General features: G+C 43.1%; 58 protein-coding genes. 51 read left to right on the top strand and 7 right to left on the bottom strand.

The window, feature by feature from the left end:
• Nucleotides 1-271 precede the first annotated feature (271 nt).
• Nucleotides 272-988 carry an RNA polymerase sporulation sigma factor SigK gene (sigK, locus tag D3H55_RS03350; protein WP_119545501.1) on the bottom strand — a complete coding sequence of 239 codons (717 nt, stop codon included), beginning with the start codon at nucleotides 986-988 and terminating at the stop codon, nucleotides 272-274.
• A 210-nt stretch (nucleotides 989-1,198) separates the two neighbouring features.
• Between sigK and D3H55_RS23985 the strand changes: the two genes are divergently transcribed.
• Together D3H55_RS23985 and D3H55_RS03345 are read left to right on the top strand one after the other, a co-directional pair.
• Nucleotides 1,199-1,342: a hypothetical protein gene (locus D3H55_RS23985; protein ID WP_168412945.1), complete on the top strand. Its 144-nt coding sequence runs from the start codon at nucleotides 1,199-1,201 to the stop codon at nucleotides 1,340-1,342.
• Between the two features lie 547 nt (nucleotides 1,343-1,889).
• On the top strand, nucleotides 1,890-2,675 hold the full coding sequence (locus D3H55_RS03345) for a phosphatidylserine decarboxylase (protein ID WP_119545500.1): 786 nt from the start codon (nucleotides 1,890-1,892) through the stop codon (nucleotides 2,673-2,675).
• 95 nt (nucleotides 2,676-2,770) lie between these two features.
• Here D3H55_RS03345 and D3H55_RS03340 read toward each other — a convergent pair whose 3' ends face one another.
• Nucleotides 2,771-2,911: a sporulation histidine kinase inhibitor Sda gene (locus D3H55_RS03340; protein WP_119545499.1), complete on the bottom strand. Its 141-nt coding sequence runs from the start codon at nucleotides 2,909-2,911 to the stop codon at nucleotides 2,771-2,773.
• Nucleotides 2,912-3,351: 440 nt separating this feature from the next.
• On the opposite strand from D3H55_RS03340, the gene D3H55_RS03335 reads away from it, so the two are divergent.
• From D3H55_RS03335 to D3H55_RS03300, 8 genes are all read left to right on the top strand, one after another.
• Complete coding sequence (locus tag D3H55_RS03335) at nucleotides 3,352-3,873, top strand: YqeG family HAD IIIA-type phosphatase (protein ID WP_119545498.1); 522 nt, start codon at nucleotides 3,352-3,354, stop codon at nucleotides 3,871-3,873.
• Nucleotides 3,855-4,970 carry a ribosome biogenesis GTPase YqeH gene (gene yqeH, locus D3H55_RS03330; RefSeq protein ID WP_119545497.1) on the top strand — a complete coding sequence of 372 codons (1,116 nt, stop codon included), beginning with the start codon at nucleotides 3,855-3,857 and terminating at the stop codon, nucleotides 4,968-4,970. Before D3H55_RS03335 ends, yqeH begins: the two co-directional genes overlap by 19 nt.
• A gap of 190 nt (nucleotides 4,971-5,160) precedes the next feature.
• Entirely contained in the window at nucleotides 5,161-5,994 is an 834-nt protein-coding gene (gene aroE, locus D3H55_RS03325) for a shikimate dehydrogenase (RefSeq protein ID WP_119545496.1), read from the top strand.
• Between the two features lies 1 nt (nucleotide 5,995).
• Nucleotides 5,996-6,289, top strand: coding sequence for a ribosome assembly RNA-binding protein YhbY (gene yhbY / locus D3H55_RS03320; protein WP_119545495.1), 294 nt, complete (start codon nucleotides 5,996-5,998; stop codon nucleotides 6,287-6,289).
• Between the two features lie 11 nt (nucleotides 6,290-6,300).
• Complete coding sequence (locus D3H55_RS03315) at nucleotides 6,301-6,876, top strand: nicotinate-nucleotide adenylyltransferase (protein ID WP_119545494.1); 576 nt, start codon at nucleotides 6,301-6,303, stop codon at nucleotides 6,874-6,876.
• The gene (yqeK, locus tag D3H55_RS03310) at nucleotides 6,863-7,429 is read left to right on the top strand and encodes a bis(5'-nucleosyl)-tetraphosphatase (symmetrical) YqeK (RefSeq protein WP_119545493.1); all 567 of its coding nucleotides are present in this window, start codon (nucleotides 6,863-6,865) and stop codon (nucleotides 7,427-7,429) included. Before D3H55_RS03315 ends, yqeK begins: the two co-directional genes overlap by 14 nt.
• Nucleotides 7,430-7,433: 4 nt before the next feature.
• Nucleotides 7,434-7,790 carry a ribosome silencing factor gene (gene rsfS / locus D3H55_RS03305; RefSeq protein ID WP_119545492.1) on the top strand — a complete coding sequence of 119 codons (357 nt, stop codon included), beginning with the start codon at nucleotides 7,434-7,436 and terminating at the stop codon, nucleotides 7,788-7,790.
• On the top strand, nucleotides 7,787-8,533 hold the full coding sequence (locus D3H55_RS03300; RefSeq protein ID WP_119545491.1) for a class I SAM-dependent DNA methyltransferase: 747 nt from the start codon (nucleotides 7,787-7,789) through the stop codon (nucleotides 8,531-8,533). The genes rsfS and D3H55_RS03300 overlap by 4 nt, the downstream gene beginning before the upstream one ends.
• Before the next feature lie 92 nt (nucleotides 8,534-8,625).
• On the opposite strand, the gene comER is transcribed toward D3H55_RS03300, so the two are convergent.
• Nucleotides 8,626-9,447 carry a late competence protein ComER gene (gene comER / locus D3H55_RS03295; protein WP_119545490.1) on the bottom strand — a complete coding sequence of 274 codons (822 nt, stop codon included), beginning with the start codon at nucleotides 9,445-9,447 and terminating at the stop codon, nucleotides 8,626-8,628.
• 157 nt (nucleotides 9,448-9,604) lie between these two features.
• Between comER and D3H55_RS03290 the strand changes: the two genes are divergently transcribed.
• The 3 genes from D3H55_RS03290 to D3H55_RS03280 all read left to right on the top strand — a co-directional run bounded on the left by D3H55_RS03290 (nucleotide 9,605) and on the right by D3H55_RS03280 (nucleotide 13,303).
• A complete protein-coding gene (locus D3H55_RS03290; RefSeq protein WP_168412944.1) occupies nucleotides 9,605-10,366 on the top strand; it encodes a helix-hairpin-helix domain-containing protein in 762 nt (253 codons plus the stop codon).
• An 84-nt stretch (nucleotides 10,367-10,450) separates the two neighbouring features.
• Entirely contained in the window at nucleotides 10,451-11,002 is a 552-nt protein-coding gene (locus D3H55_RS03285; RefSeq protein WP_119545488.1) for a ComE operon protein 2, read from the top strand.
• A 6-nt stretch (nucleotides 11,003-11,008) separates the two neighbouring features.
• A complete protein-coding gene (locus tag D3H55_RS03280) occupies nucleotides 11,009-13,303 on the top strand; it encodes a DNA internalization-related competence protein ComEC/Rec2 (protein WP_168412943.1) in 2,295 nt (764 codons plus the stop codon).
• Between the two features lie 61 nt (nucleotides 13,304-13,364).
• Here D3H55_RS03280 and D3H55_RS03275 read toward each other — a convergent pair whose 3' ends face one another.
• Nucleotides 13,365-13,499, bottom strand: coding sequence for a YqzM family protein (locus D3H55_RS03275; protein WP_119545486.1), 135 nt, complete (start codon nucleotides 13,497-13,499; stop codon nucleotides 13,365-13,367).
• A 293-nt stretch (nucleotides 13,500-13,792) separates the two neighbouring features.
• Here D3H55_RS03275 and holA point away from each other — a divergent pair, with 293 nt between their 5' ends.
• Complete coding sequence (gene holA, locus D3H55_RS03270) at nucleotides 13,793-14,830, top strand: DNA polymerase III subunit delta (RefSeq protein ID WP_119545485.1); 1,038 nt, start codon at nucleotides 13,793-13,795, stop codon at nucleotides 14,828-14,830.
• A gap of 42 nt (nucleotides 14,831-14,872) precedes the next feature.
• Here holA and rpsT read toward each other — a convergent pair whose 3' ends face one another.
• Entirely contained in the window at nucleotides 14,873-15,124 is a 252-nt protein-coding gene (gene rpsT / locus D3H55_RS03265; RefSeq protein ID WP_119545484.1) for a 30S ribosomal protein S20, read from the bottom strand.
• A 199-nt stretch (nucleotides 15,125-15,323) separates the two neighbouring features.
• On the opposite strand from rpsT, the gene gpr reads away from it, so the two are divergent.
• From gpr to deoC, 14 genes are all read left to right on the top strand, one after another.
• Nucleotides 15,324-16,454, top strand: a complete 1,131-nt coding sequence (gene gpr, locus D3H55_RS03260; RefSeq protein ID WP_276310200.1) for a GPR endopeptidase — start codon at nucleotides 15,324-15,326, stop codon at nucleotides 16,452-16,454.
• Nucleotides 16,455-16,619: 165 nt separating this feature from the next.
• A complete protein-coding gene (gene spoIIP / locus D3H55_RS03255) occupies nucleotides 16,620-17,825 on the top strand; it encodes a stage II sporulation protein P (RefSeq protein WP_119545482.1) in 1,206 nt (401 codons plus the stop codon).
• A gap of 37 nt (nucleotides 17,826-17,862) precedes the next feature.
• A complete protein-coding gene (locus D3H55_RS03250; RefSeq protein ID WP_240628468.1) occupies nucleotides 17,863-18,186 on the top strand; it encodes a DUF3679 domain-containing protein in 324 nt (107 codons plus the stop codon).
• A gap of 511 nt (nucleotides 18,187-18,697) precedes the next feature.
• Complete coding sequence (lepA, locus tag D3H55_RS03245; protein ID WP_119545480.1) at nucleotides 18,698-20,533, top strand: translation elongation factor 4; 1,836 nt, start codon at nucleotides 18,698-18,700, stop codon at nucleotides 20,531-20,533.
• A 100-nt stretch (nucleotides 20,534-20,633) separates the two neighbouring features.
• A complete protein-coding gene (gene hemW, locus D3H55_RS03240) occupies nucleotides 20,634-21,776 on the top strand; it encodes a radical SAM family heme chaperone HemW (protein WP_119545479.1) in 1,143 nt (380 codons plus the stop codon).
• Between the two features lie 549 nt (nucleotides 21,777-22,325).
• On the top strand, nucleotides 22,326-23,354 hold the full coding sequence (hrcA, locus tag D3H55_RS03235) for a heat-inducible transcriptional repressor HrcA (protein WP_119545643.1): 1,029 nt from the start codon (nucleotides 22,326-22,328) through the stop codon (nucleotides 23,352-23,354).
• Nucleotides 23,355-23,478: 124 nt separating this feature from the next.
• On the top strand, nucleotides 23,479-24,072 hold the full coding sequence (gene grpE / locus D3H55_RS03230; RefSeq protein ID WP_119545478.1) for a nucleotide exchange factor GrpE: 594 nt from the start codon (nucleotides 23,479-23,481) through the stop codon (nucleotides 24,070-24,072).
• A 32-nt stretch (nucleotides 24,073-24,104) separates the two neighbouring features.
• On the top strand, nucleotides 24,105-25,931 hold the full coding sequence (gene dnaK, locus D3H55_RS03225) for a molecular chaperone DnaK (protein WP_119545477.1): 1,827 nt from the start codon (nucleotides 24,105-24,107) through the stop codon (nucleotides 25,929-25,931).
• Between the two features lie 664 nt (nucleotides 25,932-26,595).
• Nucleotides 26,596-27,720 carry a molecular chaperone DnaJ gene (dnaJ, locus tag D3H55_RS03220; RefSeq protein ID WP_119545476.1) on the top strand — a complete coding sequence of 375 codons (1,125 nt, stop codon included), beginning with the start codon at nucleotides 26,596-26,598 and terminating at the stop codon, nucleotides 27,718-27,720.
• A gap of 24 nt (nucleotides 27,721-27,744) precedes the next feature.
• Nucleotides 27,745-28,686, top strand: a complete 942-nt coding sequence (gene prmA / locus D3H55_RS03215) for a 50S ribosomal protein L11 methyltransferase (RefSeq protein ID WP_119545475.1) — start codon at nucleotides 27,745-27,747, stop codon at nucleotides 28,684-28,686.
• A 25-nt stretch (nucleotides 28,687-28,711) separates the two neighbouring features.
• Complete coding sequence (locus tag D3H55_RS03210) at nucleotides 28,712-29,464, top strand: 16S rRNA (uracil(1498)-N(3))-methyltransferase (RefSeq protein ID WP_119545474.1); 753 nt, start codon at nucleotides 28,712-28,714, stop codon at nucleotides 29,462-29,464.
• Nucleotides 29,465-29,469: 5 nt separating this feature from the next.
• The gene (gene mtaB, locus D3H55_RS03205; protein WP_119545473.1) at nucleotides 29,470-30,816 is read left to right on the top strand and encodes a tRNA (N(6)-L-threonylcarbamoyladenosine(37)-C(2))-methylthiotransferase MtaB; all 1,347 of its coding nucleotides are present in this window, start codon (nucleotides 29,470-29,472) and stop codon (nucleotides 30,814-30,816) included.
• Nucleotides 30,817-31,013: 197 nt separating this feature from the next.
• Nucleotides 31,014-32,678 carry a glycoside hydrolase family 13 protein gene (locus tag D3H55_RS03200; protein ID WP_119545472.1) on the top strand — a complete coding sequence of 555 codons (1,665 nt, stop codon included), beginning with the start codon at nucleotides 31,014-31,016 and terminating at the stop codon, nucleotides 32,676-32,678.
• A gap of 223 nt (nucleotides 32,679-32,901) precedes the next feature.
• Entirely contained in the window at nucleotides 32,902-33,573 is a 672-nt protein-coding gene (gene deoC, locus D3H55_RS03195; RefSeq protein ID WP_119545471.1) for a deoxyribose-phosphate aldolase, read from the top strand.
• Nucleotides 33,574-34,137: 564 nt separating this feature from the next.
• Here deoC and D3H55_RS03190 read toward each other — a convergent pair.
• The gene (locus D3H55_RS03190) at nucleotides 34,138-35,061 is read right to left on the bottom strand and encodes a Na/Pi symporter (protein ID WP_119545470.1); all 924 of its coding nucleotides are present in this window, start codon (nucleotides 35,059-35,061) and stop codon (nucleotides 34,138-34,140) included.
• A 285-nt stretch (nucleotides 35,062-35,346) separates the two neighbouring features.
• Between D3H55_RS03190 and rpsU the strand changes: the two genes are divergently transcribed.
• The 15 genes from rpsU (at nucleotide 35,347) to recO (ending at nucleotide 47,672) form a co-directional block, all read left to right on the top strand.
• Entirely contained in the window at nucleotides 35,347-35,520 is a 174-nt protein-coding gene (rpsU, locus tag D3H55_RS03185; RefSeq protein ID WP_006838418.1) for a 30S ribosomal protein S21, read from the top strand.
• Nucleotides 35,521-35,534: 14 nt separating this feature from the next.
• Entirely contained in the window at nucleotides 35,535-35,987 is a 453-nt protein-coding gene (locus tag D3H55_RS03180) for a GatB/YqeY domain-containing protein (RefSeq protein ID WP_119545469.1), read from the top strand.
• A gap of 169 nt (nucleotides 35,988-36,156) precedes the next feature.
• Nucleotides 36,157-37,479 carry an NfeD family protein gene (locus D3H55_RS03175; RefSeq protein ID WP_119545642.1) on the top strand — a complete coding sequence of 441 codons (1,323 nt, stop codon included), beginning with the start codon at nucleotides 36,157-36,159 and terminating at the stop codon, nucleotides 37,477-37,479.
• Nucleotides 37,480-37,513: 34 nt separating this feature from the next.
• Nucleotides 37,514-38,515 (top strand): flotillin-like protein FloA, encoded by a 1,002-nt coding sequence (gene floA, locus D3H55_RS03170; protein ID WP_119545468.1) that lies wholly within the window; start codon nucleotides 37,514-37,516, stop codon nucleotides 38,513-38,515.
• 30 nt (nucleotides 38,516-38,545) lie between these two features.
• Complete coding sequence (locus tag D3H55_RS03165) at nucleotides 38,546-38,983, top strand: YqfB family membrane protein (protein ID WP_119545467.1); 438 nt, start codon at nucleotides 38,546-38,548, stop codon at nucleotides 38,981-38,983.
• Between the two features lie 68 nt (nucleotides 38,984-39,051).
• A complete protein-coding gene (gene yqfC, locus D3H55_RS03160; RefSeq protein WP_119545466.1) occupies nucleotides 39,052-39,336 on the top strand; it encodes a sporulation protein YqfC in 285 nt (94 codons plus the stop codon).
• A 19-nt stretch (nucleotides 39,337-39,355) separates the two neighbouring features.
• Nucleotides 39,356-40,549 (top strand): sporulation protein YqfD, encoded by a 1,194-nt coding sequence (gene yqfD / locus D3H55_RS03155; RefSeq protein WP_119545465.1) that lies wholly within the window; start codon nucleotides 39,356-39,358, stop codon nucleotides 40,547-40,549.
• A gap of 3 nt (nucleotides 40,550-40,552) precedes the next feature.
• Nucleotides 40,553-41,515, top strand: a complete 963-nt coding sequence (locus tag D3H55_RS03150) for a PhoH family protein (protein WP_119545464.1) — start codon at nucleotides 40,553-40,555, stop codon at nucleotides 41,513-41,515.
• Nucleotides 41,516-42,000: 485 nt separating this feature from the next.
• Entirely contained in the window at nucleotides 42,001-44,184 is a 2,184-nt protein-coding gene (locus D3H55_RS03145) for an HD family phosphohydrolase (protein WP_119545463.1), read from the top strand.
• Nucleotides 44,174-44,644, top strand: coding sequence for an rRNA maturation RNase YbeY (gene ybeY, locus D3H55_RS03140; RefSeq protein ID WP_119545462.1), 471 nt, complete (start codon nucleotides 44,174-44,176; stop codon nucleotides 44,642-44,644). The genes D3H55_RS03145 and ybeY overlap by 11 nt, the downstream gene beginning before the upstream one ends.
• The gene (locus D3H55_RS03135; protein ID WP_119545461.1) at nucleotides 44,622-45,014 is read left to right on the top strand and encodes a diacylglycerol kinase family protein; all 393 of its coding nucleotides are present in this window, start codon (nucleotides 44,622-44,624) and stop codon (nucleotides 45,012-45,014) included. The genes ybeY and D3H55_RS03135 overlap by 23 nt, the downstream gene beginning before the upstream one ends.
• A 224-nt stretch (nucleotides 45,015-45,238) precedes the next feature.
• Nucleotides 45,239-45,637, top strand: coding sequence for a cytidine deaminase (locus D3H55_RS03130; RefSeq protein ID WP_119545460.1), 399 nt, complete (start codon nucleotides 45,239-45,241; stop codon nucleotides 45,635-45,637).
• Complete coding sequence (era, locus tag D3H55_RS03125) at nucleotides 45,630-46,544, top strand: GTPase Era (RefSeq protein WP_119545459.1); 915 nt, start codon at nucleotides 45,630-45,632, stop codon at nucleotides 46,542-46,544. Before D3H55_RS03130 ends, era begins: the two co-directional genes overlap by 8 nt.
• A 109-nt stretch (nucleotides 46,545-46,653) precedes the next feature.
• Complete coding sequence (locus tag D3H55_RS03120; RefSeq protein ID WP_119545458.1) at nucleotides 46,654-46,797, top strand: YqzL family protein; 144 nt, start codon at nucleotides 46,654-46,656, stop codon at nucleotides 46,795-46,797.
• 122 nt (nucleotides 46,798-46,919) lie between these two features.
• Nucleotides 46,920-47,672, top strand: coding sequence for a DNA repair protein RecO (gene recO / locus D3H55_RS03115; RefSeq protein ID WP_119545457.1), 753 nt, complete (start codon nucleotides 46,920-46,922; stop codon nucleotides 47,670-47,672).
• A 116-nt stretch (nucleotides 47,673-47,788) separates the two neighbouring features.
• On the opposite strand, the gene D3H55_RS03110 is transcribed toward recO, so the two are convergent.
• Nucleotides 47,789-49,165 carry a glycine--tRNA ligase gene (locus tag D3H55_RS03110; RefSeq protein WP_119545641.1) on the bottom strand — a complete coding sequence of 459 codons (1,377 nt, stop codon included), beginning with the start codon at nucleotides 49,163-49,165 and terminating at the stop codon, nucleotides 47,789-47,791.
• 496 nt (nucleotides 49,166-49,661) lie between these two features.
• Between D3H55_RS03110 and ccpN the strand changes: the two genes are divergently transcribed.
• The 8 genes from ccpN (at nucleotide 49,662) to cccA (ending at nucleotide 57,634) form a co-directional block, all read left to right on the top strand.
• On the top strand, nucleotides 49,662-50,288 hold the full coding sequence (gene ccpN / locus D3H55_RS03105; protein WP_168412942.1) for a transcriptional regulator CcpN: 627 nt from the start codon (nucleotides 49,662-49,664) through the stop codon (nucleotides 50,286-50,288).
• A 30-nt stretch (nucleotides 50,289-50,318) separates the two neighbouring features.
• Nucleotides 50,319-51,125 carry a pyruvate, water dikinase regulatory protein gene (locus tag D3H55_RS03100; protein ID WP_240628467.1) on the top strand — a complete coding sequence of 269 codons (807 nt, stop codon included), beginning with the start codon at nucleotides 50,319-50,321 and terminating at the stop codon, nucleotides 51,123-51,125.
• A 350-nt stretch (nucleotides 51,126-51,475) separates the two neighbouring features.
• Nucleotides 51,476-51,913, top strand: coding sequence for a YaiI/YqxD family protein (locus D3H55_RS03095; RefSeq protein ID WP_119545454.1), 438 nt, complete (start codon nucleotides 51,476-51,478; stop codon nucleotides 51,911-51,913).
• A gap of 53 nt (nucleotides 51,914-51,966) precedes the next feature.
• A complete protein-coding gene (dnaG, locus tag D3H55_RS03090; protein ID WP_119545453.1) occupies nucleotides 51,967-53,772 on the top strand; it encodes a DNA primase in 1,806 nt (601 codons plus the stop codon).
• Between the two features lie 40 nt (nucleotides 53,773-53,812).
• Nucleotides 53,813-54,943 (top strand): RNA polymerase sigma factor RpoD, encoded by a 1,131-nt coding sequence (gene rpoD, locus D3H55_RS03085; RefSeq protein WP_119545640.1) that lies wholly within the window; start codon nucleotides 53,813-53,815, stop codon nucleotides 54,941-54,943.
• A 131-nt stretch (nucleotides 54,944-55,074) separates the two neighbouring features.
• Entirely contained in the window at nucleotides 55,075-55,614 is a 540-nt protein-coding gene (locus D3H55_RS03080; protein WP_119545452.1) for a hypothetical protein, read from the top strand.
• Nucleotides 55,615-55,785: 171 nt separating this feature from the next.
• A complete protein-coding gene (locus D3H55_RS03075; RefSeq protein WP_119545451.1) occupies nucleotides 55,786-56,928 on the top strand; it encodes an acyl-CoA dehydrogenase family protein in 1,143 nt (380 codons plus the stop codon).
• A gap of 319 nt (nucleotides 56,929-57,247) precedes the next feature.
• A complete protein-coding gene (gene cccA, locus D3H55_RS03070) occupies nucleotides 57,248-57,634 on the top strand; it encodes a cytochrome c550 (protein ID WP_119545450.1) in 387 nt (128 codons plus the stop codon).
• The last annotated feature ends 37 nt before the right edge of the window (nucleotides 57,635-57,671 follow it).

Genomic DNA, 57,671 nt, shown 5'->3' with positions numbered 1-57,671 from the left:
ACGGGCAGCTCTTTTCTTCCCTGCTCACCCGGGTTTTTACAGAGATTTTCCAGACTTGATTTGAAATGTATAGATAATAGCAACAAAGTTTACGAAAAGCAAAACCCTTATTGATCCCTTTTGGCGAAAGAGTTCAATCCTGGATTAGAAGCACCATTTCTTTTTTTCTATAAACCGGTTCTGCAAGTGATTCAGGCCGGACGAAAATACCGGGTTCTTTATTAAATAAAAAAAAGCAGGCATACACTGATGTCTGCCCGCTTGGAGTCAATCAGGAAGATTGCCGTTTTTCTTTTTCCTCCCGGTAAAATTCATGGAACATTTTCATCAATGCCCTCTTTTCAATTCTCGATACATAGCTTCTTGAAATACCCAGTTCCTTTGCGATTTCCCTTTGGGTTTTTTCCTCATTCATGTCCAGTCCAAAGCGGCCGATGATGACTTCTTTTTCCCGGTCGTCTAACACACATATATATTTTCTTACTTTTTCGAGTTCCATGCTTAACTGGATTGTTTCAATGACATCGTCAGCATCTGACTTCAGTATATCAATCAGGCTGATTTCGTTCCCTTCTTTATCCTGGCCGATTGGATCATGGAGCGAAACATCCTTTTTCGTTTTCTTCAGCGCCCTGAGATGCATGAGGATTTCGTTTTCAATACATCTGGCGGCATAGGTGGCGAGCTTGGTCCCTTTTCCTTCTGAATAACTTTCAATCGCTTTGATCAAACCGATCGTGCCGATCGAGATGAGGTCTTCCGGATCTTCTCCGGTATTTTCGAATTTTTTCACAATGTGGGCAACGAGCCGGAGATTGTGTTCAATCAATATATTCCTGGCTTCTTCGTCACCATCAGCCATCCTGCGTAAGTATTTTTTTTCTTCTTGTGATGAAAGCGGTTGTGGAAAAGCGTTGTTTTTTACATAGGAAACAAGAAAAATCAACTCTTTTAGAAAGTAACCAATAGCTGCAGTGATCGCGGACATACTTTCACCTCCAGTGAAGGACTTTAGCCTATAATGCATCATATGTTTAAACTGTTCTGTCCTTGCACGTCCTTTCAATTTAGTTTGAACGCTGATGTGCATAGTGATAAGATTTTTTGGATGCAGGCATGTATCACGGAGCAGCCTATACACGGATGCCCCAGCCTGCATAGGATATTTATAACAACATGTATGGGAGGGATGTAAAAGATGGTATACGGTTATCCGTATTACTATGCTCCTGTTTATCCGCCGCCTGTAAATTATGGAGGCTTTTACTTGGCGCTGGCTGTTGTCCTGCTCATTCTCCTTTTCCTGTTTGGCTGCTGGCAATATTATCAGTATGAAAGATGAATACCCGGGTGAACCCACACCCGGGTATTCATCTTTTCTATGTGACTTTTAAAGTGTAATGTAACATCAACCAGCATGAGAGAAGTATCTTTACATTTTAAAAAATGTAGATCCCTATATATTTTAGTTCAGACAAAATGATTGGAGCGGAAGGATGCGTGATCTCCTGCGGGACTAGCGGGACTCATCCAGCGCCAGCGGCCGAGGGTCCGTACCCACCGGAACGGACTTAGCGACTAGCAGATGTGGGTTTCTCTCCTTGCGAATCCAGCTCCTTGGCCCCAACGGCTATCGAACTTCAGTCTCCCTCCTTGCGATAAGTCATCATCGAATCGCTAACGCTCTTCGTGATTCCTTTATCTCATGAGTAAGCCTTCCAGTTCGTACGGCGCTGAGCGGCCGCTTCCGCTTTTTAGTTCACCGCCCGCCCCGCTGAGCTGAGCATCCTGCAGCTGAAATCAACCCTTGGTTTTCCTGCAAAAAAAGGTGGACGTTTCAGGACAAGTGTATAATAATAAGTACAACTAACATTTAAGGAGCTGCAAAGTTGAGAAAAACGTTTTATCGTCTTTGTATCGAACTTACCAACAAAAAGTGGACATCCTTCCTGCTCAGAAGATTCGTACGGTCGGGCATAAGTGCCAGGTTCATCCCTTCTTATATAAAGGCCTATAATATCAATAGCGATGAAATCGAAAAGGATGCTAAATCCTATCCTGACCTTCACTCGTTTTTTATCAGACGCTTAAAAGAGGGAGCAAGAATAGCAGGGGGCGGGGCCGAAGATGTCATAAGCCCTGTGGATGGATTAATGGCGGAGACCGGTTTGGTATCGCCTGCCTTGAACATGCATGTCAAAGGAAAAGATTATTCAATAGAAGAAATGCTCGGCAGCAGGGACAAAGCAGCCGGTTATGAAGGCGGGCGGTACATGATCTTGTATTTGAGCCCTGCTGATTATCACCGGATCCACAGCCCGCTGAAGGCAGCTATGCTTGACAGATGGGAGCTTGGAAGGCATTCATATCCTGTCAATGAACTGGGTCTCAGGTTGGGGGTGAGGACGTTGTCCAAGAACTTCCGGTCCGTAACGGAGGCAGTTCATGCATCCGGTAAGATGTGCCTTGTGAAGGTTGGTGCGATGTTTGTGAATTCGATTGAATATACACATGAAGGTGACGAGTGGGAAAAGGGGGAGGAAATCGGCTATTTCTCTTTCGGCTCTACGGTCATCCTGCTATTTGAAAAGGATGGATTTGAACTGGATCAATCACTCCAAGTTCCAGGAAAAGTAAAGATGGGCCAGCGGATTGGAAAGATATCAAGGAAATGACTACTCCCTTGTCTGGCAGGGGGGTTTTTATATTTTGGGCATGTTCTGAACAAGAAAAACAGGCGCTGCACACGCCTGTTTCTCAATGGTAATGTCTATGAGGAGATTCTAATGCGGTAGGACAGGGACCGACGGTGAATTTCAGTTTCAATGAGGCGGATAAATTCTGGGTTGAGTTTAAGATTCTTCGCTTTAAAATACGATTCAATCAACAAGTCATCAGAAAGTTTACGCACACAGTTCACCTCCAAGAAAGTGTCATCTTTTAATTTTTATCGCATAAAGTAGTAGGTTTTAACTTTGTATCATTACTCTACCAAATTTACTATTACAGAACAAGCGTTCCTTTATCCACAGGATAAAGTGGATAAGTTGTGGTTAAGTTGTTTATAAAGGGAAAATATTACAGTATTTCTTAGGGGATAATGTGCATAAAGTTATCCACAGTTTAATTTTCCGGAATTTTGTCGAAAATTATTTGGAATTTCTACGGAATGGAATTCTTTGAAGCCTGTATCAGTAGATTTTAAGTAATTATCAATTTACCGGTGCTTGAAGCATGAATTGATGTTAGAATAGTTCGTCGGCAATTATATTTAAATGGTTAATTTTGAATCTAAAGGGAAAATTGGTTATGATAATAGCGGTAGAATAGGAAAGTTAGAGGTGTTAAAACGTGTTAAAATCTTTTTTGCCTAATGAACAAGTTAAAGATGTCTTTCAAATAAAACCAGAAACATTAAAGGAACAGGGAATCAAGGCAATCATCACCGATCTTGACAACACCCTTGTTGAATGGGACAGGGCTCAGGCAACCCCTAAACTCATCAAATGGTTTAAGCTGATGCAGGATAATGGGATCAAGGTTACTGTCGTTTCCAATAATAATGAAGAGAGGGTCAGGCGCTTTGCCGAGCCTTTGAATATACCTTTTATCCATCAGGCGAGAAAACCGATGGGGCGTGCCTTCAGAAGGGCAGTGAAATCAATGGGTGTAGCCAGGGAAGAGACTGTTGTAGTCGGTGACCAGCTTCTTACGGATGTCCTGGGAGGTAACAGAAGCGGTTTTTATACAATTCTTGTTGTTCCTGTTGCCCAGACAGATGGGTTTATAACCAAATTCAACCGGAGAGTCGAAAGAAGGATCATGAACTTTTTCAAACGCAAGGGCATGATTCAATGGGAGGAAGAAAAGTGAACAAAATTGTATGTACCGGATGCGGAGTCAGCATTCAGACGGAAGACAAGGAGAAATTAGGATATGCGCCGCCGTCATCACTGGAGAAGGAGGAAATTGTTTGTCAACGGTGTTTCCGCTTGAAGCATTACAACGAAGTACAGGATGTTTCTCTGACAGATGATGACTTTTTAAAGATCCTGAATGAAATCGGAAAAGGCGAAGGCCTGATTGTTAAAGTCGTAGATATCTTTGACTTCAACGGCAGCTGGCTTCCTGGGCTTCACCGGTTTGTCGGTGACAACCCTGTTCTTTTGATCGGGAACAAAGTAGACCTCCTTCCCAAATCGGTCAAGCCTTCCAAGTTGATCAATTGGATGAAATTCCAGGCTAAACAGCTTGGACTTAAGCCTGTGGATGTTAAATTGATGAGTGCTGCGAAAGGCCAATTCATCGAAGAAGCTGTCGAGACGATTGAGCATTACCGTGAGGGGAAAAGTGTCTATGTTGTGGGATGTACCAACGTCGGGAAGTCGACGTTCATTAACCGTGTCATCCACCATGTAACTGGTGAACAGGATATCATCACGACTTCCCACTTTCCCGGCACAACTCTGGACATGATCGAAATTCCACTGGATGATGGAGAAGCTTTGATTGATACACCGGGAATCATCAACCATCACCAAATGGCACATTATGTAGATAAACGGGACTTGAAATACATCACACCAAAGAAAGAAATCAAACCCAAAGTCTTTCAGTTGAATGAAGGCCAAACGTTATTCTTCGGCGGCTTGTCCCGTTTCGATTATTTAAGTGGGGGAAGGCGTTCCTTCACCTGTTATCTTTCCAATGAATTGAACATCCACCGTACCAAAGTGGAAAATGCGGATGAGCTTTACAGGAACCATGCGGGGGAAATGCTGCAGCCGCCAAGGAAGGATGACATGGGTGAGTTTCCCGAATTGGTCCGTCACGAATTTAAAGTCAAAGAGGGCAAAACAGATATAGTGTTTTCCGGCCTTGGATGGGTGACCATCAATGAACCGGGTGCAACAATAGCTGCACATGTGCCGAAAGGTGTAAGTGTCTTCTTAAGGAAATCATTGATTTAGCCTCATTGCAGGAATCTTGCTGCTATTTCATGTAATGTCCTAAAGAATGGCGCGGCCTTGATTTCTCTAAAGAAGCTTAGTTAATTAGAAGTAAATGAGCAGTTCCCCCTGTTTGGAATCTTTCCGGACATTACAAAAGAAACATTTTTGCGAGAAGAGACATGATTCAGGTTGAAAGGGAGGGTTCCGGATGAAATCATTATATGGGGTAATCGGAAATCCCATTGGTCATTCGTTGTCTCCGCATATGCACAATGATGCATTCAAGGAAAACGACATAGACAGCTTGTATCAGCCCTTTCTTGTCAGGAGCGATGAACTGGAAAAAGCGGTGGACGGCTTAAAGGTATTAGGCATCAAAGGTTTCAATGTCACTATTCCTCATAAAAGTGCCATCATTCCACTGCTGGATGAAATCGACCCCCTGGCAGAGTCAATTGGTGCGGTAAATACAGTTGTAAGAGATGGCGGTCGATTCATCGGCTATAACACCGATGGAATGGGGTTCTTGAAATCTCTGCAGGAAAGCTGCCCTTTTCCTTTGAAAGACAAAAATGTACTGATCATCGGTGCCGGCGGTGCTGCCAGAGCGATCTTTCACTCCTTGGCAGCTTCAGGCATCCAAAATATTGATATTTGTAATCGAACCTCCGAAAGAGGGAAAGATATCATAAACGAATGCGTATACCCCTGTTCTTCTGCGGCTTTATCGCTGCAGAAGGCTGAACAAGGATTGGAGAAATATGATATCATTGTCCAAACCACATCTGTCGGCATGTACCCTGATACCGATGAAATGCCGCTTCATGTCACCCGTATTAAAAAAGGTGCATTCATATCTGATATTATTTATAACCCTAGGGAAACAGCCATCATTAAGGCATTCCGCGGGCTGGGCGGAAAGGGTGTCAACGGAATCGGCATGTTCGTTCATCAGGGAGCACTGGCATTTGAACTATGGACAGGAATCAAACCTGATTCCAATCGTATGAGAAAAATTGTCCAACAACAACTGGGAGGTTAATATGTTAACTGGTAAACAAAAAAGGTATTTACGCTCTGAGGCTCATCACCTTAATCCTATCTTTCAAGTAGGAAAAGGCGGAGTCAATGAAAATATGAACACTCAAATCAGCGAGGCGCTTGAAGCGAGGGAGCTGATTAAAGTCAGCATCCTGCAAAACTGTGAAGACGATAAGAATACCGTTGCAGACGAAATCGCTTCGGGAACCGGTGCAAAGATTGTGCAGATAATTGGTCACACGATCATTCTGTATAAAGAATCCAAGGAAAATAAAAAAATCGCACTTCCTAAATAAGGAGGTCCAAAATGGGAAAACGTATCGGTATCTTAGGAGGAACATTCAACCCTCCCCATATAGGCCATCTGATTATCGCAAATGAGGTATTGCACAAACTAAACTTGGATGAGATCAGGTTCATGCCGGCAGGGATTCCTCCCCACAAAAAAATCAAAGGTGATACTTCTGCTGCCCAGCGGAAAGAAATGGTCAGCAAAGCAATAGAAGGCCATCCAGGGTTTGTGCTGGAAACGATTGAACTGGAAATGGACGGTCCCTCCTATACGTATGAAACAGTCAGGCTGCTGCTCCAGCGGGAGCCGGATGCTGAGTTTCATTTCATCATAGGGGGGGATATGATTGAATATCTCCCTAAGTGGCATAAAATTGAAGAGCTTTCACAGCTCATCCAATTTGCAGGGGTAAAAAGGCCGGGATATGAAACGGAATCCCCTTATAATGTGGTGATGGTTGAAATTCCTCAAATCGATATTTCCTCTACCTTGATAAGGGACCGGGTTGCTTCCGGAGAGACCGTTGCTTATCTCATCCCTGAAAAGGTTTCAGATTTTATAAGAGAGGAGAAACTGTATGGAGAAGGATAAGGCGCTTGCTCTTGTTAAGGAGCAGCTGACGGACCACCGTTATCAGCACACACTCGGGGTCGTGGAAGCGGCGGGAAAGCTTGCAGAGAGATATGGCGTGGATAAGTATAAAGCAGAAATGGCTGCAATCTTCCATGATTACGCGAAATTCCGTCCAAAGGAAGAGATGAAGGAAATTATTCAAACGCAAGGAATGGATGAACGTCTCTTATCTTATAATGCTGAATTGTGGCACGCACCTGTCGGAGCATATCTTGTTCAGAAAGAAGCAGCCATGGAAGATGAAGATATCCTGGATGCCATTCGTTACCACACTTCAGGCAGGCCGGGAATGTCAGACTTGGAAAAAGTCATTTATCTTGCTGATTATATCGAGCCGGGAAGGCATTTTCCGGGTGTGGATGAAGTGAGGGAACTTGCAAAACATAATCTTGAAGAGGCATTGATTGCGTCCATCCGGAATACCATCATGTTTCTCCTGAAGAAGAATCAGGCTGTTTTCCCTGATACATTCAATACATTCAATGATTTAGTTCTTAATAATAGGAGTTGATTTGATGAACAGTAAAGACTTGCTTCAAATAGCATTTAAAGCAGCTGACGACAAAAGAGCGGAGGATATAGTGGCTCTTGATATGAAAGGCATTTCCCTGATTGCTGATTACTTTGTCATCTGCCATGGTAATTCCGACAAACAGGTTCAGGCAATCGCCCGTGAGCTGAAGGAAAAGGCCGAGGAAAATGGCAGTGATGTAAAACGTATGGAAGGCTTTGATGAAGCCCGCTGGGTGCTTGTAGATATGGGGAATGTGGTTGCCCATGTTTTCCATCGCGACGAAAGGGACTATTATAAACTTGAAAGGCTTTGGGGAGATGCCCCGATTGTGGAGTTCAGCAGCGAGATCGAGCAATGAGTTATCAGCAATTCGCCTATATATATGATTACCTGATGCAAGATGTCCCTTATGATTCCTGGGTGGAATACGTGGGAGATAAGGCACGTTTGTACTCAGTCACAGGAAAAGAGCTCCTTGATATAGGATGCGGCACTGGAGAATTGTCTCTCCGGCTCCTGAAAGAAGGTTATACTGTAACCGGAATCGATTTATCCGAGGACATGCTCTTCGTTGCCAGGGACAAAGCTGAACAACAAGGCATGAACCTGACTTTATTCCAGCAGGACATGAGCGAACTTGAAGGATTGGGCCGGTTTGATATCGTCACTATTTTCTGTGATTCATTGAACTACCTTGATAATGAAGAAAAGGTTCTGTCCACTTTCAAGAGAGTCAGGGAGCATATGGCTGATGATGGGATCTTTTTATTTGATGTTCACTCGATTTTCAAGATCATGCAAATCTTTACTAATGAGACATTCACATTCACTGATGAAGATGTATCTTATATTTGGGATTGCTTTCCTGGAGAAGCGCCGAACAGTGTTGAACATGAGTTGACTTTTTTTGTCAGGGATGTTGAAACGGGGCAGTATGAACGGATTGAAGAATTTCATCATCAAAGGACTTATCCAATCCTCACCTTGGAAAACTGGCTCAATGCAGCAGGGCTTGAAGTGCTTGAAGTGACAGCTGATTTTACTGAGTCCGGGCCAGGTGACCAAAGTGAAAGGATTTTCTTTGCCTGTAAAAAGAAATAATTTATTAACAGAAGCGGCCATCGCAAAATGGCCGCTTCTGTTTTGATAAATTTAAAGGAATTGAGAAATGAATGTAGAATAGAATAAGTTAGTCACAAACCAAATTGATGCCGCGTTTCCCTCAGATCTTCATCAAATTTTTTATGAGTGGCTCTGAACAGTCCGTGAAAAAGTTCCCCGATCTCTGCTTCCATTGCAGAAATTCCTTCCCCGGTTATGCCGCCTTTAACACATACCTTTTCCTGAAGGGCTTCCAAAGAATATATTTCTTTCTTCAAAAGCTCCCCAAGCCCGATAAGCATTTCTGATGCAAGGATGGTTGCCGTACGTTCATCGATTTCTGTCTCACTCGTCGCTCCTTCAATAAACTTCCGAGTTAAATAGGTAAAGAAAGCGGGCCCGCAGCTGACAATATCCGAAGAGACCCTGGTGATGTCCTCGCCGATGGTGACAGGAGTGGAAATGGAGCCCATCAGCTTCCATATTGCATCCTGCCATTCCTTCGTACACCGGGAACCAAAAGAAAATAAGGAGACACCGCTAAGAGCCCGGTTCGTGATGCTTGGAATCACTCTCATACAGGAACAGCCTGCAAGGGACTCAACCTGTTGAACACTGACGGGGCTTGTAATCGACACGATGCATTTTTCCTTGGTGAAGTAACTTTGGCTGTGTTCTAAAAGCTCATAAATATCCAAGGGCTTTACACATATGAAAACCACATCTGAATCCTTGATGAGGCTTGCTAGATCATCGTATACTGTAAGACCTGCATGTTTTTTTCTGAAATGCTCCGCTTTTTCCTTTGTGCGGTTAATGACATTGAGGTCAGAAGGAGAAAGTGCTCCTGACTCAATGAATGCTTCCAGCAGAATGCCGCCCATATTCCCTGTTCCAACTATTCCTGCCTTCATACACTGCCCTCCTTCTCACGCATTTTAAATATGTTGTTTCCGGATGGTTCTCAAAATTTGCCGACTGTACCGGATAGATTCTGTGAGTGTGCTCATAGTCCAGGTTTTAAAATATTCCTCCATTCTGACTTCAGACAAATCCATATATTCAGGGGGAGTGAATAACGTTATACACAATCCAGATAAAACACACATTAATAAAGGTTTCACTCAGTATAAAGAAGTCAATTTCAACCTGCTTTCCTTTATCATTCCTATGATTTTTGAAGTCTTATTATTACAAGAAAAGGAGATGGAAAAGCTGCAGACTCTCTTTGACAAATATAAGGTGCTGGTGATCGTTGTCCTCGTATTATTGGTTTCGGGCTTTTCAATCTATTATCACTCTGCACAAAACGTAAAGATTGATATCGAAGAGGAACCCGTTCCTGAATCTGTTCCGGAGTTCAGAGTCCCTGCTGAGGAAGAACCTGCAGAAAGCCTGAACATGGAAATTTTCGTGGACGTTAAAGGAGCCGTCCAAAGTCCGGGCATCTATAAAGCGGTTCAAAGCGAAAGAGTGAATGACCTGATAATCAGAGCCGGCGGCTTTACTGATGATGCAGGGGAAGAACATGTCAATCTTGCGAGGAAGGTAACGGATGAAATGGTGATCTATGTGCCGAAAGAAGGGGAGTACAGCGAAGAAAATTATGCAGGCTCCCTGGATGATCAATCCCAAGAAAGGTTATTGGATATTAATAAAGCATCAGAGGAGGATTTCGATGGGTTGCCGGGAATCGGACCGGCAAAAGCAAAAGCTATTGTTGACTTCAGAACAGAGAATGGTCCTTTTAAGGAGCTTGATGAGTTGAAGAGTGTCCCGGGAATTGGGGAAGCCACTTTCGACAGGCTGAAAGAAACTATTATCATAAATTGATCCAAGCAATAAATCCTTTTGCCGGATTCCTTATTTTCAGATACACTTGATTCAAGAATACGAAGACCCAAAGGAGTTTTTTTTATGACAAGAATATCATGGAATCATTATTTTATGGCGCAATCACACTTGCTTGCTTTGAGGAGCACGTGTACACGCCTGACAGTGGGAGCGACCATAGTCCGTGATAAACGGATTATTGCAGGGGGTTATAATGGCTCGATAACTGGAGGAGTACACTGTGTGGATGAAGGCTGCTATGTAATCGATAATCATTGTGTCCGCACCATACATGCAGAAATGAATGCGATCATTCAGTGCGCGAAATTCGGGGTACCGACAGACGGAGCAGAAATTTATGTCACACATTTCCCATGCCTGCAATGCTGCAAGGCCATCATACAAGCCGGCATCAGAAAGGTGTATTTCGCTGAAAACTATAAAAATCACCCTTATGCAATTGAGTTATTCCAGCAGGCGGGTGTAGAGACTGAGCAGGTGCCTTTTGAAAGCGAAACGAAGGAAGAAGAAAGTAGATTGAGCAGCGAAATGCTTGTTAAACTTGAGGAGCTTGGACTGCCGTCAGAAGAGCTTATTGAGCTGCAAAGGCAGCATGAAAATCTTTTCAAGGAGTAACTGCCAGTGAAAAAAGGACAGTTCATCTATTACGCCCTGGCATACCTCACAGGGACATCATTTGCACTTCACTTCAAATGGGGTGCTTTTTTTCTCCTTATTTTCCTCCTGATCTTAGGCAGCAGAAAACTGCCTTTATCCATTCTTTTCTTCTCTTTACTCCTTCTGCCTGCATCATTCTTTCTTTCCCTTTCCCATTCTAATAGGGCTACCACCATACTTTCTCCTTTTCAGACTGCATTTTCCGTTGAATTTCAAGAGAGGCCGGACATTGATGGAGACCGTTTAATGGGGGAAGCTGTGACATCCGATGGAGAGTCAGTTGTCCTCCGTTACAGGATTCCTGATGAGCAGGAACAAAAGCAGCTGAAAGAATCGAGCTTCACCGGGTTGATTTGCAATGTATCAGGTGATCTTTCAGAACCAGGACAGGGGAGGAATATGAACAGTTTTGATTACCGTGATTTCCTTGCAGGGAAAAACATTCATTGGATCTTGCAAGTCAACAGCCTTTCAGAAGCACAATGTTCCCACCGGAAAAAATCATTAATAACGATGGTTGGAGAATGGCGTGAAAAAGGAATTGAATCCATTCAGGAGAAGTTTCCCGAACAGGCCGCCGGTATTGCGGCAGCGCTGATATTCGGACACAGGGATTTAATAGAAGAAGATACACTTGAGGCTTATCAAAGGCTGGGTGTCATTCATCTCCTGGCAATTTCCGGCCTTCATGTCGGAATGCTGTTTGCTGTGCTGTACTTCCTCCTGTTGAGGCTGGGATTTGCGAAGGAGCATGTTAAGGTAATGCTTCTGGTCATCTTACCGTTCTATGTGTTGTTGACGGGAGCGGCACCGCCGGTTATTAGAGCTGCGGGGATTATGGGGGCTGTCATCCTGTCTGGTTTTTTTCGGTTGAAGATTCACGCTGTTGACGCAGTATCAATTATTTTCCTTCTGTATATGCTCGTTGACCCTTCCGCTTTAAAAAATGCAGGGGTTCAATTGTCATTCCTCGTCAGTTTTTCCCTTATCTTATCTTCCCGGACCCTCGCTTTTGTCCAGAAGAAATGGATGATGGTCTTCATGGTGTCAGGAGTATGCCAAATTTGTTCCATCCCCGTCCTTCTCTGGCATTTCTATGAATTTTCCCTTATTGGATTTGTTCTGAACTCCATCTATGTTCCATTTTTCACAATCATCCTTCTCCCTATATCCTTGTTTTCATTTATTTCTATGCTGCTGTTTCCCCCTGCTGCAGACCTTCTGTTCCCACTAATGAAATGGGCAGTCATTGCTGCAGATTATGTTTCTGCCCGGTTCAATACTCTGCCATTTATCACCTTTTCCGCTGGCCGGCCTTCCATACTGCTCACTCTTTTCTGCACGTTATCCATTGTCTTCTTTTTTATGAAAGCGGAGAAGAGAAAGTGGCTGACTGGTTTGATTCCTATCTTCCTGCTTCTGGGGTTTCACAAAGTCTCTCCGGTTCTTAACCCTTATGGGGAACTGATTGTTGCAGATGTCGGACAAGGAGATTGCATCATTATCGATCTGCCCTTCAATGAAGGGGTATACATGATCGATACAGGAGGAGTCATGAATTTCCCTAAAGAAGAATGGCAAAGAAGAAGCCGGGAATTTTCCCTGAGCAGTGATGTTCTTGTGCCTTTATTAAAAAGCAAGGGAATAGAAGAGATCGATAAGATGTTTTTGACACACAGTGATTTTGACCATGCAGGTGCGGCTGCAGAACTGATGGGGGAAATAGAGGTCGGAGAAATTCTGGTCACGCCCGGTTCGCAGGAAAGTGAAGTCATGCATTCCATTATGGAAACAGCAGAATCATTGAGTATAAAGGTCAGGGAATCTAAAGCAGGAGAAAACTGGAGCACAAATCATGGGGAGTTTATGGTTTTATTTCCTTTTGATAATCAATATGAAGGGAATGATGATTCGCTCGTTTTGTATGGCAGGTTTGGAGGAAAAAGATGGCTGTTCACCGGGGACCTGGAAGCCGGAGGGGAGAAGGAAATGATCCGGAAATGGAAAATAAAAGCTGATGTGCTGAAAGTGGGGCATCATGGCAGCCTGACTTCAACAAGTGATGCTTTCCTTGAGGAAATCGATCCTGATACCGCCTTGATTTCAGCTGGAGAAAACAACCGATATGGGCATCCGCATCCAGAGGTGCGGACCAGACTCGCGGAAAGAGGAATAAAAGTATTCAATACAGCAGAAGGTGGAGCGATCCATTATAAATTTTTGGGCAGAAAAGGAACGTTTAAAACAGTTATTCCATAAGATATATTACGAATGACAGAACGAAAAAAAGAGTCCGCTATTTGCGAACTCTATCGACTCATTAAGCGCCTATGTACTTAATGACAACAGCCATGATGAACATTATGGCAAAGAAACCGAAAGATACGATGAAACCAACGCCAGAATCCACTGCATCATTTCTTTTCGATTGGACATTTTTTTCGAATTCGTTCATTAGTACCCCTCCTATTTCTATCTTAGTATAGATGATTCACATAAAAAAATCTATACTTGGACTTTACATTTTCCTTTACTGACAAGAGTTGTCACATATATGTTCACATTCTTGGGTGACAATAATATTTACAAGGGAGATACCGCCGGTCAAAAAGGGTCCTAGGTCTTTTTCATCGGCGTTAAATATAGATTTAGGGGGTGTCCTCCAACCATGGGCGTCCCCTTTCCACTTGTCAAAACCGCCAAGCTTTTTTACGATAGTATTATCTGAACAAAATGGAGAGTGCAATCTTGGTTATTGATATTTGGAAGAAAATCGAAAACAAACAATTTGCCAGTATATACTTATTATATGGAAAAGAATCATTTTTAATAAATGAAACGCAGCAAAAAATTGTTGGACAAGCAATATCCGAAGAAGAAATGGATTTCAACTTCTCTTCGTATGACTTGGAAGAGACACCTGTCGAGACAGCCATAGAGGATGCCGAGACCTTTCCTTTCATGGGGGAAAGGCGGGTTGTCGTATTACATAATCCCGTATTCCTGACCGCGGAAAAAACAAAAGAGAAAGTTGAACATAATGTAAAGAAATTTGAGCAATATCTGTCTTCGCCTTCTCCTTACACAATACTTGTTATTTCCGCACCTTATGAAAAGCTGGATGAGAGGAAAAAAATCACGAAGGCTTTAAAAAAGCAAGCAGAAGTCCTGGAAGCCAAAAAGCTGAATGAGAGTGAACTGAAAACCTGGGTGAGGGAAAGGGCCGCCGCAAACATGGTGCAAATTGATGAAGGTGCCATTGATTTGCTTTTGGCTCTTGCCGGAACAAACTTAATGATGCTGACTAAAGAAATAGATAAGCTGTCTTTATATGTCAGCGATACAAGCAGGATTGATGAATCAGTTGTGGAATCCTTAACCGCACGGTCGCTTGAACAGAATATTTTCGCGCTCGTTGAAAAAGTGGTTCAGCGGAATACAGAAGATGCTTTGCGAATATATTATGATTTATTAAAACAGAATGAGGAACCGATCAAGATCCTCGCTGTCTTGTCTGGTCAATTTCGATTGATCTATCAAGTGAAGGAATTGGCGAGAAGGGGATACGGCCAGCAAAAAATCGCCGGTTTTCTTCGGGTCCATCCTTTTCGTGTAAAATTGGCAGCAGGACAGGCGAAGCATTTTACGGATGAACAGCTTGCTGCCATCATCGAACTCCTTTCCCAGGGAGATTACGAAATGAAAACAGGCAGGCAGAAGAAAGAAATGATCATCGAGTTATTCCTTTTCAAACTGCATGAACAATCCTTAAGCAATGCGAGATAAAAAGAAAAAAACGATCTCCCGGTTGGGAGATCGTTTTTTTAATTAGTTAACTTTTTTCATTAAGCGTGATTTTGAACGGTCAGCAGCGTTTTTGTGGATAAGACCTTTTTGTGCTGCTTTATCTAAATGCTTAACTGCTTCAGAAACTAATGCTTTAGCGTTATCATCGTTGTTTTGTGCAGCTGCTTCAGCTTTCTTTACAGCAGTACGCATAGATGATTTCACAGTTGCGTTCTGTGCATTTTTTGCTTCGTTCGTTTTTACGCGTTTGATAGCAGATTTAATATTTGGCATTCCTGTCACCTCCTACAAAGCGATCGAGAATTATATTTAACTCGATTTTACAATTCCTAAAATTAATCAGAACAAATGATATTTTATCAAATCAGGGTTTATATTGCAATACTCTGCTGTTGAAAAAGATATAGAGTGCATGAAAGTTTCCTTAAAGGCAAACATAAGGGTATTGAAGATAATTAAGGGGGCTGTCAAATTGGAAGAAAAACATACAGTCGATCTGAGCAAATATACTATCAGAACGGACCTTGCCATAGAGGCAAAGGAGATGGCGCTTGCTGAGAAAAGTAAAGACGAGGATCAAGCTGAACAGGTAACAGGGCTGAAAGGTGTCATTGTCAATGAACGTGAAGTAGAGGGCATCAGCATTTCACATGTGACCATAACAGAAGAAGGTGAAGAACTGCTGGGGAAGAAAGCCGGAAACTATTTAACGCTCGAAGCACATAGTATCAGACAAAGCCAGGCTGACCTGCAGCAAAAAGTGGAAGAAGTATTCGCCAAGGAATTCAGTGCATTTTTAAAGGAGAAGGGAATCAGTCCTGATGCAAGCTGTCTGATTGTCGGGCTGGGGAACTGGAATGTAACTCCTGACGCACTTGGGCCTTTGGTCTGTGAAAACTTGATTGTGACCCGGCATCTGTTTGAATTGCAGCCAGAATCTGTTGAAGAAGGGTATCGTCCTGTGTCTGCTCTGGCTCCGGGTGTCATGGGGGTAACGGGAATTGAAACCAGTGATATCATTTTCGGTGTAGTTGAAAAATCCAAACCGGATTTTATCATAGCTGTGGATGCATTGGCCTCCCGTTCGATTGAAAGGGTAAATTCTACCATTCAAATATCTGATACAGGCATCCATCCGGGATCTGGTGTCGGAAATAAACGAAAAGGGCTGGATGAAGAAACGATGGGAGTCCCTGTGATTGCAATCGGTGTCCCGACTGTCGTTGATGCTGTAACCATTGCAAGCGACACTGTCGATTTCCTGCTTAAGCATTTTGGCAAAGAGCTGAGGGAAGGAGACAGGCCATCCCGCTCACTTGCACCTGCAGGATTAACGTTTGGCGAGAGGCGGAAGTTTACTGATGAAGACTTGCCGGAAGAACATCATCGGAAAACTTTTCTTGGCATTGTCGGTACACTTCAGGAGGAGGAAAAGCGGAAATTGATCCATGAAGTGCTGGCTCCAATGGGGCAAAACCTGATGGTGACACCAAAGGAAGTTGACGTCTTCATAGAGGAGACAGCCAACCTTATCTCAAATGGATTAAACGCCGCCCTTCACTCCGCAGTTAACCAAGGCAATACAGGATTTAAAACACATTAGGAGGGACTAAGCACAAGCCGCCGGGGCTTGTGCCCTTTTTGTATGGGTTGGAATCCCCGTGCCGGAGTGCTGGCGTGGATGATCAGGGTACCATTCTATTTTCCTGTTCTACTTCTTCTATCTCTATCATATTTTGTACTAGAGTTGAGATGGAAGGGTGAAAAAATGAAGTCGTATAAATCATCCAATTATGTTGTAGCAGTGAATCTATCGACAATTGTTAAAGGAATCCTTGCGTTTGTCTTTGGCCTTCTTTCAATTTTTTCTTTGTCTGGGATACTTACATCACTCAAGCCTGAATACCGGATATCTTCAAGTTCTGTCAATCATGCAGCAGAACATGTATCAGGAGCGATGCTATATAACCTTTTCACAATGGAAAACAGGGCTTTCGGGGCAGCGGACCCGGAGGGGGAAGAACTCCCCTCGATGTCTAATCTTCTCTTTGGCATGGCAACAAACATCAGCTTCAAGGATCCCAGAAGTTTTTTAGGGAGGGAGCTGCCCGGGTTCTCGATCTTTGATGGGGAGATACTGGTAGCTGGCGAAGGAACGGACTTTACCAATATGCCGTACGAATCGGTGCCGCCGGAAGCAGCGCTGAATGCAGATAATGATGCGCAGCTCCAGAACACAGAGAAACTTGAAAATCCATCTCCAGGGGAGGCTCCTGATGCGGGCGGACATACAACCGGAGATAAAAAAACAGTCTATTTATACTTTACTCACACCCGTGAATCATATCTTCCATACTTGAAAAATGTGACAAATCCGGATCTTGCCCACCATTCGCAAATAAATGTCACAAAAGTTGGAGATAAATTAAAAGAAGAGCTGGAAAACCGGGGCATCGGAACAATGATTGATAAGACGGATATCATCGCTAATCTGAATAAAAAGGGACTGGATTACTGGAATGCATATCAGGAATCCCGGCCGGTTGCCCAAACAGCAATGGCTCAAAATAAAGATTTGATCTACCTTATTGATATTCACAGGGACTCACAGCGGAAAGATATCACTACAGCAACAATCAATGGTAACCCGTATGCCAAACTTGCATTTGTTGTTGGTGCTGAACATCCGAACTACGAGAAGAATCTGAAGATCGCTACTGAGCTGCATAATCAGCTTGAAAAAAAATATAAAGGCATTTCCCGCGGGGTTTTTGTGAAAAAGGGAAGCGGTACGAACGGCAAGTTCAATCAGGATTTGACTTCGAATTCCTTATTGGTGGAATTCGGCGGGGTGGATAATACTTTTGAAGAATTAAATCGGTCATCAGCTGCGCTCGCAGATATTTTTGCAGAGTATTACTGGCAGGCTGACAAAGTCGGGCACGTCATCTCGGCACCTGCTTCGAGCCAATGACAAAATTACGTAAAGGATGAGCAGGATGAAAAGATTCATGTTTAAAAGCATACTGTTGGTATCGGTATTATTTGTCGGTGTTCTTATCGGAATGCAAAAAGCAAACGATGGAATCAAGGATATGAAAGGATATGACGAAGAGGGGATGGGACCGCCCCTTACAATATCCGAGGATGAAGCTGGCAATATTGAAGCGTCCCTGCTCGGTCAGGAAATGGGAAGCACCTCGATTTCGGAAAAGAAAAAGAAGCTTGAAGAAATGAAAAGCTTTAATTTTTTTTCCGAGATAGGGAAAACAGTGGCCGGGATCATGAAAGGACTCACGGAAAAAACAGTAGAATTTGTTTCATCTTTGCTTTGAGGAGGAGCGCTTTCGGGCGTTCTTTTTGTTGTGGGATAAGGTATTCCAAGGGGATCAATTATTGATCACCATGCTGGCTTAACATTTACTAATACAATGATCAAAACTTTAACAACTCTTAATTCATTCTTTATTAGTGGGGTTCAGGAGATTTTAGGATGTAGGAATAGACCAAATCCCTTTGTCTCACTAGAAAAAATGGTGCAATTCCTCTTGTAATGGACCTGATTTGTCCGTGTCCCAATATAAGTTGGTGCATTACCTTTGTAATCATCCATACATTGCTTGGTCTCCCTAAAACCCCTTCATTCCGCCAGGATCATGCCATGCTCGTCAACATCTATCCAAATAAACCTATGGAAAAATCGTGCCAAAAGCATATACTATATTAACTGGAGAAGGAATCCAATATTAAGCAGACCCCTGCAACATGGTTATGATTGAATATTGCTATTTGTACTGATATAATTCAAAATAGTGTACATGCGTCGATTAACAGGAGTTGAAAGTAATGAACCGTGAAGAAAAATTAAAACGACAAGAGAAAATACGTAACTTTTCTATCATTGCTCACATAGATCATGGAAAATCTACTTTGGCAGATAGAATTCTTGAAAAGACGAAAGCGTTAACTGCCAGAGAAATGAAAGAGCAGCTGCTTGATTCGATGGACCTTGAAAGGGAACGCGGAATCACCATAAAGCTGAATTCTGTTCAATTGAAATATGAGGCAAAAGATGGGGAAACATATATATTCCATCTTATTGATACACCGGGCCACGTCGATTTCACTTATGAGGTGTCCAGAAGCCTGGCTGCATGTGAAGGTGCTGTCCTGGTGGTAGATGCTGCCCAGGGGATTGAAGCGCAAACCCTTGCAAATGTTTATTTAGCGTTGGATAATGACCTGGAAATCCTTCCGGTCATCAACAAAATCGATTTGCCTGCTGCTGATCCTGAGCGGGTTCGCCAGGAAGTGGAAGATGTCATCGGGCTTGATGCTTCCGAGGCTGTACTGGCTTCTGCAAAAGCAGGAATTGGGATTGAGGATATCCTTGAACAGATCGTTGAGAAAGTCCCGGCTCCGCAGGGCGATCCCGAAGCTCCTCTGAAAGCCCTGATCTTTGATTCGTTATATGATGCATACCGCGGTGTTATAGCTTATATCAGAGTTGTTGATGGGTCCGTTAAAGTCGGAGATAAAATCAAAATGATGGCGACCGGAAAAGAATTCGAAGTGAACGATGTCGGAGTTTTCACCCCTAAAGCCACTTCTTGTGATGAGTTGACCGTCGGGGATGTAGGCTATTTGACTGCCGCCATTAAAAATGTCGGGGATACACGTGTAGGTGACACCATAACAGGTGCGAAAAATCCTGCTGAAAGTCCGCTTCCAGGTTACAGGAAGTTGAATCCGATGGTATACTGCGGCCTGTATCCGATTGACTCGGCCAAATATAATGATCTGCGTGAAGCATTGGAAAGACTTGAACTGAATGACTCTGCCCTTCAATATGAGCCTGAAACATCCCAAGCTCTCGGGTTTGGTTTCAGGTGCGGATTTCTTGGATTGCTTCATATGGAGATCATCCAGGAGCGCATCGAGCGCGAATTCAAGATTGATTTGATTACGACAGCACCAAGTGTTATCTATAATGTTCATATGACAGACGGTGAAGAAGTCAAAATCGATAACCCTTCCATGATGCCTGATCCGCAAAAAGTGGACAGAGTGGAAGAACCATACGTAAAAGCGACAATGATGGTGCCGAATGATTATGTCGGAGCAGTTATGGAATTATGCCAAGGGAAACGCGGCAACTTCATCGATATGCAATATATGGATGAAACCCGTGTGAACATTGTATATGAAATTCCGCTTGCTGAGATTGTATATGACTTCTTCGATCAATTGAAATCCAGTACAAAGGGATATGCTTCATTCGATTACGAACTGATCGGATATAAAGAATCAAAACTTGTGAAAATGGATATCCTCTTGAATGCTGAACAGGTAGATGCGTTAAGCTTTATCGTTCACAGGGATTTTGCGTATGATAGAGGAAAAGTCATTGTAGATAAGCTGAAGGAATTGATTCCAAGGCAGCAATTTGAAGTGCCCATCCAAGCAGCTATCGGTCAGAAAATCGTTGCCCGTTCAACGATTAAAGCCATCAGAAAGAACGTACTTGCCAAATGTTACGGTGGAGATATTTCCCGTAAGCGAAAGCTTCTTGAAAAACAGAAAGAAGGTAAAAAGCGCATGAAGCAGGTCGGTTCTGTGGAAGTGCCGCAGGAAGCGTTCATGGCAGTACTGAAGATGGATGACAGCAACAAGTCCAATTAAAGTAAGCGAAAAATAGTATGTTTCGTTATAAAGGAGGGGGAGTTGCTTTTACAGCAGGCTCCCCTTTCTCTATCGAAATGAATTGAAGGTTGTGAAAGAAATGATACATTCAGCTTATATCCACATTCCGTTTTGCCATCACATCTGCCATTATTGTGATTTTAATAAAGTATTTATGAAAGGGCAGCCAGTAGATGAATACCTGAGCCATTTGAATAAAGAAATGAAAATGCAGCTTCAAAAGTATCCGGCGGATAAACTTTCGACGATTTTTGTCGGGGGAGGCACGCCAACTGCACTTGATGCGTCCCAGCTTGAAGTGCTCTGCCGGAATATCAATGACTCTCTACCCTATTCTAGAGATGAAGTAGAGTTTACTTTTGAAGCCAATCCAGGGGATTTGACCAGTGATAAGCTTGAAGTCCTTTACCAAAATGGAGTGAACCGTTTAAGCTTTGGTGTACAGTCTTTCAATGATGAGCTGCTGAAAAGGATCGGCCGCAATCACAGAAGCAAAGATGTGTATACCTCTATCGAAGCGGCAAAGAAAGCCGGCTTTGAAAATATCAGCATCGATCTGATATACGCTCTTCCTGGACAGACGGTTGCTGATTTCAAGCACACGCTGAAAACGGCGCTTGAATTCGACCTTCCTCACTACTCCAGTTATTCTCTCATCATAGAACCAAAAACGGTATTTTATAATTTGATGAGAAAAGGGAAATTATCACTCCCGCCGCAAGAAGCGGAGGCGGAGATGTACAGTGTTCTGATGGAAGAGATGGAAGCAGCCGGGATTCATCAATATGAAATCAGCAATTTTGCCAAAAAGGGTTTTGAGAGCAAACATAACCTTGTTTATTGGAATAATGAAGAGTACTATGGCTTTGGTGCCGGGGCACATGGATATGCAGAAGGGAACCGATATGCCAATTTCGGACCTCTGAAGAAATACATGCAGCCTCTTGAGGAAGGACAATTGCCGATCATAGAAAACCATGAACAGACCAAAGGGGAAAAGATGGAAGAGGAAATGTTCCTTGGACTGCGTAAAACCCAGGGAGTTTCCGTTTCGCATTTCACCGAAAAATTCGGTGAAAGCCCAATGACAGTCTTCAAAGAAGCTATAGAGGAAATGACTCAAAAAGAACTCCTGGCAGTCGAAGATTCATACATCCGCCTGACCCAAAAAGGAAAGTTCCTGGGCAACGAGGTATTCCAAGCTTTTCTGGGGGTTATATAGAACGAGTAAACTCTACTTAATGCTCAGTTTGCATTCTGGACTTTTACTTTGTTTTTGTTTTATCGGGTTGATTGGAGCGGAAGGTGCCCGACCTCCTGCGGGATCAGCGTGACAGGTGCGGCCACAAATGCAGACCCGGGTGGCCAACTGAGCTCCAGGACCCAACCCCTCGGGGGCGAATCAAACTAGAATGTGCTTAAAACGGTTCTAGGATCCAAAAGGGAGCGGGAATCAAAGAGAAGAGGGGCGTAGAGCAAGTACAAAAAAGAAACGGATCTAAAGCGAAAAGGCGCGTAAAGCGGTTCTAGAGTCCAAAAGGAAGCGGTAGTCAAAGAGAAGAGGCACATAGGGCAGTTCTAGACTCCAAAGTGGAGCGGGAACCTCCTGCAGCTGTAATCGATATCCCTGCCGGTGAAGGACAGGAGAAATTTCACACAAAAATTCGTCCTTTAATCAGGTTCTTCTAATTGACATCTCCAATGCGATTTGATAATTTATTATTAGATTTAGCACTCATTAATTGAGAGTGCTAACAGAGGTGATGAAATGTTGTTAACAGATCGACAGCTGCTTATACTTCAAGTAATCATTGATGATTTCATCCGGTCTGCACAACCGGTAGGTTCGAGGAGCCTGTCGAAAAAAGAAGAGATTTCTTTCAGTTCCGCAACAATCAGGAACGAAATGGCAGACTTGGAGGAGTTCGGTTTTATAGAGAAGCCGCATACCTCTTCAGGGCGTATTCCTTCTGAAAAAGGATATAGATACTATGTTGACCACCTTCTTTCTCCCGCCCAGCTGAAGACAAAAGATGTTAAGACGATAAGGTCCATTTTTGCCGAGCGTATCTATGAAATGGAAAAAGTCGTGGAAAGGTCCGCTAAAATCCTTTCCGAACTTACTAATTATACAGCGATTGTCCTTGGTCCGCAGGTGAAGGAAAATAAGCTTAAGAAAATACAAATCATTCCTATCAGCCAGGAAACGGCTGTAGCCATAATCATTACAGACACAGGGCATGTCCAGAATCGGATGTTTACGATCCCTCAGGCAGTCAAGCCCGGCGATTTGGAAAAGCTCGTCAACATTCTCAATGAACGATTGACGGGAGTGCCGATGACCGAATTGAATGACAAGATATTCAAAGAGGTTGCACAGCTGCTGAAGCAGCACATAGAAAACTATGATTTGATGATGCATTCCCTGGTAAATACCATGGATCTGCCGGTGAGCGAAAAGCTCTTTTTTGGCGGGAAAACCAATATGCTTAATCAGCCTGAATTCAATGACGTCCATAAAGTCCGCCTTCTGTTGAACATGATAGAGCAGGAAGATGGAATATATGATATGATCAAACATCTCCCAAATGGTCTCAACGTGAAGATAGGGAAGGAAAACAATGTGACGGCGATGGAGAATTGCAGCCTGATAACCGCATCTTATTCCGTTGCGGATGAACAGGTTGGTTCAATTGCAATATTGGGACCGACCAGGATGGAATATTCCAGGGTGATAAGTTTATTGAATTTTTTAAGTGACGATATGTCCAAAGCACTGACAAAGCTGTATCAAAGCTGAAGCGTGTGGATATATTGAATAGAGGATATCGGGGCCGGTGCATTGAAGAAATTTCTGCGCCTGGTCCCGGCTACTGTGTTTCATGATGAGGGAGAGTCCCTTTACTTTTAAGGAGGTGAATGGAATGGCAGAAGAAACGAACAACAAAGTTGATCAAGAAGAATTGCATGATCAGCAGGAAGAGCAAACCTCAACAGAAAATGAAGAGGAAATTTTCGCTGAAAGCCTGGAAAATCAAGAAGGTGAAGAAAGCGGAAAATCCCCTGAGGAAACTCAGATCCTTGACCTGCAGTCGAAGTTGGATGAATCCGAAAGCCGTTATTTGCGACTGCGTGCTGATTTTGATAATTTCCGCCGCCGTGCGAACTTGGACCGTGAGGCGAGTGAAAAATATAAGTCTCAAAGCCTTGTGACAGAATTGCTCCCTGCAATTGACAACTTTGAGCGGGCGCTGAATATTGAACCTGAGAACGAACAGACAAAATCCTTGCTCCAGGGAATGGAAATGGTTTATCGTAGCTTAGTGGAAGCGTTGAAAAAGGAAGGCGTGGAACCGATCGAAACAGTCGGACACGAATTCGACCCGCACTTGCATCAAGCTGTTATGCAGGGAGAAGATGAAAACTTCGGTTCAAACATTGTAACTGAAGAGTTCCAAAAAGGGTATAAACTGAAGGATCGCGTTATCCGTCCTTCTATGGTAAAAGTAAATCAATAACACTACATACAAATTACAAGGAGGTTTTTCTCATGAGCAAAATTATCGGTATTGACTTAGGGACTACAAACTCATGTGTGGCAGTCCTTGAAGGCGGAGAGCCAAAGGTTATTCCAAATCCGGAAGGTAACCGCACAACGCCTTCAGTGGTTGCTTTCAAGAATGGTGAACTTCAAGTTGGGGAAGTGGCAAAGCGCCAGGCAATCACAAATCCAAATACAGTGATCTCCATCAAGCGCCACATGGGGACAGACTACAAAGAAAAGATCGAAGACAAAGAATATACACCGCAGGAAATTTCTGCAATGATCCTTCAGCATTTGAAATCTTATGCAGAAGATTATCTTGGTGAAAAAGTTGAAAAAGCGGTCATCACTGTACCGGCTTACTTCAATGATGCAGAACGACAAGCCACTAAAGATGCCGGGAAGATTGCGGGCCTTGAAGTAGAACGTATCATCAACGAGCCTACCGCAGCCGCCCTTTCTTACGGCTTGGATAAAATGGAAGAAGACCAGACAATCCTGGTTTATGACCTTGGGGGCGGAACTTTTGACGTATCCATCCTAGAATTAGGCGATGGAGTATTCGAAGTTCGTTCTACTGCCGGTGACAACAGACTTGGCGGAGATGACTTCGACCAAGTGATCATCGACTATCTTGTTGAACAATTCAAAAAAGAAAACGGCATTGATTTATCCAAAGATAAAATGGCGCTTCAACGCCTTAAAGATGCTGCCGAAAAAGCGAAGAAAGATCTTTCAGGTGTGACTTCCACACAAATTTCACTTCCATTCATCACTGCTGGTGAAAACGGGCCGCTGCACTTGGAAGTTAATATGACCCGTGCTAAATTTGATGAAATTTCTGCTGACCTAGTAGAGCGCACAATGGGGCCGACACGCCAGGCGCTTAAAGATGCAGGTCTTTCTGCAAGCGAAATCGATAAAGTCATCCTTGTTGGTGGATCCACTCGTATCCCTGCAGTCCAGGATGCAATCAAGAAAGAAGTAGGAAAAGATCCTCACAAAGGTGTTAACCCTGATGAAGTTGTAGCAATGGGTGCAGCGATTCAAGGCGGAGTATTGACTGGGGATGTAAAAGACGTTGTCCTTCTTGATGTAACTCCTTTATCACTTGGTATCGAGACAATGGGAGGCGTATCAACTAAGCTGATCGAGCGTAATACGACAATCCCTACTTCAAAATCACAAGTATTCTCAACTGCAGCAGACAACCAGACTGCCGTTGATATCCATGTACTTCAAGGTGAAAGACCGATGGCAGCGGATAACAAAACTCTAGGACGTTTCCAATTGTCTGATATCCCGCCGGCTCCACGCGGTGTGCCGCAAATCGAAGTTAAATTCGATATCGACAAGAACGGTATCGTGAACGTTTCAGCTAAGGACCTTGGAACAGGGAAAGAGCAAAACATCACAATCAAGTCTTCAACAGGACTTTCTGATGATGAAATCGACCGTATGGTTAAAGAAGCAGAAGAAAATTCTGAAGCAGATAAAAAGCGCAAAGAAGAGGTTGAACTTCGCAATGAAGCGGATCAGCTGATCTTTACGACTGAAAAGACAATCAAAGACCTGGGTGACAAAGTAGAAGAAGCTGAAGTCAAAAAAGCTGAAGAAGCTAAAGATGAACTGAAAGCGGCTATCGAAAAGGATGATTTGGAAGAGATCCGTACGAAGAAAGATGCTCTTCAAGAAATCGTTCAAGGCCTTTCAATGAAGCTATATGAGCAAGCTGCACAAGCACAGCAGCAAGCTGAGGGAGCGGAAGGCCAGGCAGGCGGAGATGACGACGTCGTCGATGCTGAATATGAAGAAGTAAAAGACGACAAGTAATATTAACTTCATAGAAATGGCCAATGGAAAGTCAAAGTCAGGTCTATCTTGACTTTGGCTTTTTCTTTGGTAAGATCTTTTGCGTTCTAATAGTTGTGTAACTTGTAGTAGACCAAGTAAGACACATTAAAGGGGTCACTGCAAAAGAAGGTTTGCAATTATTATGTTAGTGAACCACATGATTCGGTGAGAGGTCCATGAATGAGATTATTTCAGGCTGATATAGAATGATTGTATTATCTTACACTTAATGTTGGTTGAAGTGGAGGGTGCGTGATCTTCTGCGGGATAAGCGGGACTCGTCCAGCTCCAGCGGCCGAGGACCGTACCCACCGGAACGGACTTAGCACCTGGCAGATTCCGGTCTCTCTCCTTGTGATAAGTCATCATCGACTCACTAGCTCGTCATGATTCATTTATCTCATGCGAGAGCCCTCCAATCTGTACAGCGCTGAACGGCCGCTTCCGCTTTTTGTTCACCGCCCGCCCCGCGGAGTCGGGCGCCTGAAGCGGAAATCCATAACTCATACTCCGAAAGCGCAACAAACATTATAGTGTTTAAAAAGCGGAGGTAATCTCCTCTATTTCTGAATAAACATTGTGAGGGACCCCTATTTAATGTTAAAATAACCTTTATGCATAAGGAATCGGGAGTGTTGTATTGATGAGTAAACGGGACTATTATGAAGTTCTTGGCGTTGAAAAAGGCGCCTCCAAAGATGAAATTAAAAAGGCATACCGCAAACTCTCAAAGAAATATCATCCTGATATTAATAAAGAAGCGGATGCAAATGAAAAATTCACAGAAATCAGTGAAGCCTATGAAGTATTGAGCGATGAACAAAAACGCGCTCAATACGATCGATTCGGCCACACCGATCCAAACCAGGGATTCGGTGGCGGAGGAGACTTCGGCGGCGGCTTTGGCGGCTTCGAAGACATCTTCAACACCTTCTTCGGAGGAGGCGGAGGCCGCAGACGGGATCCTAATGCCCCAAGAGCCGGCGCGGATCTGCAGTATACGATGAGTGTCACATTTGAAGAAGCCGTATTTGGGAAAGAAACGGATATCGAAATACCGAAAGAGGAAGAATGTGAAACATGTGATGGTACCGGGGCAAAGCCTGGAACAAAACCCGAAACATGTAAACACTGTCAGGGAACTGGCCAGCTGAACGTCGAGCAGAATACACCGTTCGGCCGGATTGTGAACCGCAGGGTATGCCACCACTGCCATGGAACGGGCAAGTTCATCAAGGAAAAATGTAATACTTGCGGCGGTAACGGAAAAGTCCAGAAGCGCCGTAAAATCCATGTGAAAATCCCTGCAGGTATTGATGAAGGACAGCAGCTTAGAGTGTCCGGTCAGGGTGAACCTGGTGTGAATGGAGGACCTCCGGGAGATTTATACGTTGTCTTCCATGTCAGAACTCATGAATTCTTTGAACGTGACGGAGATGACATCTATTGTGAGATGCCGATCACTTTTGTTCAATCAGCCCTTGGCGATGAAATTGAGGTACCTACATTGCATGGAAAAGTGAAACTGAAAGTCCCTGCAGGAACACAAACAGGAACTAAATTCAGGCTTCGCGGCAAAGGTGTGCCGAACGTAAGAGGTTACGGTACAGGAGATCAGCATATCCGGGTGAAAGTGGTAACGCCGACGAAGCTGACCGACAAGCAGAAAGAGCTGCTTCGTGAATTTGCCGATATCACTGGACAGGTGCCGGATGAACAGCATGAAAGCTTCTTTGATAAAGTAAAACGTGCCTTTAAAGGTGAATAAACAGGAACGGAGTTGGTAGAGTCGATGAAATGGTCAGAGATCAGCATACACACAACGAATGAAGCAATTGAGCCAATTTCAAATATTCTTCATGAAGCAGGTGCAAGCGGAGTTGTGATTGAAGATCCATTTGAATTGGAAAAAGAACGCGAAGACATTTTCGGAGAGATCTACCAACTCAATCCTGATGATTTTCCTGAGGAAGGGGTCATTGTCAAAGCCTATCTTCCAGTCAACAGTTTTCTTGGTGAAACGGTAGATGAAATCAAACAGTCTATTGAAAATCTTGTGAAATATAATATCGATATCGGAAGAAACAGCGTTGAAATTTCCGAAGTGAATGAAGAAGAGTGGGCAACTGCCTGGAAGAAATACTATAACCCGGTCAAGATTTCGGAAAAATTCACGATTGTTCCGACATGGGAACAATATGAACCCGTGAACAGTGATGAATTGATTATTGAATTGGATCCGGGAATGGCTTTTGGGACAGGCACGCATCCTACGACCGTGATGTGCATTCAAGCATTGGAAAGAACCGTTAAGCCAGGCAATCATGTCATAGATGTTGGTACTGGATCAGGAGTCCTGAGCATTGCTTCAGCAATGCTGCAGGCTGAAAAAGTGGGAGCTTATGACCTTGATGAGGTGGCGGTCAACTCTGCCCGTTTGAATACCAAGCTTAATAAGGTACATGACCGTGTGGCTGTTAGCCAAAATAACCTCCTTGATGGTGTATCAGAAGGAGCTGACGTCATTGTCGCCAATATCCTGGCAGAAGTCATCTTGAAATTCACAGATGATGCGGCAAGGATTGTGAAGCCTGGTGGATATTTCATTACATCCGGAATCATCGGACAGAAAAAGGATTTGGTCAAAACCGCAGTCATTGAAGCAGGATTTGAAGTTGAAGAAGTCATGTTAATGGAAGACTGGGTTGCCATTATTGCAAGGAAACCCGAATAACCGTTTTGTAAAAGGGTGATCACCGATGCAAAGATATTTTATAAACCAGCAGTTTCAAGAAGGAAGCCTTGTTGTCATTGAAGGCGAGAACTTTCATCATATTGTCCGTGTGATGAGAATGGGAAAGGACAGCTTATTCTACGTCGTCTTTCCAAATGGAGCTTCGGCAAAAGTTCAAATTGAAACGATTTCCAGTGACTGCCTTGAAGCTAAGGTAGTACAATGGGAGACAGATGAGAAGGAAATGCCGGTGGAAATCACGATTGTGAGCGGACTGCCAAAAGGGGATAAATTGGAATTGATCATCCAGAAAGGGACTGAGCTTGGTGCAAAGGAATTTGTCCCTTTTACCGCAGATCGCTCAATTGTAAAATGGGATGAGAAGAAAGCGAAGAAGAAAACTGAACGCTGGGAAAAGATCGCCAAAGAGGCTGCTGAACAGTCCCACCGCCAGCATGTCCCAGTGGTACATTCCCCAGTTTCGCTCAAAGAACTATTATCCCTTGCCGCTGACTATGATCATAAGATTGTAGCTTTTGAGGAAGATGCAAAGGCGGGGGAGCAAAGCAACTTAGCTGCCATCTTGCAAGCTGCAAAGCCGGGTCACCGTCTTCTGGCCGTTTTTGGACCTGAAGGCGGGTTGACGGAGAAGGAAGTCGAGACACTTAAAGGTCACGGATTTGTCTCTTGTGGTTTAGGGCCAAGAATCATGCGTGCAGAAACAGCACCGTTTTATCTGTTATCTGCTGCATCCTATCAATTTGAACTAATGAGGTGAAAAATATGCCAACAGTAGCTTTTCATACCCTCGGTTGTAAAGTGAATCACTATGAAACAGAGGCTATTTGGCAATTGTTTAAAGAACAGGGCTATGAACGCCTTGATTATGAAAATACTTCTGATGTATACGTCATTAACACATGTACAGTCACAAACACAGGAGATAAAAAAAGCCGTCAGGTTATCAGGCGGGCGATCCGGAAGAATCCGGATGCTGTCATCTGTGTAACTGGTTGTTACGCCCAGACATCCCCTGCAGAAATCATGGCGATTCCTGGAGTGGATATTGTGGTAGGTACACAGGACCGCAGAAAAATGCTCGAGTATATCGAGCAATACAAAGATGAAAGACAGCCGATCAATGGTGTAGGAAACATCATGAAAAATCGAGTCTATGAAGAACTGCAGGTTCCTGCCTTTACAGACCGTACGCGAGCTTCATTGAAGATTCAGGAAGGCTGTAATAATTTCTGCACATTCTGCATCATCCCATGGGCAAGGGGGCTGATGCGCTCTCGTGACCCGGAAGAAGTCATCCGCCAGGCTCAGCAGCTTGTGGACGCCGGCTATAAAGAAATAGTCCTGACAGGCATCCATACTGGAGGATATGGCGAGGATATGAAAGACTATAACCTTGCTATGCTCCTTCGCGATCTTGAAGAAAAGGTGGAAGGGTTGAAGCGAATCAGGATTTCTTCCATTGAAGCCAGCCAGTTGACGGATGAGGTTATTGAAGTCATCGATAACTCCAACATGGTTGTAAGGCATCTTCATATTCCGCTGCAGTCCGGTTCAAATACGGTGCTAAAGAGAATGAGAAGAAAATATACGATGGAATTCTTTGCGGAAAGACTTGAAAAGCTGAAAAAAGCATTGCCAGGTCTTGCTGTGACTTCCGATGTGATCGTAGGTTTCCCTGGTGAAACCGAAGAAGAATTCATGGAAACATATAATTTCATCAAAGAGCATAAGTTCTCTGAATTGCATGTGTTTCCTTATTCAAAACGTACAGGTACCCCTGCTGCAAGGATGACAGACCAGATCGATGAAGAGGTCAAGAATGAACGTGTTCACCGCTTGATCGAATTGTCAAATCAACTTGCTAAGGAGTATGCTTCACAATTCGAAGAGGAAGTCCTCGAAGTAATTCCAGAAGAAATCTATAAAGAGAAGCCAGACAGCGGGCTGTATGTCGGGTATACGGATAATTACCTGAAAGTAGTGTTCCCTGCTGCAGAAGATATGGTAGGGAAGCTTGTCAAAGTTAAAATCACCAAAGCAGGATATCCATATAACGAAGGACAATTTGTCAGAGTTTTGGAAGAAGAGAAGACAACAGCAGTCAGCTAAACATGAAAGCCGGTTCATTTTGAGCCGGCTTTCTATATTTTTCTTAAAACCATATTGATTAGTTCATGATTTAGCTGTAAACTAAATACGTAAAAGAAAGCGCAACCATCTTCTATTTTTTTTTACCTATCAGTGCAAACGATTGCGCATCAAAGATATTTTCTCAATTAAAATCTTTCGTATGAGGTGTTTTTACAATGAAAAAAGTATGGTGGAAAGAAGCCGTTGGCTATCAAATATACCCTCGCAGCTTTCAAGATTCCAATGGTGACGGGATTGGTGATCTGCAAGGGATCATCCAAAGACTGGATTATATAAAAGATCTTGGCATCGATGTCATATGGATCTGCCCTATGTACAAATCCCCAAATGATGATAATGGATACGATATTTCCGATTACCAGGATATCATGGAAGACTTTGGAACGATGGAAGACTTCGACCTGCTCATGAAAGAAGTTCATGCAAGGGGAATGAAACTGATCATTGATCTTGTCCTTAATCATACCAGTGACGAACATCAGTGGTTCATAGAGTCCCGCTCCTATACTGAAAATGAAAAACGCGACTGGTACATTTGGCGTGATGGGAAGAACGGAAAAGAGCCAAATAACTGGGAGAGCATCTTCGGAGGATCAGCTTGGGAATATGACGAGAAATCAAATCAATACTATCTTCATGTATTCTCCACGAAACAGCCTGATCTGAATTGGGAGAACGAAGAAGTTCGTGAGGCTTTGTATGATGCAGTAAACTGGTGGCTGGACAAAGGAATCGACGGCTTCAGGATTGATGCAATCAGTCATATTAAGAAACGTCCTGGTCTGCCTGACATGCCGAATCCAGAAAACCAGAAATATGTCTCTTCCTTCGATATGCACATGAACCAAAAAGGCATTCATGCATTTCTTCAGGAATTCAAGGATAAGACCTATTCAAACTATGATGTAATGTCTGTTGGGGAAGCAAATGGCGTCACAGCAGACGAAGCGGAACTTTGGGTCGGTGAAGAAAATGGAAAAATGGATATGATCTTTCAGTTCGAACACCTTGGATTGTGGGATGCTGAAACAAACCCAGACCTTGATATAGTGGAACTGAAGAAAGTCCTGACACGCTGGCAGAAAGGCCTTGAAGGAGATGGCTGGAATGCCCTTTTCATTGAAAACCATGATAAGCCCCGAGTCGTTTCAACTTGGGGGAATGATGAGGAATATTGGAGAGAAAGCGCCACTGCAATGGCTGCCATGTATTTCTTGATGCAGGGGACACCTTTCATTTATCAAGGACAGGAAATTGGCATGACTAACGTGCAGTTTCCTTCCATAGACGACTACGATGATGTTGCAGTCAAGAATCTTTATAAGCTAAAGCGGGAGGAAGGCGCCTCCCATGAGGAAATCATGGACATTATCTGGGCGTCATCCCGGGATAACAGCCGTACCCCTATGCAGTGGTCAGCCGGAGAGAATGGCGGCTTCACGACTGGGAACCCTTGGATGAAAGTAAATCCCAATCATAAGAGGATAAATGTCGAAGTCCAAATGAAAGATGAAGCTTCCATCTTATCGTTCTATAAAAAGATGATTAAGCTTAAAAAAGACCATGACATTTTTACGTATGGGATTTATGATTTGATACTGCCGAAGCATGAGCAGATTTATGCCTATACAAGGAGTCTCGAAAATGAAAAGGTTCTGGTAGTGGCTAACCTTTCCACAGACAAGGCAGTAGTTTCACTGGAAGAAATGAAAGTAAGTTCAGAAGGGCTGCTTTTAAACAACTATGTAGCAGAGCGGCACAGTGGTGTGAGCCAGTTCACGATGCAGCCTTATGAAGCAAGGGTATATAGATTGGCGTAAATGGGAATTTTGTGTGTGGTCTATAATATTGTTTCAATAGACAGCACAAGCCCCAGGGAAAACATATTTTCAAATGCATTCAGAAAAAAGATCAGGAACTTGTCTTGATCTTTTTTTCTTTAGGATAAACTAAGTCCAGGAAGTTTCCTTAAAAATCTCGTATAATCATCAAACCTTTGTTACAATGAAGAGGTACGGACAACTTGTTGGAGGAGTGTAACGAATGGAAAACAATATCGCAAAAATGATCGATCATACATTACTGAAAGCGGACTCAACAAAAGACCAAGTTACAAAGATTTGCGAAGAAGCGAAAGAATTCAACTTTGCTTCAGTCTGTGTTAACCCAGGCTGGGTAAAGTATTCTGCAGAACTGCTGCAAGGCACTGACGTTAAGGTATGTACTGTCATCGGGTTTCCTTTGGGAGCTACGACTTCAGAGACAAAAGCATTCGAAACAAAGGATGCGATTGAAAAAGGTGCAACTGAAGTAGATATGGTCATCAATATTGGTGCCCTGAAGGATGGAAACAATGATTTAGTAAAGCAGGATATCCAGGCAGTAACTGCCGCGGCGAAGGGCAAGGCTCTGACAAAAGTAATCATTGAAACCAGCCTTCTTACTGATGAGGAAAAAGAAAGAGCATGTAAACTTGCTGTTGAAGCAGGAGCAGATTTCGTTAAAACATCGACAGGTTTCTCAACTGGCGGAGCAACCATCGAAGACATTAAGCTGATGAGAAAAACAGTCGGACCGGATATCGGTGTGAAAGCTTCCGGTGGTGTAAGAAGCGTTGAAGATGCTAAAAACATGATCGAAGCGGGTGCGACAAGGATCGGGGCAAGTTCCGGCGTTCAAATCGTGCAAGGTATGACAAGTGATTCGGATTACTAATTAAAATGGACAGCCTTCGGGTTGTCTTTTTTTGGCTCTTTTCGTAAACTTTGTTGCTATTCAATACAAATTTCTAATAATATAATCGCCGTAAAAATGCCAGTGAGCAGGAGAGAAAAGAGCTGCTCGTTCTTTTTCGATAGTAAAACCTTTAAATACTGGTGAAAAATGCGGGCACTGGGATTTTTTCAAAAGCAACAATATAAGCGAAACCAGCCTTTTTATTTTGGAGTGTATTTGGCGAATAGAAGGGAGTATCTTGTACGAAGAGTTCCTTTTAAAAGAGGGGAACAGTATAAATGGTGTAGAGCAGAGGCAGAGGGTGACTCCAGAGAGGTACATAAGTCAGACTAAAGGCTTCTGGAGCAGGTGAAGGTGTCTTCCAAAAGGTTCATGGAGCAGCCACAAGCCCGAGAAGCCTAGTTAGAGTGCACTATAAAAGTCCATGTAAACCGCAAACATAAATCAATGAAAATTAGTGTGTACCATGAAAAACCATGGACCATCGATCGACAAATTGATATCTCTCAGGTGTTATTAAGGTTTTCCCTGGGCAGAGCTCCTTCATCCTTTGCCGTGCAAGTGTTCAATCATCTTTGCAAACAGTCCGGAAAAAGGCAGAACGATAATAGAACAGATGACATTAAAGACAAGGCTGGCATGGGCAAGCTGCAATTCTGGACTCTGGGCTGCCGCAGCCACCAATCTGCCTAATTCTTCAATGAATGGAAAGAATGCCAGTACCCCGAAAACGTTAAGCCAAATATGTGCATAGACCGTCATTTTGGTCGTCCTTCCACTGCCGATTCCGGCAATATAAGAAGTGACGCATGTACCAATATTAGCACCAAGCATGATGGCGATCCCCGCAAAAATATTGATGATGCCCGCATCGGCAAAACTCATGGCGATTCCGGTAATTACAGTGCTTGATTGAATGAGCCCTGTAAGTATCACACCCAGCAGGACTGAAAAAAAGGCAGAAGAATTGGAAGACTCCATTAAAGCATGAGTGAAATCTTGGCCGGCCAAAGGAGCTGCAAGTTCCTCGAAACCCCGCATGCAGACAAATATCAGCGACAGGCCCAATAAAGATAAAGCCAATGGCCTGGTATTCCGATAGGGGAGGATCAGAAGAAATACAGAACAAATCACCAAAGGAAGACTTAAAAAACCTATATCCATAGAAATGATTTCCAAAGTCAAGGTGGTTCCGATATTAGTACCGAGTATGATTCCGATCGATTGCCTGAATGTCAGGATCCCCGCAGAAACAAACCCGATAGTGAGGACCATCACCGCTGAACTGCTTTGAAGGATTGCTGTAACAGCAATTCCAATTACAAAACCTTTCCATGGGGCATCTGTCCACCTTGAAATCAAGTCTCTCATTCTCTCCCCAGCCATATTATATAAGCCGCTTTTCAGCCAAAACATTCCAAGCAGAAAACAAAAAATCAGCAAGATAAAAAGTAAAAGTTGAAGCATGTCCTCACCCTCCTCCTATACTTTATTAGGGAGGATGAATATACATGTCTAATTATACGAGCAAATGAACGGAAATTGTTGACCTTATGTAAGGCTTATATTATAATTGCAAGGTGAATGGATTTAAATATCCATACAGAAAGTTTACTTTCTGTAAAAGGCTGTACTTATTAGCAGCAAAGTGAAGGGCAGCTAGGTATTGTCAGATGCCCTTAGTGGATGGCAAATTGCCAAGGTCTTTACTTTAACATGTAAGTGCAGTGTTTCGGAGGGAGGGAAAGAGAGATGTCAAAAACAGTTGTTCGTAAAAACGAATCGCTTGAAGATGCTCTTCGTCGCTTCAAACGTTCAGTTTCTAAAACAGGAACTTTGCAAGAGTACAGAAAGCGCGAATTCTATGAAAAGCCAAGCGTGAAGCGTAAGAAGAAGTCTGAAGCAGCCAGAAAACGTAAGTTCTAAGAGAGGGTGTAGATATGAGTCTTCTCGATCGTTTAAATAATGATATGAAACAAGCTATGAGGAACAAAGAGAAAGATAAACTTTCTGTTATCCGTATGCTGAAAGCCGCATTGCAAAATGAAGCGATTAAGCATGGAAAACAGGAGCTTTCTCAAGATGAAGAGTTGACTGTCCTTTCTCGAGAAGTGAAGCAACGCAAAGACTCCCTCCAGGAATTTCAAAACGCAGGCCGTGAAGATCTCGTTGAGAAAATCGAAACGGAACTGACTTACGTCGAAATATATATGCCTGAACAGATGTCTGAAGAAGAAGTAACTGAAATCATCCAACAAGCAATCGATGAAACAGGGGCATCTTCCAAGGCGGATATGGGTAAGGTGATGGGGGCTATCATGCCTAAGGTTAAAGGGAAAGCTGATGGGGCTCTCGTCAATAAACTTGTTCAACATCATTTATCACAACAATAAAAAATGAGAAGCGGGGTTCCGCTTCTCATTTTTTATTGGGTAAGATGAAGAAGACCGCAGCAAAAAAAAGAAAAAATTAATAATTACTGAAACCTTTTTTGATCTCATTCGTACATAATATAAGTAACTTGTCATAATTTCTTGATATACCGGAAGGGGTGAGATTTTGATAGTATTAAGGAAAATCTATCTTAGTGGTTTGCTTCTTCTCCTTGCTGTTTCGCTGATTGGTTCTTTTCCTTTCAACACGGAAGCGGAAGGGGAAACGGTTTATGTCATCCCAATAGAAAAAGAAGTCGAAAAGGGCTTGTATGCTTTTTTAAGCAGGGGGATTGAAGATGCCCGCGAAGCAGGTGCCGATACGATCATTTTCCATATTGATACTCCCGGCGGATTGGTTGATGCGGCTGGGAACATAGGGAAGCTTCTGGATAATACAGAGATAAAAACAGTCGCCTTCGTTGATAATCGTGCACTCTCAGCAGGGGCGTTCATTTCACTGCATGCTGATGATATTTACATGGTTCCGAACTCAACCATGGGAGCTGCGGCAATCATTGACCAGGCTGGAAATTCCGCTGACGAAAAGGCACAAAGCTACTGGCTGTCAGCGATGAAAAGTGCAGCCGAAACCAGTGGCAGGGATCCCAAGTATGCGCTTGCAATGGCTGATAAATCAGTCGATCTGCCAGAAGTGGGGGCAGCTGAAGGCGAGCTATTGACACTGGATGCCAAAACGGCAGAATCTGTCGGTTATTCAGAAGGTACTGTTAGCAGCATGGATGAGCTGTTGGAGAAGCTTGGCATGGAAAATGCTGAAGTGGTCAATGTTGAGGAAAGTTTTGCTGAAATGCTTGCAAGATTCATTACCAACCCTGTGGTTGTACCCATTTTGCTTTCCCTGGCAAGTTTGGGGCTGGTGGTGGAACTGTATTCTCCGGGATTTGGCGTTGCCGGATCGATCGGCCTCGCTTCACTGCTGTTATTTTTCTACGGGCACTTGGTAGCCGGCCTCGCTGGTTATGAGACATTGATCTTGTTCATTATCGGAATCGGCCTGATAGTGGCTGAATTTTTCCTTCCGGGAGGCATTGCAGGGATTCTAGGGGTTGGCGCTGTCATTGGAAGCATTCTGATGGCAGGAGGAAATGTGGTGACAATGGGAATTTCATTATTGATCGCGCTGACAGTCGCAATCATTGCAATGGTGGTGTTTGTGAAAGTGTTTGGTAAAAAGATGAAGCTCTTCAATAAGATTATTCTGAAAGATTCCACGAATACTGAGAGCGGTTATGTATCAAATGTGAACCGTCTGGAATTGATCGGCGCAATTGGTGTAACAAAAACACCTCTTCGTCCATCCGGTACAATCATAATTGACGATGAAAGAATAGATGCGGTGAGCGAAGGTGGTTTCATCGGTCAAAACATGCCTGTCAAAGTCGTAAAGGTTGAAGGTTCCAGGACGGTTGTAAGGGAAATTGAAAATTGAATCAGATAAAGCTTAATTTGAAGGAGGAAATGGAATGGTTCTAGATGCAAGTACTATATTGATCTTAGTAGCAGTTGTAGCAGGACTGATTTTCCTGGGTGTACTATTTACATTTGTACCGGTAATGCTGTGGATTTCAGCGATTGCTGCAGGAGTCAGGATAAGTATATTCACATTAGTGGGGATGAGATTGAGAAGGGTTATCCCAAGCCGTATCATCAACCCGCTGATCAAGGCTCATAAAGCCGGATTGAGTGTGACTATTAATCAGCTGGAAAGCCATTACCTGGCTGGAGGGAATGTCGACCGCGTAGTTAATGCTTTGATTGCTGCACACCGTGCGAATATTGAGCTGACTTTCGAAAGGGCGGCAGCGATTGACCTGGCGGGCCGAGATGTACTTGAAGCGGTCCAGATGAGTGTAAATCCTAAAGTGATTGAGACTCCTTTCATTGCCGGTGTAGCGATGGACGGGATCGAAGTGAAAGCAAAGGCCCGTATCACGGTAAGGGCGAATATCGACCGTCTGGTCGGTGGTGCCGGGGAAGATACAATCGTTGCCCGTGTAGGGGAAGGGATTGTTTCTACAATCGGTTCTTCGGATAATCATAAAAAAGTACTTGAAAATCCGGATATGATTTCTCAAACGGTCCTTACTAAAGGGCTGGATGCAGGAACTGCTTTTGAAATCCTTTCGATTGATATTGCGGATGTTGACATCGGGAAAAACATCGGTGCCGAGCTTCAGACTGAGCAGGCGGAAGCTGATAAGAATATTGCCCAGGCCAAAGCAGAAGAACGCAGAGCCATGGCCGTAGCGAATGAACAGGAAATGCTTGCGAAAGTACAGGAAATGAGAGCGAAAGTGGTGGAAGCCGAAGCGGAAGTACCTTTAGCTATGGCGGAAGCACTTAGATCAGGAAATATCGGTGTAATGGACTATATGAATTATAAGAATATCGATGCCGATACAGAAATGAGAGGCTCTATTGGCAAACTAACTGGCGATAAGAATGATGAGGGCCAGGATGAGTAGATCTTCTCTTTTTGGAAAGGGGATCTCTTTATGGAAAATCTGATATTTCTTGTCATTGCTGGTTTGGTCAGTATGCTGTTCAATAGAATGAAGCGGGATCCTTCTGAGCAGGAGCCCCGCTCTCCGAGGCCGCAGAGCCCCGAAGCTGATATGGACTCCACCTGGGAAGAAAAGACAGATTCGGATACTATTCTTGATAAAGGTATAGAAGTAATAGAAACGCAAGGAAGAAACAAATTCCTTGAAAAACAGGAAGAAGCAAGAAAACGTATTGCTGACCTCAAAGCACAGGAGACCGTTTATAACCAACGAGCTCAACGTGTGAAAAAGAAGACTCCTGCAGCGGCGAGGGAACAGAGAGCGAAAGTCGATCTGCGGAAATTAGGCAGTGATGATATCGTTAAAGGAATAGTCTTATCAGAGATATTATGCCCTCCTAGAGCAAAGAAACGCAGCTGGCGGGGCTGAAAATAAAATAACAGTGATGAAACCCCCTTTTATTTCATAAATATGAGATGAAAGGGGGTTCTTTTTGTATGGCAAAAAAATGGGTTCAAAAAGCGCGCCAGTGGATGACCAAAACAATGGACCTTCCGGAAGATGTCATGATGGACCTTCCCCGCATCACCATGATTGGACAAATCCATATTTATATAGAGAATCACAGAGGGCTTTTGACCTTTACGGATAATGAAGTGCGTTTGATCCTGAAACAAGGGCAGCTCCTTATAAAAGGTGACTCCTTTGTTATAAAAATGATTCTCCCGGAAGAAATTCTGTTGGAGGGAAAAATCGTGGAAGTCGTTTATCTCGATCAGTAAAGAAACAGGAGGGTTAGGCTTGAAGAACCAGTGGATGACGTTTTTTACAGGAAAAGTGCTTGTCAAGGTGGAAGGAAAGGGTATTGAGAGATTCATTAATGAAATGACAAGGTCCCGGATTGCGGTCTGGCAAGTGAAAAGAGTCGGTGAACAGACCTTTACTTTTTACTTATCCCTCAATGATTTACATAACTTCAGGCGGGCAGTCAGAAGGTTTGACTGCCGTGTCACTTTTTTGAGAGGACAAGGTTCTCCTTTCCTATGGAAGAGAACATTGAAAAACAGCGGATTTCTAATTGGTGCAGTCTCCTTTCTGATACTGACTCTTCTATTATCCAACATGGTTTGGGGTGTGGATATCAAAGGGGCCAGCCCGAAAACTCAATATGAAATCGAAAAACAGCTGAAAGAAATGGGCATCAAGAAAGGGAAGTTCCAATTTTCCATCCCTGATGTAGAAAGTATCCAGCGTGAACTTAGCAACAGGATGAACAATATTACCTGGGTTGGTGTTGAGTTAAAGGGGACAACCTACCACTTTCAAGTAGTGGAGAAGAATGAGCCGGAAGCTGAGGAAGAAATCGGACCGCAAAATTTAATAGCAGCCAAGGAGGCTATCATTAAAGATGTTTTTGTAGAAGAAGGCATGCCCCAAGTGGAAGTGAATGACTACGTCAAACCAGGGCAGCTGTTAGTTTCGGGTTACATCGGCAAGGAGGATCAGGAGGCAAAGAAAGCTGTTGCGGCCAAGGGTGTGGTCCAAGGCGAGGTGTGGTATATAACCAAAGTGGAACTTCCGCTGAAAACAGACTTTGAAGTGTTCAGCGGGGAAGAAAAGGTAAAGCATTATATTTCCTTCGGTAAATTCCGGTTACCGATTTGGGGTTGGGGAAAGATAGAATACAAAAACAGTGTGGAAGAAACCAGTGAACACAAAGTGAAGTTCCTTAAATGGGAACTTCCAGTAACTTACGCAGAGAAGACGGTCAGGGAAAAGGAAGATGTAACAAGGGAATATTCCAGGAAAGAGGCAGTTGCGACAGCAAAGGAATTGGCAAGGGATAACGTGAAAGCCGGCCTTCCTGAGGATTCAAAAGTAATAGGTGAAAAGATTTTACACGAACAGATTGAAAATGGTAAAGTAAGGTTAAACGTACACTTTAAGGTAATAGAAGACATAACTGTAGGACAACCAATTATTCAAGGAGACTGAGTAATGCCAGATGAACTAAATACTACGAATATACAACTTGATAATCCAAACGAAGCCATTGCACTGCTGGGTGTTTCTGATTCGAATTTAGAGATGATGGAAAAGGAACTATCCGTTTCGATTGTCACCCGTGGAGAATCGGTCTATATTTCAGGTGCAGATCAAGATGTCACAATGGCTCAGGAAATCCTGAACAGGCTTCTGCAGGTCATCCGGAAGGGCATCAACATCAGCCAGCGCGATGTAACCTATGCCTTGCAGATGGCCAGGCAGGGGACTCTGGAATACTTTGAGGATCTTTACAATGAAGAAATAACGAAGAATGCCAAAGGCAAACCCATCCGTGTCAAGACGCTTGGACAGCGGCAGTATATCCATGCTATACGGAACAACGACCTTGTATTCGGAATTGGTCCTGCCGGTACTGGGAAGACGTACCTTGCTGTTGTAATGGCGGTCCATGCTTTGAAAAACGGAAAAGTAAAAAGGATCATCCTGACAAGGCCGGCAGTGGAAGCAGGGGAAAGCCTCGGCTTTCTTCCTGGTGACCTTAAGGAAAAGGTAGACCCCTATCTGAGACCGCTGTATGATGCCTTGAATGATGTATTGGGGGCAGAACATACCCAAAGGCTCATAGAGAGGGGAACCATCGAAATTGCGCCACTGGCGTATATGAGGGGAAGAACGCTTGATGATGCTTTTGTCATCCTGGATGAAGCCCAGAATACGACCCAGGCGCAAATGAAGATGTTCCTGACCAGGCTTGGATTTGAGTCAAAGATGATCATCAATGGGGATAGATCACAGGTTGACCTGCCTAAAGGCGCGCAGTCAGGTTTGGTGGCTGCGGAAAAGATCCTTAAGGAAATAAACGGCCTTGCCTTCGTCTATCTCGAGCAAACCGATGTGGTCCGGCACCCGCTGGTCGGAAAGATCATCAATGCTTATGAAAAGAATACAATGTAATGAACCCGCCTGCGGATATCTCCGCAGGCAGTTTTTTTGTATGCCGGCATTTTCAGGCAGAATGGCTTTCGACAGATTAGGTCTGTCCAACTTCGCGGGAGTTTAAGACATCGGCTCCTCTTTAAATATTTTGTGTCCGGATCCCGGGTTTTTTCAGGTAAAGTAACTTTAGCCCGATCAATGCCTGAATTCGCCGGATTTTTTGGACAACATGACTTAAGTTTACGCCATTTTTATGCTAGTCCAGAATTTGTCGAGAGAATGGTCCCTGATTTATCATGTTTCCGTCGGGGCGTTTTGAGGACCGGCGGGTTACTGCTGACCAGGCAAACCCTTTCCTTCAGTCTATACAGTATGCTCCCTGGAAAAAACATACAGTGTCGAAATTAGAGGGTGCATTCCCCTGCAAAAACTGTTATCATTTTACATAATTAATAGAATTTTCACCCTCTATACATATATACAAACCAGCCGGGAGGATTCTGATGAAGTTTCAACCAACTATCAATAAAATTCGTTCCATATTAAGCTATAAAGTGTTTACGCTGCTTATTTTTGTTTTATTGGGTTTATTGCTTTACGGAGTCCTTTACAGCAACGTCAAACCAGAAAAGTATGATGTTAATGTATTCGAAACATCGGATGTCACCATCAGATCTCCCAAGACGATAACAGATGGCGTTCTAACAGAGAAGAAACGGGAAGAAGCTGCTGAAGAAGTGCCGAATCAGTATACCCGTCAGCCGGACGTCGTTGAAAACCGCGTGTCTCTCATCAACTCCATTTTTGAAATCATCAAGGAAGTAAAGAAACCGGCTGCTGAAGACGGGCAGGATGGGGACTCACAGGCGGAGGGATCTGCCGAAGAACCAACCACTGAACAAAAGCTCGATACCTTGAAGGCCGAGCTTACAAAGAATGTGAACGTCAGGGACAGTATTACTCAAAGCATCCCGGATAATGTATTTAAGACCCTCCTTACCCTGACAGATGAAGAACTGAACAGGGTCAATACTGTGGTCAAGTCTCAAGTGGAAACTACAATGAGCGATAAGATATACGAAGAAGATCTCTATACCGTTTATGAAAGGCTGGATACAAGGTTGAGGGCACTCAATCTTCCATCACCAATGATTGACGCAGCAGTAGCCCTGAGCCGTCTTGCCATCACTCCGACGGAGATCTTTGATAAAGAATTAACGGATGAGAAGAAACAGGAAGCGATGGAGAAGGTAAGCGATGAACAGATTATCGAGGGAGAGGTCATTGTCCAGCAAGGGCAGATGATAACGCATGAGGATTATCGGCAGCTGGAATTATTGGGGCTGCTTTCTACCGAGACGCCAATTAAACCTTTTATCGGCTTGGGGATATTTGTAATATTGGCGATTGGGGCGATTTATTATCATTTCAATAACTGGGATCTTCCTGAGGAGAGGAAGCAGAACCGTCTAATCCTGCTCAGCCTCATTTTCGTCATCAGCCTCATCCTGATGAAAATCATAGCACTGATGAAAGAACTGGATCTAGACAGAGTGGGATTTCTATTTCCTGCTGCAATGGCAGGCATGCTTATAAGAATCATGCTTAACGAAAGAATCGCCATGCTCATGGTCATGATCCTTGCCGCATGCGGAAGCATTGTTTTTCATTATGAAATTACCGGTTCTATTGATATAGAAATGGCCATTTACATTATGTTCAGCGGCCTTGCCGGTGTCTTGTTCCTATCAAGCCGAAAGAACCGGACCAATATTTTGCAGGCAGGATTATTTGTATCACTGGTGAATGTCTTGATCATCCTGTTTCTGCTTTTCCTGCGAGGGGTAAGCTATTCTAATATGGAGTATACGTACTTTGTCGTATATGGTTTTGTATCTGGGATTGGAGCTGCGGTCCTGACCATCGGATTCCTGCCGTTTTTTGAAGCGGGGTTCGGTATTTTGACTGCAATGAAGCTTGTTGAACTTTCCAACCCGAATCACCCTCTTCTGAAAAAGCTTCTTACAGAGGCGCCGGGAACGTACCATCATAGCGTGATGGTGGCCAATTTGGCTGAGACGGCCTGTGAAGCAATCGGGGCGAATGGTTTGCTGGCAAGGGTTGGATGTTATTATCATGATGTTGGAAAGACCGTAAGGCCGCGTTACTTTATTGAAAACCAGATGAACGCCGGCAATCCGCATGATCATCTGCCGCCTGATCGAAGCCGGGATATCATCATAAGCCATGCCACGGATGGTGCCGAGATGCTGAGGAAGTATAAACTGCCGAAGGAGTTCATCGATATTGCCGAACAGCATCACGGCACCACACTTTTGAAGTACTTTTATTACAAAGCATTGAAGGAAGATGAAGATATTGACGAGGCTTCCTACCGATATCCTGGCCCCAAGCCAAGGACGAAGGAGGCAGCAGTCATCAATATAGCTGATAGTGTGGAGGCGGCTGTAAGATCCATGAAAAATCCGAACACTGATGAAATCAGGAAACTTGTAGATAATATTGTAAAAGACAGGCTGCAGGATGGCCAGTTCAATGAATGTGATATAACATTGAAGGAATTGGACACAGTAAAGAAAACATTTTGTGAAACGTTAAATGGAATATTTCATTCCCGGATTGAATATCCGGAAGCTAAGGAAAAGGAGTTAGCGCATGAATCTTGAGATTGATTTTTTGGATGAGACGAACCAGCTTTCCGAATCCGACAGGGAACTTGTCCAGGGGCTGCTGGATTATGCAGCAGGTGAGGAAAATGTGGAACCTGCCAGCGAATTGGCAGTTTCAATTGTCACCAATGACCGTATTCAAGAGATAAATAAGGAATACCGTGACAAAGACCAGCCGACAGATGTCATTTCCTTTGCATTGGAAGAGCTGGGCGAGGATGAAACGAAAATTGTCGGCGATGGTATACCTCGTATATTGGGAGATATCATCATCTCTGCAGAAAAGACGAAAGAGCAGGCGGAAGAGTACGGTCATCCCTTCTCCCGGGAACTTGGTTTTCTTGCTTTGCATGGGTTCCTGCATCTTCTCGGTTACGATCACATGAATGAAGAAGATGAAAAACGGATGTTTGGCAGACAAAAGGAAATCCTTGATGGTTATGGATTACAAAGATAATCTCCCAAGAGGGAAGAAAATTATTCGTTCCTTTCAATACGCCATGAATGGAATCAAGCTTGTACTTTCAAACGAATTGAATTTTAAGGTTCACCTTGCTGCTTCCATAGCTGTGGTGGCAGCGGGCTTCATTTTTTCGATTTCGAAAGCGGAATGGCTTATTATCATTCTGCTCATAGCGGGTATGTTCGCATTGGAGATGGTAAATACGGCAATTGAGAGGACGGTGGACCTGGTTACGGAAGAATATCATCCATTGGCAGGGCAGGCAAAGGATATGGCTGCCGGGGCTGTTTTATGCTTTGCGGCAGGAGCCGTTATCATTGGCTTGATAATGTTCCTGCCGAAAATCTGGGCAGCCTTTATGTGAGAATATAATCAAAGCCAAAGATTGCAGGGGAGCATGTCACTGCAATCTTTTTTTATAGGGATTTGAATTCTAAGAAATTATTGGATAAAATGGTTTCACACACATGGAACCGGTTGTCCATTTGTGGGAATTATCTAACTATTTCATAACAAAATGGTAACAGCCCATTTTATTTTACGTAAGATGTAGTAAAATAGAAAGTGGGTACTAAAAGGAGATTTTATATGAACAATGAACAGTTGATTGCAGAAGCTAAAATAGCAAGAGATAGAGCGTATGTACCTTACTCCAGATTTGGTGTAGGAGCGGCACTTCTTACAGAAGAAGGAAAAGTTTATCATGGATGCAATATTGAGAACGCCGCCTACAGTATGTGTAACTGTGCGGAGAGGACCGCATTGTTCAAGGCCTACTCTGAAGGTGACAAGAAGTATAAGAAGCTGGCGGTGGTTGCGGATACTGAACGTCCTGTTCCTCCCTGCGGAGCATGCAGACAAGTGATTTCGGAACTGTGTCCCCCTGATATGAAAGTGGTTTTAAGCAATCTGAAAGGGGATATACAAGAGTTAACAGTATCAGAAATTTTGCCAGGAGCATTTTCACCGGAGGATTTAAATGAGTAATAACGATCAACAAGTATACAAATCAGGATTCATATCCATCATCGGAAGACCCAACGTAGGAAAGTCTACATTCCTTAACCGTGTAATCGGGCAGAAGATCGCAATCATGAGTGATAAACCCCAGACGACACGTAATAAGGTACAAGGGGTTTATACAACGAATGATTCCCAGATGATTTTCATCGATACACCTGGAATTCACAAGCCAAAGCATAAGCTCGGGGATTTCATGATGAAAATAGCCCAAAATACACTTCGGGAAGTAGACATCATATTGTTTATGATCAATGCCGAAGAAGGGTATGGACGAGGGGACGAATTCATCATCGAAAAGCTTAAGGGTGTCAAAACACCTGTTTTCCTGGTTCTTAACAAAATCGACCAGCTGCACCCTGATGATGTATTGCCGCTGATAGAACAATATAACGCTTTATACGATTTTGCGGCGGTTGTCCCGATTTCTGCGCTTGAAGGAAATAATGTTGAAAATCTAATCTCGGAAATACGGAAAGAGCTGCCGGAAGGCCCTCAATATTATCCGGCTGATCAAATCACGGACCATCCTGAACGATTTATCGTTTCAGAGCTGATTCGTGAGAAAGCACTGCATCTGACCAGGGAGGAAATTCCTCATTCGCTTGCAGTGGTAATTGAAAAAATCTCGACCAGGGGCAGCAATAATGTCATTGATGTTATGGCGACCATCGTAGTCGAAAGGGACTCCCAAAAAGGAATCATCATCGGCAAACAGGGCGGTATGCTCAAGGAAATTGGAAAACGGGCAAGAGTGGACATAGAAAATCTTCTTGGTTCCAAAGTTTATCTGGAATTGTGGGTAAAGGTCCAAAAGGATTGGCGTAATAAGCTGTCCAACCTTCGCGATTTTGGTTTCAATGATGATTATTGATTGTTAATTTCTGTTCATTTTACAATATTTACGTCTCATGTTTTTGGTTTAACAGGTCACTCTAATAACAAAGGAAAGAGCTAGTTAAAACATGAAAGGCGGGGTTTTTATGTTGGACTTTACTTGGAAGGTATTTTCGCAAACCGGAAGTATAGACACATATTTACTTTTCAAAGAACTCGAGTCATCTGATGACGATGGAATCCTGGATTATAATGAAGAACTAGCAGAGTTGGACCATCCTATCTCTTAAGTCTAATAGCGCAGGCAGAATTATAAGCGCATAGACAAAATGGACGTTTTATATTTGGAAAAAATATGATCGATCACCTGGGCTGTCACCCGATTTAACCTAATCCCTCGGGAGGTGGCTTGATGCTGCAAAAATGTGAAGGAATTGTTATCAGAACAAACAATTATGGTGAATCGAATAAAATTGTTACCATCTTTTCAAGGGAAAATGGGAAACTGGGGGTAATGGCGAGAGGGGCCAAAAAACCAAACAGCCGATTGTCTTCGGTTTCTCAGCTTTTTACATATGGATATTTCTTGTTTCATAAAAGCAGCGGGCTGGGGTCCTTACAGCAGGCTGAAACGATTGAATCCATGAGAAACATCAGGGAGGATCTTTTTAAAACTGCTTATGCCACATATGTAGTTGAACTGATTGATAAAGGAACGGATGAAAAAAAGCCGAATCCCTATCTTTTTGAAATGTTATTCCAAACCCTGTCATACATTAATGAAGAGTATGACCCCGATATTGTCACTAATATTTTTGAAATGAAGATGCTCCCTGTCCTGGGACTGCATCCATCATTGGATAAGTGTGCGGTGTGCGGGGAAACAGAAGGGGAATTTTCCTTCTCCTTTAAGGAGAATGGGATCCTCTGCCATCGCTGCTTGGAAAATGATCCTTATCATTTTAAAGTATCATCCCAAACAATCAGGCTCTTAAAGCTTTTTTATCATTTTGATATGAACCGGTTAGGAAAAATTTCTGTGAAAGAGTCTACAAAGGAGGAACTTAAAAAGATCATCAGGACTTATTATGATGAAAATTCCGGCCTTTATCTAAAATCAAGAAAGTTCCTGGATCAAATCGACAGAATGAAAGATATGATGTAAAGGAAAACTGACGCCATGAGCGTCAGTTTTTTTGTAGGGAAATTCACATGATGCACCTCTAAAACCAAAGAGGCAAAGCCGGGTGGGCTATGCCTCTTTTGTATTCAGCAGCAATATCAGAAATTGATCTTTTCTTGCAGGAATCCTTTTACTTCGCTGATCGGCATGCGGACCTGATCCATTGTGTCGCGGTCGCGGACCGTTACCTGTCCATCTTCAACAGAGTCAAAGTCGAAAGTGATACAGAAAGGTGTACCAATTTCATCTTGTCGTCTGTATCTTTTACCTATAGATGCTGTTTCATCAAAATCAATCATAAGATCTTTTGACAATTCTTCATATACCTTAAATGCATCATCCGAAAGCTTCTTGGAAAGAGGCAGGACTGCAGCCTTGAACGGAGCAAGTGCTGGATGGAAACGAAGAACTGTTCTCGTTTCTTTTTCAAGTTCCTCTTCCTCATATGCATCGCAAAGATATGCCAGAGTCACCCGGTCAGCACCAAGTGACGGCTCGATGCAGTAAGGAACATACTTTTCATTTGTCTGTGGATCCATGTAATGGAAATCTTCATTGGAATGTTCCATATGGCGTTTCAAATCAAAATCGGTACGGTCAGAGATGCCCCATAATTCGCCCCAGCCGAATGGGAATTTATATTCAATATCAGTCGTAGCGTTACTATAATGGGATAACTCGTCATCATCATGGTCACGCAATCTCATGTTATCTTCCTTCATGCCCAACGCTAAGAGCCAGTTCTTACAGAATTCCCTCCAATAGGAATGCCACTCAAGGTCTTCCCCGGGCTTGCAGAAGAATTCAAGCTCCATTTGTTCAAATTCACGGGTGCGGAATGTGAAGTTACCAGGAGTGATTTCATTACGGAAGCTCTTTCCGATCTGTCCAATACCAAAAGGGACTTTTTTACGCATGGAGCGCTGAACATTTTTAAAGTTAACGAAGATTCCCTGTGCAGTTTCAGGACGCAGGAAAATTTCGTTTGTTGATGACTCTGTTACACCCTGGTGAGTCTTGAACATAAGGTTGAATTGGCGGATATCTGTAAAATCCCGGCTGCCGCACTCGGGGCAGGCGATTTCATACTCATCGATGATTTCAGCCATCCTCTCAAAAGGAAGTCCGTCTACCACCATTTCTATCCCTTTTGCTTCCAGGGCGTTCTCAATGATTTTATCGGCACGGTGACGTGTTTTACAGCTTTTGCAGTCAATCATGGGATCGTTGAAATTTCCGACATGGCCTGAAGCGACCCAGGTTTGCGGGTTCATAAGGATGGAAGCATCCAGCCCAACGTTATAAGGAGATTCCTGGATGAACTTTTTCCACCATGCCTTTTTGATGTTATTCTTTAATTCTACACCCAGTGGCCCGTAATCCCATGTGTTTGCAAGACCTCCGTATATTTCTGAACCAGGAAACACAAACCCTCTGTGCTTTGCTAAATTCACGATTTCTTCCATTGACATAATATACAACTCCTTTGGATTATTAAAAAATGAATTAAAAAAAGCTCGTCTCCAGGCTCAAGGCCTAGGGACGAGCTTTTGCCCGCGGTTCCACCCTAGTTGATATACGCAGAGTATACCCACTTTCGTAAAAGATGCTCAGGATTGCCTTTTCCTTGTATTCCGGGCTTTCACCTTTCCCGGATCGCTTTTTGTACAAGTACTTATATTTCCGTCAGCGCATATGTCCTATAGATTTGATTTCCTCAGATAAGACTCGATTCGAGGAAAGATGGAATAATTTTATCACTTTCTTTTAAAATATACAACAATTGATGAAAGATGCAAATTAATTGCAGTCACCTGATTAAAAAGCTAACCTTATGAAAGAAGATGACTGAATAGGATTAAATCGTGATTCGTGAAAAGTCTTTCTTTTCTTTTCGTCTTAATAGTATATAATATTTAGTATAAAGTATAACACTTATTTTTATACATTGTCCGTTAGGTGGTGAGCAAGATGGAACTAAATAATCGGCAGGAACATATTCTGCAAATTGTAAAGGATAACGGCCCGATAACCGGCGAGCAGATTGCTGAGAGGCTGAACCTGACCCGTGCCACACTGCGTCCGGATTTGGCAATATTGACAATGGCTGGATATTTGGATGCCCGTCCGCGCGTGGGGTATTTTTACTCAGGAAAAACCGGAACTCAGCTTTTGACAGAAAATCTAAAAAAAATATTGGTTCGGAATTATCAATCCATTCCAGTAGTTGTGAATGAGAATGTTTCAGTATATGATGCAATAGTGACAATGTTTCTTGAAGATGTAGGAACTTTGTTCGTAATAGATGAGCACACTCATTTGGTAGGTGTTCTCTCCAGGAAGGACCTGCTCCGGGCGAGCATTGGCAAACAGGAGCTGAATTCCATACCGGTGAATATCATTATGACGAGGATGCCTAACATTACGACCTGCGAAAAAGACGACTTACTGATCGATGTAGCAAAAAGTTTGATTGAAAAACAGATTGATGCTGTTCCGGTAGTGAATATGACGGAAAATGGTGATCTGGAAGTAACAGGCAGGATTACAAAGACCAATGTTACAAAAGCATTCGTCGCATTAGCGGAAGACCTGTAGGCAGAAATTTGATTTTAGGTGGTGAAGGTTTTGAAAGAACCATACATTTATGTAGTTTCCGATTCAGTTGGAGAAACGGCTGAACTTGTTACGAAAGCGGCGATCAGTCAATTTGACGGATCAAATACCGTGATCAAGCGTTTTCCCTATGTAGAAGAATTTTCTCATCTAGATGAAGTTCTTTCATTGGCAAAGTTGAATAATGGTTTAATCGTGTATACACTTGTTAAGCCGGATATGAGAAAATACCTTAAAGAGCAGGCTGAGAAAGATCAGCTGTATGCGTTTGATATTATGGGACCTATCATGGATACTTATCAGGAAAAATACGATAAGGCACCTTTGAATGAACCCGGGGTAGTCCATAAGCTGGATGCTGATTACTTCAAAAAGGTGGAAGCCATTGAGTTTGCTGTGAAGTATGACGACGGCAGAGATCCACGCGGGCTGTTAAGGGCTGACATCGTTTTGATAGGGGTATCGAGGACATCGAAAACCCCGTTATCTCAATATCTGGCCCTGAAAAGGCTGAAGGTGGCGAATGTTCCTCTGGTACCGGAAGTCGATCCGCCTGAAGAACTATTCAAAGTCTCACCCTCTAAATGTTTCGGACTCAAAGCTGCTCCCGAAAAGCTGAACAGCATCAGGAGAGAGCGTTTGAAGTCGCTTGGGCTGAACGACCAGGCAAGCTATGCTAACCTGGACAGGATCCAGCATGAAATTGATTATTTTGAGAAGATTGTGGAAAAGATTGGCTGCCATGTAGTCGATGTTTCCAATAAAGCTGTTGAAGAGACAGCCAATATCATTATGAATAAGATCCAAAAATCCAACTAAGATGACATGTTTGCGTGTCATCTTTTTTATTTGAATTTCCGTGACAATTATTGGATTAAATCAGGAATATGTAAGATGAAGAAAAAATATATTGTATACGGGGTTTTTAGTGGTCAAACAGAAGAAGATATACTATAATAAAAAATTGTGATAAAAATATATTCAAAATAGGTTTAGACTTAAGTATAAACGAATAAACTAATTATTGGGATATGTCAAGTCGCTTGTTAAGAAAAAATTCGACAAAATGTTGCCTTTATCTTGATCAATGTGAAAGTTGTCATATGAAGAAGGATATTTTGAGGTGATGTAGAATAGGTAATAGGAGAAATGGTGAAGCTGTAATCTTTGTGGATGCTGATGCATGTCCTGTGAAGGAAGAAATCACGGGGATTTCTAATGTGTACGGGGTGAAAGTCGTTTTCATAGCATCCAACGCCCACAGAAAGAACAATCCTGATGCAGGGGAATGGGTCTACGTGGATTCATCCAAAGAGGCAGCGGACCTTTATATCATGAATCATACCAAAAAAGGGGATGTCATCGTCACCCAGGATATTGGGCTGGCGAGTGTTGTATTGCCGAAAGGCGTTTATGCAATTTCTCCTAGGGGAAAAGAGTTTAGAGAAGAAACCATCTCTACGGCTTTGGATTTCCGGTACCTGTCCGCTAAAGAAAGACGGAATGGAAAATATGGAAAGGGACCAAAGCCATTTACTTCAGAGGATAGGGATCGGTTCGTCTCTGTATTTAATAAAATATTGTCGAATTTTGCAGGAAATCAATAGGATTTATCGAATGCATAATTTAAAGGAATAAATAATGATCAGGTGATGTGTTTGTGACAGGGAGAATTCCTGAAGAAAAAGTCAACGAAATTCGTCAGTCAATTGATATTGTGGATGTCATAGGTGATTATGTACAGCTTAAGAAACAGGGGAGAAACTATTTTGGCCTGTGCCCATTCCATGGGGAAAGCACCCCGTCTTTTTCTGTTTCACCTGATAAACAAATTTTTCACTGCTTTGGCTGTGGGGCTGGCGGAAATGCGTATACTTTCCTAATGGATATAGACGGCATTTCATTTCAGGAAGCTGTCGTAAAGCTAGCCGGGAAAGCCGGTCAGGAACTTTCAGTTGATGTAAATCAAGTGGAGACGACAGCCAGCAGAGACGAAGAAAAAATGATAGAGGCTCACGAGCTTTTAAGTAAATTCTATCATCATTTGCTTGTAAATACAAAAGAGGGTCAGGACGCGTTGGAGTACCTGCTTGAAAGAGGGTTCACCCGGGAAAGCATTGATAAATTTCAAATTGGATGGAGCCTTCCGAGCTGGGAGTTCACTGTGAATTTCTTAACGAAACGCGGATTCCCCCCCGATTTGATGGAACAAGCGGGACTCCTGGTAAAAAGAGAAAACGAAGACCATTACTTTGATCGATTCAGAGGAAGGGTCATGTTTCCTATCAGGGACCATCGCGGGAAAACGATTGCTTTTTCCGGCAGGGCAATGGGCGGTGAGGAACCCAAGTATCTGAACAGTCCGGAAACGAAGATTTTTAATAAAAGCTCTGTCCTGTATAATTTTAACAATGCCAGGCCGGTTATCAGAAGAAAAAGCCAGGCAATCTTGTTCGAAGGCTTTGCAGATGTCATCTCCGCAGACAGTGCAGGCGTTGAAAACGGCATTGCCTCAATGGGTACATCTTTGACCCCTAAGCATATGCAGATGCTAAAAAGGATGACAGACTCGGTGGTTATTTGCTATGACGGAGATAAAGCCGGGATCGAGGCTGCCTTCCGGGCTGCCAAAATGCTCAATGAAGAACAATTTAACATACGGATTTCAATGATCCCTGAGAAACTGGATCCTGATGACTACATCAAAAAGTACAGCGCTGAAAAATTCCAAAATGATGTAATAGGGGCCAGCTTGACCTTCATGGCATTCAAACTTATTTACTTCCGTCAAGGAAAAAATTTGAATGATGAAGGAGATAGGCTTCAGTATATAGAAGAAGTATTAAAGGAAGTCAGTGCGCTGCAGAATCATATCGAACGCGATTATTATTTGCGGCAGCTTGCGGATGAATTTTCATTATCACTGCAGGCCCTCGAACAGCAGCAGAAACAAATTTACTTCTCTAGTAAGAAATCGGATAGAAGGGAGCAAAGAAATCAGGATTTTGCTCCACGGGTTCAGCCCAAAGCTGAAAATAAACTGTTTCCTGCTTATCATACAGCTGAAAGAAGACTCATTGCCCATATGATGAAAGATCCAGATATCGCCTTCAAGGTGCAGAATCTGCTGAATGGAAGCTCTTTTAATCTTGATGAGCATCAAGCAATCATTACCTATTTATTCGGTTATTATGAAGAGGGAAATGAGGCTGATTCCAGTGGTTTCATCCAATTTCTCCCAGACAGCAGGCTCAGGAGGGTCGTATCGGAAATCGGAATGATGTCTATATCAGATGAGTGCAGTGAGCAGGAATTAATTGATTATGTAAATCAGGTGTTAAAACATCAAAAGATGTTGACAATAAAAGAAAAACAACTTGCCCAAAAAGAAGCGGAAAGACAAAATGATTATAAAAAAGCTGCCTTGATTGCTATGGAAATCCTGCAGCTGAGGAAGTCGCTATAAAGTGGAATCAATTGCAAGGAAGTTGGAAGGAGGGGAACAAATGGCTGAAAAGTCAGCACGTTCCAAAGAGGTAGAATCAGAAGTTACAGTTGACCAGGTGAAAGAACAGTTAATGGAACTCGGGAAAAAACGAGGGGTATTGACGTATGAAGATATCGCTGAAAAATTAGCGAATTTTGAATTAGAATCAGACACGATGGATGAGTTTTATGAACAGCTTGGTGAGCAAGGTGTTGAAATCATCAATGAAAATGAAGAAGATGATGATCCAAACGTACAGCAGCTGAATAAAGCTGAGGGAGAAGAGTTTGATCTAAATGATCTAAGTGTTCCTCCAGGAGTTAAAATCAATGATCCAGTTCGCATGTACTTAAAGGAAATCGGAAGAGTTGACCTTTTATCCGCGCAAGAGGAGATTTCCCTGGCTAACCGCATTGAAGAAGGCGACGAAGAAGCAAAGCGCCGACTTGCCGAAGCCAACCTACGACTGGTTGTAAGTATTGCCAAAAGATACGTCGGGCGTGGAATGCTGTTCCTTGATTTAATCCAGGAAGGTAATATGGGACTTATAAAGGCAGTCGAAAAGTTCGACTACCGTAAAGGATTCAAATTCAGTACGTATGCAACCTGGTGGATCCGCCAAGCCATTACACGTGCTATCGCAGACCAGGCAAGAACTATTCGTATCCCTGTACACATGGTCGAGACCATCAATAAATTGATCAGAGTACAGCGTCAGCTTCTGCAGGACCTTGGCCGTGAGCCTTCGCCTGAGGAAATAGCTGAAGAGATGGATCTCACACCAGAGAAAGTAAGGGAGATCCTGAAGATTGCCCAGGAACCTGTGTCACTTGAAACACCAATCGGTGAAGAAGATGACTCGCATCTAGGCGATTTTATCGAAGATGCTGAAGCTCAGTCTCCTTCTGAACATGCTGCTTACGAGTTGCTTAAAGAACAGCTGGAAGACGTGCTGGATACATTAACAGACAGAGAAGAAAATGTCCTGAGACTTCGTTTCGGCCTTGACGATGGACGTACGAGAACCCTTGAAGAAGTCGGCAAAGTCTTCGGTGTCACCAGGGAACGCATTCGCCAGATCGAAGCGAAAGCCCTTAGGAAGCTGCGCCATCCAAGCCGGAGCAAGCGCTTGAAAGACTTCTTGGAATAGAATGTTTTTACAGATAGTTTACTTTCCTTCAACGGGAGGTAGACTATTTTTTTGTTCACATAACTATTTCTCGAATAAAAAAGGGATATAAAGCCTGTACGGCGAAATTTTAGAATACAGGATGTGGAAATATGGATACTAAAACTCAAAAAAGAAACATAATCATTAAAGAAATTCTATTCTGGAAACAAAACAAAATGCTTCCCGAACAGTACTGTGACTACCTCCTTGCGCTTTATAATCAAGGGGAGAATCCCGATATTTCAGATAGGGAAAGGTCGAAGTTCCCGTTCATGGGATTTTTGACAGCAAGCCTTATATTTGCTTTGATTCCGTTTTCATTATTTGTCATTTATTTTACTGAATTGTCATTCGTTTTGCAAACAGCGATTTTGGCAGGTTTTGTCGTCTTGTTAATTTTTGCAGGAATTTATTATTCTAATAAAGAGATGCTTTTGCCTTTGATTTATATTACCGCTGCTCTGGTCACATTGATTTACTCTGTTCATATCACCGGTGTATTTTTTAATGGCAGCACAAATATTACATATGCAGTACTGTTCATGAATTGTTTTGCATGGCTGGTGTCAGGGGTTTATTTGAAATATTGGTATTTTACCGCAGCTGCCATTCTGGGCGGCTTCATTTTGATGGTTTCTATTGTAATATAATTTCTTAATTTTAGAAAGTTTTTAAAAGTTGAGAAAATTATATCAATCCTTTTATAATGTAAGTGTAAGCGCGTACAAAATATATTTATCCAGGTGTCATTTTAAATTTGTATAGTACGCAGAGCATATTCTGTGATTTTTTCAGGTGTTTACATATTAAGGGGGATGGACATGAATTTTGATTTGACTTCAGAACAAAAGATGATCCAAAAAACAATCAGGGATTTTGCCAGGGAGGAAGTTGCTCCCGGCGCGATAGACAGGGACCGCACGAAGGAATTCCCGAAAGAGGCATTCAAAAAGCTGGCTGACCTGGGAATGATGGGACTTCCTTTTCCCGAGGAGTACGGCGGCGCCGGCGGCGATACAGTAAGTTTTGCCATTGTAACAGAAGAATTGAGCAAAGCATGCGCATCAACGGGGATAACTTATTCTGCCCATATTTCATTGGGTGGTGCCCCGATCAATATGTTTGGTACGGATGAACAGAAACGGAAGTATCTTACACCCATTTGTACAGGAGAATCGTTCGGTGCTTTTGGCCTTACTGAACCTAATGCCGGATCTGATGCAGGGGGGACTCAGACATCGGCAGTTAAAGAAGGAAATGAGTATGTAATCAATGGTAATAAGAGTTTCATTACGAACGCCAGTTATGCTAAACACCTTGCCTTGACAGCCATTACGGGTAAAACCGAGAGCGGAAGTAAAGAAATCAGTGCCATTATCGTACCTACTGATGCAGAAGGATTCAGGGTAGTCGATAACTATGAAAAAATGGGATTGAATGCTTCAAACACAACTGAACTTGTTCTTGAAAATGTAAGGGTGCCGGAAGAAAATCTCCTGGGTAAAAAGGGAGAAGGCTTTAAACAGTTCCTTGCCACACTCGATGGAGGAAGGATCGGCATAGGGGCAATGGCTCTGGGAATTGCCGAGGCAGCCTTCGAAAAAGCTCTGCAGTACTCAAAAGAAAGAAAACAATTTGGTAAAACGCTTTCTCAATTTCAGGTGACCCAGTTCAAACTGGCAGATATGGCAATGAAAATAGAGTTAGCCAAAAACATGATTTATAAAGCTGCATGGCTGAAGGATCAGGGCAGGCCATTCGCAAAGGAAGCTTCCATGTGTAAATTGTATGCTTCCGAAGCAGCGATGGAAATTGCAGATGAAGCCATCCAGATTCATGGGGGATATGGTTACATGAAAGAGTATGAAGTGGAGCGTTATATGCGTGATGCAAAACTACTTGAAATTGGGGAAGGGACCTCTGAGGTGCAAAGGATGGTTATATCCCGCTTGATTGGCTGTTAATATTACAATTGCCGAGCCCGGGCTTCCCCGGGCTTTTTCATTTGGGGATGGAGTGCAGGAGTGTTGCTTAAACTCGTTGTAACTAGAGTTATCATAGAGCCGGTATCACTCTTTATGATTTTTTATCTCATGATGAGTCAGGCCAGTCCTGCGCAGCTGAACGGTACATTCTGCTTTTGTTTATGTCCATTTTGCGACAAAGGTCGAAAAAGTGTGGGTTAGGACTTTTACTTTCTACCTTTTTACAGTAAAATAAATATTGTTTATAATAAACAACACAACCTATAACTAACAATTGTTACATAAGGGAGGTTAAATTATGAATCGCAATCCGATCATTCCATTCATTTTGATCATGGTATTTGGAATCGGCCTTGTTTTCTTTATGTCTTTGGAAGGAATGAACAATTCCAAGGAAATGGCAGAAGAACATGGTGAGCAGGGTGCTGAAGGTGAAGCTGAAGGCGGCGGTACTGCTGAAGGCGGAGAATTCGATCCTGAAGGACATTACCAGCAGGCATGTATCTCTTGTCATGGAGAGAATTATGAAGGCGGTGTTGGTCCTGCGCTTACAGGTGTAGGTGACCGCTACTCTAAAGAGGAAATCGTGGAGATTCTTCAAAACGGTAAAGGCGGCGGCATGCCCGCAGGTCTGGTACCACCTGAAAACCAAGATGCTATGGCTGAATGGTTAATGTCATTATAATTTCTTGAAAAAGTCCTTTGCCTGTGCAAAGGACTTT

The sequence above is a fragment of the Bacillus salacetis genome, assembly GCF_003581585.1.
Taxonomy (GTDB): Bacteria; Bacillota; Bacilli; order Bacillales; family Bacillaceae_B; genus Rossellomorea; species Rossellomorea salacetis.
The sequence above is the reverse complement of the archived record's forward strand: the minus strand, read 5'-3'. Positions and strand labels throughout refer to the sequence as shown.

Bases quoted from the DNA above. Each gene is read 5' to 3' on its own strand.
- rpsT (WP_119545484.1), bottom strand. From the start codon at position 15,124: ATGCCAAATATTAAATCTGCTATCAAACGCGTAAAAACGAACGAAGCA.
- D3H55_RS03315 (WP_119545494.1), top strand. From the start codon at position 6,301: ATGGGAAAACGTATCGGTATCTTAGGAGGAACATTCAACCCTCCCCAT.
- era (WP_119545459.1), top strand. From the start codon at position 45,630: ATGAGTAATAACGATCAACAAGTATACAAATCAGGATTCATATCCATC.
- D3H55_RS03210 (WP_119545474.1), top strand. From the start codon at position 28,712: ATGCAAAGATATTTTATAAACCAGCAGTTTCAAGAAGGAAGCCTTGTT.
- D3H55_RS03120 (WP_119545458.1), top strand. From the start codon at position 46,654: ATGTTGGACTTTACTTGGAAGGTATTTTCGCAAACCGGAAGTATAGAC.
- D3H55_RS23985 (WP_168412945.1), top strand. From the start codon at position 1,199: ATGGTATACGGTTATCCGTATTACTATGCTCCTGTTTATCCGCCGCCT.
- D3H55_RS03285 (WP_119545488.1), top strand. From the start codon at position 10,451: ATGACAAGAATATCATGGAATCATTATTTTATGGCGCAATCACACTTG.
- lepA (WP_119545480.1), top strand. From the start codon at position 18,698: ATGAACCGTGAAGAAAAATTAAAACGACAAGAGAAAATACGTAACTTT.
- dnaJ (WP_119545476.1), top strand. From the start codon at position 26,596: ATGAGTAAACGGGACTATTATGAAGTTCTTGGCGTTGAAAAAGGCGCC.
- D3H55_RS03150 (WP_119545464.1), top strand. From the start codon at position 40,553: ATGCCAGATGAACTAAATACTACGAATATACAACTTGATAATCCAAAC.
- comER (WP_119545490.1), bottom strand. From the start codon at position 9,447: ATGAAGGCAGGAATAGTTGGAACAGGGAATATGGGCGGCATTCTGCTG.
- rsfS (WP_119545492.1), top strand. From the start codon at position 7,434: ATGAACAGTAAAGACTTGCTTCAAATAGCATTTAAAGCAGCTGACGAC.
- dnaK (WP_119545477.1), top strand. From the start codon at position 24,105: ATGAGCAAAATTATCGGTATTGACTTAGGGACTACAAACTCATGTGTG.
- D3H55_RS03200 (WP_119545472.1), top strand. From the start codon at position 31,014: ATGAAAAAAGTATGGTGGAAAGAAGCCGTTGGCTATCAAATATACCCT.
- D3H55_RS03190 (WP_119545470.1), bottom strand. From the start codon at position 35,061: ATGCTTCAACTTTTACTTTTTATCTTGCTGATTTTTTGTTTTCTGCTT.
- recO (WP_119545457.1), top strand. From the start codon at position 46,920: ATGCTGCAAAAATGTGAAGGAATTGTTATCAGAACAAACAATTATGGT.
- grpE (WP_119545478.1), top strand. From the start codon at position 23,479: ATGGCAGAAGAAACGAACAACAAAGTTGATCAAGAAGAATTGCATGAT.
- D3H55_RS03165 (WP_119545467.1), top strand. From the start codon at position 38,546: ATGGAAAATCTGATATTTCTTGTCATTGCTGGTTTGGTCAGTATGCTG.
- D3H55_RS03300 (WP_119545491.1), top strand. From the start codon at position 7,787: ATGAGTTATCAGCAATTCGCCTATATATATGATTACCTGATGCAAGAT.
- yqeH (WP_119545497.1), top strand. From the start codon at position 3,855: ATGGGAGGAAGAAAAGTGAACAAAATTGTATGTACCGGATGCGGAGTC.
- floA (WP_119545468.1), top strand. From the start codon at position 37,514: ATGGTTCTAGATGCAAGTACTATATTGATCTTAGTAGCAGTTGTAGCA.
- D3H55_RS03275 (WP_119545486.1), bottom strand. From the start codon at position 13,499: ATGAACGAATTCGAAAAAAATGTCCAATCGAAAAGAAATGATGCAGTG.
- D3H55_RS03130 (WP_119545460.1), top strand. From the start codon at position 45,239: ATGAACAATGAACAGTTGATTGCAGAAGCTAAAATAGCAAGAGATAGA.
- mtaB (WP_119545473.1), top strand. From the start codon at position 29,470: ATGCCAACAGTAGCTTTTCATACCCTCGGTTGTAAAGTGAATCACTAT.
- rpoD (WP_119545640.1), top strand. From the start codon at position 53,813: ATGGCTGAAAAGTCAGCACGTTCCAAAGAGGTAGAATCAGAAGTTACA.
- prmA (WP_119545475.1), top strand. From the start codon at position 27,745: ATGAAATGGTCAGAGATCAGCATACACACAACGAATGAAGCAATTGAG.
- D3H55_RS03250 (WP_240628468.1), top strand. From the start codon at position 17,863: ATGTTTAAAAGCATACTGTTGGTATCGGTATTATTTGTCGGTGTTCTT.
- ccpN (WP_168412942.1), top strand. From the start codon at position 49,662: ATGGAACTAAATAATCGGCAGGAACATATTCTGCAAATTGTAAAGGAT.
- D3H55_RS03080 (WP_119545452.1), top strand. From the start codon at position 55,075: ATGGATACTAAAACTCAAAAAAGAAACATAATCATTAAAGAAATTCTA.
- deoC (WP_119545471.1), top strand. From the start codon at position 32,902: ATGGAAAACAATATCGCAAAAATGATCGATCATACATTACTGAAAGCG.
- D3H55_RS03075 (WP_119545451.1), top strand. From the start codon at position 55,786: ATGAATTTTGATTTGACTTCAGAACAAAAGATGATCCAAAAAACAATC.
- D3H55_RS03145 (WP_119545463.1), top strand. From the start codon at position 42,001: ATGAAGTTTCAACCAACTATCAATAAAATTCGTTCCATATTAAGCTAT.
- yqeK (WP_119545493.1), top strand. From the start codon at position 6,863: ATGGAGAAGGATAAGGCGCTTGCTCTTGTTAAGGAGCAGCTGACGGAC.
- rpsU (WP_006838418.1), top strand. From the start codon at position 35,347: ATGTCAAAAACAGTTGTTCGTAAAAACGAATCGCTTGAAGATGCTCTT.
- hemW (WP_119545479.1), top strand. From the start codon at position 20,634: ATGATACATTCAGCTTATATCCACATTCCGTTTTGCCATCACATCTGC.
- sigK (WP_119545501.1), bottom strand. From the start codon at position 988: ATGTCCGCGATCACTGCAGCTATTGGTTACTTTCTAAAAGAGTTGATT.
- yqfC (WP_119545466.1), top strand. From the start codon at position 39,052: ATGGCAAAAAAATGGGTTCAAAAAGCGCGCCAGTGGATGACCAAAACA.
- aroE (WP_119545496.1), top strand. From the start codon at position 5,161: ATGAAATCATTATATGGGGTAATCGGAAATCCCATTGGTCATTCGTTG.
- ybeY (WP_119545462.1), top strand. From the start codon at position 44,174: ATGAATCTTGAGATTGATTTTTTGGATGAGACGAACCAGCTTTCCGAA.
- yhbY (WP_119545495.1), top strand. From the start codon at position 5,996: ATGTTAACTGGTAAACAAAAAAGGTATTTACGCTCTGAGGCTCATCAC.
- cccA (WP_119545450.1), top strand. From the start codon at position 57,248: ATGAATCGCAATCCGATCATTCCATTCATTTTGATCATGGTATTTGGA.
- spoIIP (WP_119545482.1), top strand. From the start codon at position 16,620: ATGAAGTCGTATAAATCATCCAATTATGTTGTAGCAGTGAATCTATCG.
- D3H55_RS03135 (WP_119545461.1), top strand. From the start codon at position 44,622: ATGGTTATGGATTACAAAGATAATCTCCCAAGAGGGAAGAAAATTATT.
- D3H55_RS03180 (WP_119545469.1), top strand. From the start codon at position 35,535: ATGAGTCTTCTCGATCGTTTAAATAATGATATGAAACAAGCTATGAGG.